The organism is Streptomyces sp. NPDC089919 (assembly GCF_040684615.1).
Lineage (GTDB): Bacteria > Actinomycetota > Actinomycetes > Streptomycetales > Streptomycetaceae > Streptomyces.
The window spans coordinates 56,023-112,029 of record NZ_JBFBGK010000012.1 but is presented as its reverse complement, the minus strand read 5'-3'; the positions used below and the strand labels follow the sequence as shown (position 1 = coordinate 112,029).

Below are 56,007 nucleotides of genomic sequence, written 5' to 3'. Positions count from 1 at the left end.
TACACCGAGACTCGAGTGGTCCTCTCCCGTGGTGTCAGGCGGGCTGCCGTGGTCCACGGGCCCTGGCCTCCCCGAGCTCGATCCGTTTGACGGCGCTGGGCACCGCCACGGACGGCAGCAGGCAGCGCCACATCTCCTCGACCCGCTCCGGCAGGTCGGCGTGGGCCGTCTCGATGAAGGAGTGCATCTGCGCGCCGGTACAGGCGTTGACCACCAGCCGGGCCAGCGCCACCACGTCGGCCGAGGACTTCAGCTCGCGCTTGGCGCGGGCGTGCGAGAGGTCGCTGATGATCAGCTCGGTCCACTGCTGGTGGGAGTTCTCCTCGGCCGGCGTGAACTTCTCCTGCTCCCAGACCAGTCGGGCCCCGGCCCGCAGGACGGGACTCTCCAGCAGCTGATAGGCCCAGGTCAGCGTCACGTCGACGGCGTGCTGGAGCCCTTCCGAATCATGCGGCGGCACCACCAGCTCCGGCTGTGCGGCGACGATCCCGCGGGCCAGCTCCTCCTTGTTGCGGAAGTGGAAGTAGACCGCGCCCAGTGTCACCCCCGCCCGGTCCGCGATCTTCTGGACGCTGGTGCCCGCGAACCCGTTCTCGCCGAACACCTCCGCCGCCGCCTTCATGACGGCCGCCCGCGTGCGCTCGGCCCGCTCCTGCTTCACAACCCGCCCGGTCATGTGCTGCTCACCCCAGTCTTCACCTGAGAAGTCTTCACCAAAAGAAAATTGTTCTTTATTTTATTCGGGGGAGCGAGGCTGACACACCGCTCGTGGCCCGATTCCGTCATGCCCTGCAGGGGGGAAAACCCGTCATGACACTTGGCACGATCCATCTCGACCGCACCACCCACCCCACCCGTACCACAGAGCCGGACGTCCCGTCCCTGGTCCGCAAGGCCAGGCAGGACGAGGCCCTGGTGGTCGGCTGGGACGAACTGTCCGACACGACACAGCGGGTCATCGTCAGATGGCCCCGCCGGCATTCTTTCTACACCGAGGAGGGTAGGCACAGACCCCTCCTCTTCACGGAGAGCCTGCGCCAGGCCCTCGCACTGCTCACCCACGACGCACACAAGATCCCTCTCGGCCATCGGCTGGGCTGGGAGCACATCCGCTCCTGGGTCAACCCGGCCTCCTTAGGAGGCGGCGCGGAGTCCGAAAACGTCACCTTGCTGATCACGCACCCGGTCGTCCGGCGCCGCCGGATGGGCTCGGTCCACCTCACCTCGCGGATCGAGGCGCTGCGCGAGGGGATGCACGTCGGGAGCGCCGAGGTGCACTACACGACGCACCCGCCGGTGGTGTACGACCGGCTGCGCGCCCGGTACGCCGACGCCCAGGCGGCCTTCGCCCGGGCGCTGCCGCTGACCGCGCCGGTCTCGCCGGCCGTGGTGGGCCGCAGCGACGCGCGGGACGTGGTCCTGACGCCCACCGGGACGGCCCTGGAGTGGCTGCTGCGGGTGGACGTGGAACACGGCGTGCTCTTCGACCACCCGCACGACCACGTGCCGGGGATGGTCCTGCTGGAGGCGGCGGCCCAGGCGGCCCAGGCCTCGGTGGCGCACCCGGTGGAGGCCGTGGAGTTCGACACGGAGTTCTACCGGTACGTGGAGTTCGACCTGCCGTGCACGGTCGCGGCCCAGCCGGGCCGCCCGGACCGCAACGGGCAGGTGCAGGTGCAGGTGACGGCCGCGCAGGACGGGCGGCCGGTGATGAGAGCGACGGTGACCACGGTGCCGCGCCGCGGCTGAGGACGCGGGGGCCCGCCACGGCGGTGGCGGGCCTCCCGGGGACGTGCGTGCCCGCGGGCCTCAGGCGACGTGCAGGCGGGGGGCGCCGGGGGCCGGGGGCGCCTGCGCGTAGCTGGGAAGCTTCAGGTTGGGCAGCTCGCCGGCCTGGATGCGGGTCAGCGCCTCCCGGAAGGCGGCGTCCATGTCCTCGGGGCTCTGGTACTTCGCGGCCAGCGGGTGCAGCCGGTAGCTGTTGCCGTTGCGGCCGCCGTTGCGCGGCCGGAGCACGATGTTGAGGCGGCACAGCGGGGCCATCAGGTTGCTCACGGCCTGGGGCGTGACGTTGTACTCGGCGGCCATGTCCTTCTGCCGGACCGGCAGCTGGCCGCCGAACTCGCTGCGGGAGACGAGGTACTGGAGGAACTTCACCGCGCTCCCCGACAGCGGCAGGGCCCAGATGCGTTCCGCGACGATCGGGGACATCACGTTGGCCATCGGCGTTCCTTCCTCGTGGCCGTAGCCGGCAGGAGCAGTATCACCCGGTCCGCTTCCTCGGGAGGACGGAACCGAAGTCGAGGTCCAGTTCGGGCTGGTGGGCCTCGCGCGGTCCGACCGTATAGGGGAACGCCTCCGGGTCGTGGTCGTGCGCGGTGGCGAACTCTGCCAGGACCTCGTGCTGGGCGGTGCTGTTGCCCTGGAACCACAGGCGGACGTTGATCCTGATCCGGCCGGGCCCCGCCTTCTCCACCCAGTTGTAGCCGCACAGGGCCTGCACGGCCCGGTTGACGGTGGAGCGGGTGATCTTCTTGCCGCCCTTCTGCACGGCGATTCGGTTCAGTCCGTCGGTGATCTCCTGCTGGGTGTAGGCCGTCAGGCCGGTGCCCGGCACCTGGCCGGCGGCCACGTACAGGAAGACGCACAGCTGCGACTTGGTGATGGAGTTGGCGACGGCGAGCTGGGCGAGCAGCTGGGTGAACCAGTTGCTGGAGAGGCTGTAGCCGGACTCGCCCGCCATGTCGTGGACGGCGCGCGGATCGGCCGCGTACTCGAGGTGGATGCCGGTGAGCCGGCGGCGGCCGTCGGGGTCGGTGGCGGCGGCCACCGTCTGCCCGAGTTGCCGGCCGAGGACGTCGAGGATGTCGCCGTACTCGGCGTCCGTGCCCACGGCCGTGGGGACGGATCGGGGCAGCCCAGCCTGTCGTCTCTGACGGGTGGGCAGATCAGCGGGCACATGGCCTCCTTGGTGTGCTGGCGATCACGACAGTAGCCGGAAAATCAACGTGTGCTTGCGTATTGGGCCCTGCGACGCGCCATGAACCGTGTCGGGGTGCCGTCAGGAGGCTGATCGAGGCGATCACGGGCTCCGCGCGCGGAAGCTCGATGTGCGCTTCACGCGACACAAGGAATCAAACCCCAGTTGACTTCTGTCGTTTTCAGGCACATGAAGTCCATGCTCGATGGATTTTTGACGCGTGAGCGAACAGGCCCCGGAAATCAAGTAGTTGTGGAGTTATCGGCGAGATGTGCTCTCTAGTGACACATCCGGAGGGTCCGGATGTGCTCTGGGGGACAACATGCGCCGGAAGAAACCGCAGGTCAGAGGCGGTTTTTCGCGGCGCGCCTCTTACTAAAGAGCGCACGGCGGGCGGGTGTCGCGGATCGGGAGGCGGAGCCCGAGCTTGTACCTGAACGAGGGATCCCGGCCGGCGCACATCCCGACGACCCGAGGTGACGCACGCCCGCCCCCGCCGGGCCGCGGGCGGGTGTGCCGGCGCGGTCTCCCGGCTCAGCCGTCGACGGCATGGGTTCCTGCTGTTCGCCGGTCCCTCGTGCCCAGGGAGGGCGCCCGCGCCCGACCGGTGCGGCGCCGACCGTCAGGGAGGCGCCGCAGGGCGCGAGGGGTGGGCGGGTCCAGGGCGCCGAGCGCCTGGCGGGGGGTCCGGGGGCGCGCAGCCCCCGGCGACGGCCGGTCCAGCGCGGCCAGGCGCTGGCGGGGTCCAGGGGCGGCGCCCCTGGGACGTACGGTCCGCGGCCGGGTACCCGCCAGAACGCGGGGCGGAGCGGGGGCGAGTGCTGGTTGGGCGTTAACGCCGTTAACGGTCGGGCCGGTGGGGGAGTGCTCCCCGGGGTGGCCGGGCTGGGCGTTAACGGCGTTAACGGTCCGGGAGCGTTAACGCCGTTAACGGTCCCAGGGGCCGGGGCGGGTCAGAAGTCGAAGAGGACGTAGTCGATGTCGGAGAACTCGACGGTCAGGCCGGCGGCGCGGGTGCCGTGGTCCTTGAAGTAGAGCTCCTGGAGGCCTTCGGCTGCGATGCGGCGCAGGGTGCTCTCGGGGGCACCCTGCTCCTGGGCGGCGAAGAGCCGGCCCGCGTACTCGGGGGGCAGGTGCTGGGTGATGCGGCGCATCCGGCCGTCGTCGCTGGTGCCCGGGGCGGCGGTGAAGCCGAACCGGGCCCGGGTCTCGATGACCACCCCGGTCTGCCGGGCGGCCCGGTCCCGGGCCCGCTTGCGCACCAGCGGCTGCCAGCGGCGGCGTACCTCGTCCTCGAGGCGGCCGGCCAGTTCGGGGCGGGGGCTGCGGATCTGGTCCTTCACGTACCGCTCGACGGTGCGCTGGGAGATGCCCAGCAGGGCGGCCGTGGCCCGGGTGGAGCGCAGCTGCTTGACCAGGAAGCGCATCCGGGCGCCCGCGGTCTTGGGGGCGGGGCGGGTGAAGTGCTGCTCGTCGGCGCGGGCGAGGCCGTCGCTGATCTCTGACATGGGCGGGGCTCTTACTCTCCGTCGGCGGCCGCGTCGTGGCCCTTGATGTGGCGGGCGGGGTTCTGTCCCTCGTCGAGCATCTGCACGGCCCACAGGAGGGGCTGGGTGCCCTCGTGCTTGACCATGCCGGGGCTGACGCCGAGCCGGAAGCCGCCGGGCAGCGGCTTGCCCTCGGGGGTACGGGGGAGGAAGTCGAGCGGGCCGGGGCCGTCGGACAGGTACACCGCGCAGTCGGAGAGGACGGCGATCGGGTACCGGCCGGTGCCGGCCAGCTTGAGCATCTTGCGGTGCATGTTGACCCGGGCGGTGGCGATCACGGCGGCGCGGATGTCGGGGCGCCAGGTGGGGCGCTCCAGGGCGGGCCAGCGGTCGCCGTGCCGGTAGCCGAGGCCCTGGGGGCGCTCGCGGAGCTTGCCGATGCCGCCCTTGACGGTGGCCTTGACGGCGGAGAGCACGGCGGCCAGCGGGGCGTCCTGGGCCTTGTGGTCGGCCATGGCGGCGAGGAACTGCTCCTCGGTGAGGTCCTTGGTGACGCCGAGGTCGGCCATGGTGGCGAGGTAGGCGTCCCGCAGCCGGGCGTACCAGGGGTCCAGGTAGGCGGCCGGGTCGCTGCGCAGGTACGCCTCCAGGGGCTGGACCCGGTGGCCCAGCTCGGCCGCGTACGCCAGCGTCGGCGTGGCGTACCAGGCCGGGCCCTGGGGACGGGCCCCGTGCGGGGTGAAGGGGCTGGGCAGCCGGGGGTCCAGCTCGATGCCGGACAGGTCGGCCAGCCAGCAGCCGGGCTGCTTGGGGTCGAAGGCCGGGGAGGTGGTGTGGGTGGCGGGGCCCAGGCCGATGGTCAGCCGGTTGGCGGCGGCGGCGAAGGCCATGTTGACGTCGATGCCGACGGCGTGGCTGCGGGCGCACTCCTCGTCGGTGAGGAGCTCGGGGTCCCGGATCCAGTCGTACGCCTCCTCGTCCAGCACCTCGTCGGGGGTGCGCTGGTGGGCGCGCGGGTACCGGGCCGTGACGACCGGGTGCTCGTCGGGGGCCTCCGGGGGAGCGGGGTCGACGGGGACGGTCAGGGAGCCGGGGACCGGGGCGGAGACCCAGCTGCTGGTGCCGTCGGGGTTGTCCTGGCGCAGCGCGCGGGTGGGCGGGCGCAGCGAGGTCATCAGCTCGAGCCCGGAGACCGCGGTGGAGCCGCGGGGGGTCAGGACCCGGGCCGCGTACGTGCCGAGGACCCGGGCGATCTCGGGGGCGGGCAGGGTGGCGGTGTCGCCCCAGGCGCGGGCGTCCAGGGCGCCCCAGGGGAGCACCGCGAGCTGGACGCAGGCCCGTCCGGGGGCGCCGGGGGCCATCGGACGGTAGATCCGGGGCCAGGGGCCGAAGCCACGGCGGGTGAGCTTCCAGCCGGCCTTGGTGAGGGCCTTGACGACGGGGTGGGTGTCGGCCAGGCGCAGGGACCGGCGGTCCTCGAGCTGCGGGGGGAGGCCGAAGCGGGCCACGGCCTCTGCGGTGAGGACGAGGAGGGGGTCGGCGTCCTTGCCGTTCTTGTGGAGCCGGGGTGCGCCGAGGGCTTCTGCGAGGGCCCAGTCGAGGAGGGCGGGGAGGGTTTTGGCCGGGCAGTCGAGGAGGAGGCCGGCGGGGGCGTGGGCGGTTTTGGTGCCGTCCAGGACCACTAGGGGGGTGGGGGGGGTGGCTTGGCCGTGCCCTTGGCTTTGCCCTTGGGCTTGGGCTTGGTCGGCCGGGGCCGGGGCCGGGGCGTTAACGGCGTTAACGGTCGGCGGCGTTTGCGGTGGCGCCGGCGCCGGCGTGGGCTCGGCGGCGTTAACGGCGTTAACGGTCGTGGGGGGGCCGCTGCGCGGAGCTGGATCCCCTCCCCGCCCCTTCCCGAAACCGGGTGCTGCCGCCCCGGACCCCGCCCCGGCGCTCCGCGCCGGGCTTTCGGGGCTCCGCCCCGGACCCCGCGCCTCGAACGCCGGCGGGGCTGGAGTTGCCTCCGGGGTCGGCTCGGCGGGCGGAGCGTTAACGGCGTTAACGGGGTGGAGGGCGGTGAGGCCTTCCAGGAGGCGGGCGTAGGCGGCTCGTTTGGGGGGGCGGGGGTCGGTGCGGCCGGTTTCCCAGGAGGTGACGGTCTCGCGGCGGACGGACAGGGCCTTGGCGATCTGGTCCTGGCTGAGCCCGGCGGCCTCGCGCAGGCGCTTGCGCTCGTCGGGGTGGGGGAGGGCGTCCTGGGCGGCGGCCTCCGCCAGGAGGGCGTCCACGGCCGCGAAGAGCTGTTCCTGTTCGTGCACGTCCGTCACCCTAGTCCCGATCGCACGTGTGATCGCACTCGAAACACACAGGGTCGCGGCGGGGACCGTTAACGGCGTTAACGGTCCCCGTGCCGGATCAGCCCGCGGATCAGCCCAGCCGGGCCACCAGGAGCTCGGCCAGGGCGGCCAGCTCGTCGGGGGAGAGCTCCCGGGCGAGGGCGTCCGCGAGCTCGTCGGGGGTCCCGGCCGGGAGGGTGAGCCTGCGGGGCGCGGGCGTCCGGTCCGTCGGAGCGTTAACGCCGTTAATGGTCGGGGCTTCCGCCGCCGGAGCGTTAACGCCGTTAACGGTCGAGGGTTCTGCCCTCGGAGCGTTGGCGGTCTGGGGCGCGGGGGGCGCCGCCGGGGCGTCGGCGTTAACGGCGTTAACGGTCGGGGGCTCGGGGGCGGGGTCCGGCGTCGGGGCGTTAACGGCGTTAACGGTGTCGGCCGGGGGGCGGGTGCGCTGGCGGGGCGGCTGGGTGGCGGTGACCGCTTCCTCGGCCGCGGCCTCCTGGGCCTCCTGGGGGAGGCGGCCGATCCGGCGGGCCGGCTCGACCTTCAGCTCGCCCGACTCGACCTTCTCCTGGAGCGGGGCGGTCAGGTTGAGCAGGGCCAGCCGCTGGGAGACCCAGGCGGGGGTCTTGCCCAGCCGCTTGGCGACCTTGGCCTGGGAGCCGTGCGCGTCCACGAGCTCCTGGAGGGCGCGGGCCTGGTCCAGCGGGGCCACATCAGCCCGGTGGATGTTGGCGATCAGCGCGGACTCGAGGATGTCGGCCGCGCTCGCGGACAGCGCGTCGTTGACGTGGATGTGCATCGTGGTGAGCCCGGCGAGGCGGGCCGCGGCCAGCCGGCGGTTGCCGTCGATCACCACGTACGGGGCGCGCCCGAGGCCGTCGTTCTGTCCGGGGTGGGCCTCCATGAAGGCCATCCGGGTGGCGACCGCCAGCGGCTGGAGCTGGCCCCGGACCTTCAGCGACTCGGCGAGCTCCTCGAGCTCGGTCAGCTCCTCGCGGAGGTTGAAGGGGTTGTGGGTGAGGGCTTCGATGGGGACCTCGGAGGGCGGGGTGATGCCCGAGGTGGGTGCCCCGGTGGCCTCGGCGATGGCGGCCCGGCGGGAGCTGACGGTCACCGGCTGCGCGCGGGCGAAGGAGGCCGAGACACCGAGCTTGTCTGCCTTGCTCATGAGATCTCCCTGGCGAGGGCGCGGAGCACGACGGCCTGGTCGCCCTTGGGTGCGTAGACGAAGAGGGGCTGCTTCATGCGGACCGCCTCGCGCTGTTCCTTGAGGTCGGGGACGACCGCGACCACCCGCGGATCCTTTATGTCCATCCAGGCCTGGAGGGAGGAGGTGGCGATGAAGCCGCGCCGGCCGTCGTAGAGGTTGACCACCAGCCCGAGGTAGTCGATGTCCAGGCTGAGGTCGTCGCGCAGGTCGTTGATCTGGGAGGTGAGGAGGTCGTAGGCGTCGGCGGAGGAGTCCTCCGCCTGGACCACGATGAGCGCGCCGGAGGCACCGGGCTCCTCGGCGGGGCGGCGGCGGCCGTAGTAGATGGCCGCGTCCATGCTGAGCCCGAGGCTGGGCGGGCAGTCGACGAGGATGACGTCGTACTCCGACTCCAGCGGGGCGAGGGCCCGTTCGAGGGCGGCCTCGCGGGCCCGGACCGTGGAGAGCCGGACGTCCAGCAGGAACGCGTCGGTGCAGGAGGGCAGCAGGTGCAGGCGGTCCCCGAAGCGCGGGTCGGGGATGGGGACCACGATGTCCTGGAGCGGGCCCTTGCCCTCGCCCGCCATGTGGCAGGTGAGGCTGTCCCCGCCGATGGGCATGGGCTGCTGGCCGAGCTGCTTGGTGAGGTGGCCCTGGGGGTCGAAGTCCACGAGCAGGACCCGCAGTCCGAGGCCGGGCAGGTTCTCCCGGTCGACGGCCGGGTCGTCCTCGGTGAGGAGGGCCAGCTGCCGGGCGATCCTGACCGGGTGCAGGGCGTTGGGGTCCTCGGCCAGGGCCTCGGCGGTGCCCGCGGTGATGGCGGTCTTGCCGACGCCGCCCTTCTGGTTGCAGACGACGATGCGGCGGACGACGGCGGGTCGCTGGACGGTGGGGGCCGGGTTCTTCTCCAGCCACAACTGGACGGACTGGGCGAGCCCCTGGATGAGGGAAACGCCGCGGTCCTTGGCGGTGGCCCGGAAGGAGTCCCACTGGCCGGCGGGCAGCCAGGTGGAGAAGGACTCGGCACCGGAGGTGTCGACGGGGGAGGGGGCCGAGGCCAGGGCGCTCCAGTCGGCGATGCCCTGGTGGACGGCGTCCTGGATGTCCACCCGCAGCTGCGCCGTGCGGATCTTCAACTCCTGGCGCAGCCACGGGGGGAGCTTCGAGACCACCTTGTCGCGGTCGGTGGGAGACGAGGGCGAAGTCATGGAAGGGACTTTACTAACGCCGGACGGGTGCTTGGGGCCAGGACACGCAATCTTGCTAACGGAATGCTTGATGTCCCGTCTCGGCGTGGCCCGATCAGCCCGCCGTCAGGAGAGCGGTCGCCTCGGCCAAGTCGGCCTGCGCGGGCCCGAAGGAGCCCGCCGCGACCAGGTACGTCGAGCGGTCCGTCAGGGCCCGCTCCAGGAGTGCCGGGGCGTCGGGCAGCCGCCGGGCCAGTGCCACGCCCTCCTCGAAGAGGGGCCCGAACCGCTCCTCGAACCGGTGGGGGTGGTCCCCGTGGCAGACGGCCAGCCGGACGGCGATCCGGCGGAGGAGGTCGAGCAGTTCGGGCACCCGCTCGCTCTCGCGCAGGCGCGCCGCCCGCGCTTCGAGCTCCGGCAGCTGCGCGACGAAGCCGGCCCGGGCCGCGTTGGACCACCGCAGTCCGGTCCCGAACGCCGGCATCGGGGCCCCGGGGGTCGCGGCGGGTTCGGCCGCCCGTCCCGACAGGACGAAGAGGGTCCGCCAGTACTCCAGGAGGCCGCCCCACGGCTTGGGTTCGCCGGTGGCCGCCAGCTCCGCCAGGACGTCCAGGGCCTCCTTGCGGGCGGCTGCGGCGCCGGTCCTGTCCGCGGCGGCCTCCCGCATGCGGGAGAAGTGCACCAACTGCCAGGCGAGCGGGGCCAAGGGGGCCTGCTGGACGGCCGCCTCCCGCCGGGTCGCGTCGAGGTGGTCGCGGAGGACCGCAGCCGCCTCCTCGTGCCGGCCGGCGCCCTCCAGGTTCGCCGCCCACCGCACCCGGGCCTCGAACGAGTCGTCCCGGGCCGCCTGCGCGTCGAGTTCCGCCGCCTCCTCGAAGCGCCCTTCCTCGGCCAGTGCGATCACCAAGGGCTCGTGGGCCCCGGCCGCGGCCAGTTCCTCGCACAGTGCCCGCGCCTCCGCCCTGCGGCCCAGGGCGAACAAGGAGTCCTGGTGGGCAGTCAGCGCCCCGCACAGTCGCTGGGCCCGGTCCCGCACCCCGGCGTCGAGCCGGCGGGCGGCCCGGACGGCCTCGGCCGCCAGCGCCACGTCCACGTGCGGGTCCCGGCTCTGGGCGCGCAGCCGGAGCAGCCCCTCGACGAGCTTGGGCCCGTAGGCCTTCGGGCTGACCTCGGCGAGCACCCGGTACGCGCCCACCAGCTCGGCCTGGCTCGGCAGGCCGGACCCCAGCAGCAGCACCCGGGCCCGCAGCACCGCGTCGTGATCGATCGTCATCGTTCCCCCTGTCTCCGAATGACGGACGAGGGAGATTCTGGGAGCCGGGGGACGCACCGGACAAGCCTCGCGAACTGTGCGTTCCGTCCTACGAAAAACGGCGCTGAGCTGCCATGATTGACATGCGTTCACCCTGGGGCCGGGGGACGCCGACCCGCCTGCTCCCCGTCCGGGTAGAGCGACCCCGCAACGCAAAGCCGGCCGGCACCCGCGGGGGACGTGGGATGCCGGCCGGCGTCTTGGGGGAGCGGGTCGCCGCTCCGGGTGCCGCCCGGTCTCCCGGGCCGCTTCGGTCGCTTCACTGCACTGACGGAACGGGTTCGCCGGATGTGACCGGTGGGAAGAAGTTTTTTCCCGCAGCGCGCGATCCCCGTGCCGGCGGGCCCCGGCAAGCGGGCGCAGCGTCTGAGGACCCAGCGACCCACGGGGCCGGTGGGGGTGCGCTGACCTGCGGGAAGCGGGCGGGCAGCGACCGAAGCGACTGAACCGGCCACTTTTCGTACTACGACTCCAGGCCAGCTACATGTGTGGTGCTGGATCGCTTGAGTCGCTGCCGGGGGTCTTCGGTCGCTCGGTCGCTGCCCCGCCGAGGGCCGTCCGGGGGGTCTTTGGGGGCTCGCCCGGGGGCAGCGACTGAAGAAAAGCGACTGAAGGGTTCTTGGGTAGCTGGCTGGGTTTTGGAGAAAGCCCAGGTCAGAGGTGGTGTCAGGGGTGATTAGCGACTGAAGCGACTGAAGGTTCGGGTATATGAAGGCCAACGCACGTGTGTGCGCGTGCGCCTGTGCGCGTCATATATTCAGTCGCTGAGTCGCTTGAGTCGCTATTTGGGTTACGGAAACCACCCTGACCTGCGGTTTTAAGCAGCTACTGTGAGAGCGACTCAACGGGCTTCGGTCGCTGGGGTCGGGTTGTTTCAGTCGCTGAGTCGCTGCGGGGACGATGTGGTTCTTGTGGCGCCAGGTGCTCTCTTCTGTCACTGACCTTCGCTAATGTATGTCCGTCGTTGAGTCGCTTGGGTCGCTGACGGGGGATGGGCATGGGTTCTGAGCTGCGGGAATCACGCAGCGACTCAGTGCCGCCCACGCCCGGAATGACCCATTCCGAGCCGGGGCGCGCCCTGGCGACCGCCCGCTGGTGTGCCAGCAAGGGCTGGCCCGTGCACCCGCTCGCGGCGGGGCGCAAGACCCCCGCCGGGAACTGCGAGGCCTGCCGGGCGCCCGGTCACACCTACAAGGACTGCGCCTGCCTGCGGGCCGGTCGCTGGTGCCACGGGTTCCACGCGGCCACCCTCGACTTCGCGCGCCTGGCCCAGTGGTGGGGGTCCCACCCCTCCCTCGGCGTCGGGATCTCCTGCGGGCCCGCCGGCCTGGTCGTGATCGACATCGACGCGCACGAGCAGCCGCTGCCCAGCCGGGACCGGCTCCTTCCGGGCATCCCGGTGGCCGACAGCGTCGACCTCACGGGGCTGGCCAACGGATTCCACACCATCGGCGTGCTGGCCGCTCTGCGGGGCGAGCAGAGCCCCGCGCACGACAGCGGGACCCTGCGGGTGCGCACGCCCTCCGGGGGCCTGCACGTCTGGTACCGGGCGCACCGCAGCCACCGCTGGCAGTGCTCCACCGGGTCCGGCACCGGTCGTGCGCTGGCCTGGCAGGTCGACGTACGTGCGCACGGCGGCTACATCGTCGCGCCGGGCACCGTCACCGACGCGGGCGTCTACGAGCCCGTGGGGGCCGTCCGGGAGCCCGCTCCGCTGCCCGCCTGGCTCGCCAGGGAGCTGGAGCGCACCGGGCACCTGCCGCCCGCGCACGTGCCCGCGCCCCGACCGGTCCCGCCGCGGGCCCAGCAGGCCGTGGTGGCCGCCGCCGGCGGCCGCGGCATCGTCGGAAGGACCCTGACCACGGTCCTGGCCGAGGTGGCGGCCTGCGCCGCCGTGCCCGAGGGGGCGGCCTTCTCGGAGAAGCTCAACCGCGCCGCCTACACCGCGGGCGGGCTGGTCGCCGCGGGGCTGCTCAGCGCCGACGCGGCCGAGCGGGCGCTGCGGGACGCGGCCGAGCACGCCCGGCCGGGACAGGAGCGCCGGTGCGGCGCCATCATCCGCAGCGGCCTGAGTGCGGGCTCGCACCGTCCGCTGACCCCGGGGGGCCGGCTGTGAGCGCGGAGCGGGACCGCAGCCTCGTCGAGGACGAGGCGCTGATCGGGTTCGACGCCCAGGCCGTCGCGGCGCAGATCCTGGCCCAGGCGGCCACGGTGCCGCCCCAGGGCGTCCAGGGCGCCCCCGCCGAGGCGCCGCTACCGGGCCACCCGCCGGTCGCGGAGGTCACCGCGGACGGGCTGCTGCCCGACACCCTCACCGACCGCGGCAACGCCAAGCTGTTCGTGAAGCTGTACTCCAACGACTACCGGCACGTGCCCGGGCTCGGCTGGTACCGCTGGGACAGCACCCGCTGGCAGATCGACGAGGACGACACCGTCCTGTGGGCCGCGGGGGACCTGGCCGAGTCGATCGCCACCACCGACCCGCGCGGGATGCACACGCCCGCCGCACTCCAGCAGCACCGCCGCCGGGCCCTGAGCACCAGCGGCATCAACGCCATGCTCATCCAGGCCAAGTCGGCCCCCGGCATGGTGCTCAACGCGGCCCGGCTGGACGCCGACCCGTACGCGCTGTGCACCCCGGCCGGCATCGTCGACCTGCGCTCGGGCAGCATCCGGCCGCCGGAGCCGACCAAGGACTTCCACTCCCGGTCGACCACGGCCGCGCCCCAGCCGATGCCGACGCCGCGCTGGAACCGCTTCCTGACCGACACCTTCGGGGAGGGCGTCGAGGGCGCCGAGATGATCGGCTTCCTCCAGCTGCTGCTGGGCTACTCCGTGACCGGTGACGTCGGCGCGCAGGTGATGCCGTTCCTGTTCGGCTCCGGCAAGAACGGCAAGTCCGTCCTGCTGGACGTCCTGATCAAGCTGCTGGGCGACTACGCCGACGCCGCGCCGCCCGGGTTCCTGATGGCCCGGCCCTACGAGGGGCACCCGACCGACCTGGCCGAGCTGCACGGCCGCCGGGTCATCGTGTGCAGCGAGGTCAAGCCGGGGGACCGGTTCGACGAGGCGCGGGTCAAGCTGCTCACCGGTGGCGACCGGATCAAGGCCCGGCGGATGCGGCAGGACTTCTTCAGCTTCGAACCGACCCACAAGCTGTGGCTGCTGGGCAACCACCGGCCCGAGGTGGGCACCGGCGGCTTCGCCTTCTGGCGGCGCATGCGGCTGATCCCGTTCGAGCGGGTGGTCTCCGACGACCGCAAGATCGACAACCTGGCGGACATCCTGGTGACCGAGGAGGGCCCGGGCATCCTCAACTGGCTGATCCAGGGCGCCCGCCGCTACCTGGGCGGCGACAAGGACCTCACCGGGCCCGAGCGGGTGCGCATCGCGACCACCGCGTACGCCGAGACCGAGGACCACACCGGGCGTTTCATCGGGGAGACCTGCCGGCTGGAGCCCGATCTGCGGGCCGAGCAGGCACAGCTCTACGCTGCCTACCGCACCTGGTGCCAGAATGAAGGCGCCCCGGCGATTTCCTCCCGGGCCTTCGCGGCACGTGTCCGCGAGGTGGTGGGCATGGCGTCTCCCAAGGAGATGATCCTGTCCAACCAGCGCAAGTACTACCCGGGCATCGGCCTGCTCGCGCACGAGGAGACAGCATGAGCGCCCTCATCGGCGAGGACGAGATCGTTCACGAGATCGACCTCGTCTGGCTCGAGGACATCAGCCGGCTCGACTACGTCCGCCAGAGCCTGGACCGGCTGCCGACGCGGCGGGGCAAGCCCGCGTACCACCGCGACGGCCGGATGGTCGGGTACGCGCAGCTGGGGCCGGGGGCCAAGCCCTCGCGCTCCTCGGGGACCTTCCGGCGGCGGGTCTTCTGGCTGCTGCCGCACGACCGGGACAGCGAGCCGGACGGCCTGTACGCCTCGGGCGCCCCGGCCGAGGCCGTGGACGCGCGCACGCTGGCGCCGGGCAGCAAGGGCCGCAAGACCGAGCGCTCCGAGGGCGGGCCGATGTCCTCCGCCGTGGGCGAGCTGCTGCCGTAGCGGGACCTTCCCCGGGCTGTAGCGCGCTGTGCGCGATGCGTAAGCGGCATCCGCAGTCGCTTCGGTCGCTGTCGACGCAAGGAGCCCCCTGCGGCCCCCAGAGGCTTCTCTGGGGGCCGCAGGGGGCTCCTCGGTCGTTCTGGTCCCGGAGGGGCTGCTGGAGCCTCAGGGGGCCGTGTGGGGCTTCGGAAGCCCGAAGGGCCCGGAGCGCCCCTCAGCGCCCCGGGCCCCGTGACCGGATGCCGCCCCCCGCCGGGACGGCACCCGCGGGTGGTCAGCTGATCTTGTAGGTCGCCATCATGCCCATGGCCGAGTGGTCGAGCAGGTGGCAGTGGTACAGGTACGTGCCCTTGTACGTGTCGAAGGTCGCCTGGACCTTGACCTCGTCGCCGGGCATCAGCCACACGGTGTCCTTGAGGCCGGCCTCGGCGGGGCCCGGGGCCTGGCCGTTGCGGGACAGGATCCGGAACTGCACCAGGTGCATGTGGAAGTTGTGCGGCAGGAAGGTGTTGACGTTCTTGATCGTCCACACCTCGCTCGCCCCGTACTTCACGGACTGGTCGATGCGGTTGGGGTCGTAGACCTTGTTGTCGATGTAGGCCGGGGCGTCCGGGGCGCCCGACTCGTCCATCCGCATCTCGATCGTGCGCTGCGCGGTGGGCGTCGGCAGGGCGGGCAGGGTGCGCAGGGTGGCCGGGACCGAGCTGCTGTCCGAGGCGGTGCGCACGATGTCGAAGCGGAGCACCTGGCCCAGGGTGTCGGCGGTGCCGCCGCCCAGGTTGGTGTTCTCCAGGACGACCGAGCTGCCGACCGGGTAGCGCGAGAAGTCGATGACGATGTCCGCGCGCTCGCCGGGGGAGAGCGGGATGGAGTTCGTCGGGAAGGGCTTGGTCAGCAGGCCGCCGTCCGAGCCGATCTGGATGATCTCGCTGTGGTCCGCCAGCTGGAGGGTGAAGGACCGCAGGTTCGAGGAGTCCACGATGCGGAAGCGGTACTTGCGGGCGGCGACCTGGAAGTACGGGTACGCCTTGCCGTTGGCCAGGACGGTCTGGCGGCCGCGGAAGTCGTTCATCTTGTAGACCAGCTGGCCGGCGTCGTCGAAGGCGGCGTCGCGTATCTGGATCGGTATGTCGTACTGGCCCGACGGGAGCGGCAGGGCCTGCTCGACCTCGTCGGTCAGCAGGTAGGTGCCGGTCAGGCCGCGGTAGACGTGCTCCGACTCGACGTGGTGGGCGTGGTCGTGGAACCACAGCGAGGCGTGCGACTGCTTGTTCGGGTAGTCGTAGAACCGGAAGTCGCTCGGGGCGATGGTGTCCATCGGGCCGCCGTCGTTCTCCGGGGTGACCGAGCCGCCGTGCAGGTGCACCGAGGTGGGGTCGTCCAGCCCGTTGAACTGCAGGACCTGGACGGCGCGGTTCTGCTTGGCGCGGATGACCGGGCCCGGGAACTGGCCGTTGTAGGTCAGGACGTCCGTCTGGATGCCCGGGATGATCTCCTTCTTCGCCTTGCGCATCGTCATCACGTACCGGTCCACCCCGTCGAAGGTGGAGTACGGGGTCAGGGTCGGCGGCACCGGCATGGCGAGCTTGAACTTCTCGATCGCGATCGCGTTGGCGCTCACGGCGTCGGCGACCGGGACGTCGGCCGGGGCCTTGCCGTCGGGGCGGTCCAGCATCGGCTTCAGCGCGACGCCGGTGAAGGCAACGGTGCCGGCCGTCACGGCGGCGGCGCTGAGAACGGTACGTCGGGTGGGCATGGCCGTCTCCCTCGGAGGTGGGCGGGGAGCCCTGCCGATCGGTGACGGCGGGCAGGCCGTACTAGAGCAGACCCACCTAGAGCGGCGGTCCAAGGTCGGACGCGGTCTCGTCCAGGCGCCGGATTGGCGGGAACCGGCAGGCCGGATCAGCCCACGTGATCATGGCAAAAAACGGGTGTCCCGGTATGTTTCCCGGGCATGCCGAAACCGCCCCGAGCGGAACGCAAGAGGAGTGCGGTGCGCCGGGGACCGGTCAGGCCGGCAGGCCCGCAGAGGCCGCCTCGGCGGACTCGGCGGACTCGGCGAGCTCCGCGGAGCGCTGCGCGGACTCGGCGTACACCCGGGCCCCGCGGTCCTCGGCGAGGTCGACGGAGGTGAGTACCGAGGAGAGCACGACGCTGGGCAGCAGGTGGCGCAGCAGGGCGTTGGCCCGCTCGACCAGGTCGCGGTAGTCGCTCAGCGCCTGGGACATGGCCTGGATGCCGGCGTAGGAGCCGACGACGATGTCGGCGGTCTCGGCGGCGTTGACGTGGGGCAGCAGCTCGCCCTGGGCCTGGGCCTTCTCCAGGCGCTCGCGCACCATGTCGCCCCAGCTGGTGAAGGGGCCGCTGCGGTCCAGGCCCTGGGCCTGGTGGTCCATGGTCAGGCGGACGCCGGCGCGGACCATGGGGTCGGTCTGCAGGCGGTAGGTGTGGAGCAGGACGATGTCCACGATCTCCTGGACCTTGGAGGCGCGCTCGGGGATGACCAGGTTCTGGTTCTGCGCGGCGAGCACGCCCTGGGCGAGGTCGTCCTTCGACTGGAAGTGGAAGTACAGCGCGCCCTTGGTGACGCCGGCGGTCGAAAGGATCTCCGAGATCGTCGCCGTCTGGTAGCCGCGCTCCTCGAAGACCTTGGCCGCGGCCAGCAGGATGGCGCGGCGGGTTCGGATGGCTCGCTCCTGCTCGGCCATGATGCCCTCCACTTGGTCGACGAACCCCGGAAAGGCTCCGTGCGCATCTCATAGACAAACCGTCTAGTTCGTATCTTACAGCGGGTGACCGTCCAGCCAAGACGTTGAAGCCTGGAAAGGCGGATATCCGCTGATCGGAAAGTGCCCTCCGGGCCGTCCCGGTGGCCGGAAAGCCGCGCAGACGCAGGAACGGCCCGGCCGCACGGGCGCCGGGCCGTTCCTCTGGAGCGGGGTCCGCCTCACTCGCCGCCGGCGGCCGCGGTGACCGTGGAGCTGAAGACGAGGGCGCCGTCCTGATGCCCCGTCACCTCCACCGCGGCGGCGGCGCCCGGGGTGGCCGGATAGAGCCGGTGCGCCTCGATGACGCAGGGCACGTCCAGCTCGGCGTAGCGGGTGAAGCGGTTGTCGAAGGAGAGCGGCAGGAAGGTGCTGCGGCCCAGGGCCGCGGCGGCCGCCTGGCGGGCGGCTTCCAGCAGGACCATGCCCGGGACGTGGTCGACCGGGTGGTCGAAGAGGACCGGGTGGCGGGTGTCCACGCGCAGCCGCCAGCGGCCGGGGCGGCCGTCGGGCGAGAGCACCACGTCCACCGGAGAGGTCCGGCCGACGCTCTGGGGCGCCGCCGGGGCGGTCAGCGGCAGGGCGCGCACCTCGCCGCTGAGGGCCCGGTCGGGGCGGACCCGGCGGTAGACCGCCGGACCGGCGCAGGTGTACGAGAGGCCGCCGGTGGCGACTTCGTGGCCCTCGCGCAGCACCCGGGCCTCGTAGCGCAGACCGGTCAGTACGCCGCCCCGGCGCTTGACCTCGGTACAGGTGATCTCGAGGTGGAGCGAGGCCGGCGTCTGGCGGATCCGGAGCTGATCCGGACGGACCGTCAGGGCGAGGTCCCACAACAGGAAGTGATGGTCGAACGGCACTCCGAACTCGGCATGGGCCAAAAGAGAACCGACCTGCCGGATTGTTTCCGCGGCCATCAACGGATCGTGATACTCGCCGTCGATCGGAGTGAAGAAGCTGTGGCTGCGGGGCCATTGGGCGGCGACGGTGAAGTGGGTGTCGTCCACCCGCTGCCAGTCGGTCAGCAGGACCTCGGCCACCGCGGCCCGGTGGACCAGCTCCTTGGCGACCGTGGAGGTCCGGGTGAGGGGGCGGGCCGCCGCCCGGCGCGGGGCCGGGGCGGTACCACCCCCGCACGCCGCTCTCTCCCGCTCGAGGCCGATGGGCACGTGCTCAAGACGAAATGCACTCGCAGTCATTGCTCCCCCTGGGCGTTGCTGACGAGATCTGGTGCAGAACGGACGGTCGGGGCGTCCGGAATCGAAAAGATACATACCAACCGGTTTAAGCTCTAGGGGAACCCAATCCTCCGGTAGGGGACATATCTGGAATTTTGGATTCCGGGAACGGGCCCGCCGGAACCGGTGGTTCGCCTTCCTGGGCGCCCCCGCCGGCGCCGGCGTCAGTGGCTCCCTCGTACGCCCATGCGGATCTCAAGTGATACCGAAGCCGACCTATAGGCGGGTGGCAGACGGTTGCCCAAGGCCTGAGGAGGGTGCATGAGCGATTCGGACACCGGAGTGCTCGAGCTCAAGATCGAGCGTGGGTCGGCCAGCGACGAGGAGCTGGCCGCGGTCACCCTCGTGCTGTGCTCGGTGATCGCCGGGCGGGACGCCGAGGAGGGCGACGAGGGGTCGCCCGAGACGCCGCTGTGGCAACCGGAGAAGAGCAGCTTGGGCTACCGCTCTCCGTACAGCTGGCGGTAATACCCCCAACAGGCTTTTGACCATGGCTGATTCGTGTGTGCGCCGCGCCTCCCGTCTCTACAAACCGTCACGGCGGTTTGTTACGGTGAAGCCAACGTTCGGGCCACACCTATGAGGGAGGGACGCGTCGTGACTGTTGTGGATGACATTCCCCGGGCCTCTGCGGAGGCGGCGGACGCGCACGGGCGTGTGGCCGAACTCCACGCGGTCCGGGCGCAGGCCGTCAGCGGCCCGAGCGAGAAGGCGACCCAGGCGCAGCACGCCAAGGGCAAGCTGACCGCTCGCGAGCGCATCGACCTGCTGCTGGACCCCGGGACGTTCCAGGAGGTCGAGCAGCTGCGCCGGCACCGGGCGACCGGCTTCGGCCTCGAGAACAAGAAGCCCTACACCGACGGTGTGATCACGGGGTGGGGCACGGTCGAGGGCCGGACGGTCTTCGTCTACGCGCACGACTTCCGGATCTTCGGCGGCGCGCTGGGCGAGGCCCACGCGACGAAGATCCACAAGATCATGGACATGGCCATCGCGGCCGGTGCTCCGCTGGTGTCGCTGAACGACGGCGCCGGTGCCCGTATCCAGGAGGGCGTCTCGGCGCTCGCGGGGTACGGCGGCATCTTCCAGCGCAACACGAGGGCTTCGGGTGTGATCCCGCAGATCTCGGTGATGCTGGGTCCGTGTGCCGGCGGCGCCGCGTACAGCCCCGCGCTGACGGACTTCATCTTCATGGTGCGGGACACCTCGCAGATGTTCATCACCGGTCCGGACGTGGTCCGGGCGGTGACGGGTGAGGAGATCTCGCAGAACGGCCTCGGCGGCGCGGACGTGCACGCCGGCACCTCGGGCGTGGCGCACTTCGCGTACGACGACGAGGAGACCTGCCTCGCCGAGGTCCGCTACCTGCTGTCGATGCTGCCGCAGAACAACCGGGAGTACCCGCCCTGCGAGCCGTGCACCGACCCGCAGACGCGGCGCTCGGAGGTCCTGCTCGACCTGGTCCCGGCCGACGGCAACCGCCCGTACGACATGGTGAAGGTCATCGAGGAGCTCGTCGACGACGGCGAGTACCTGGAGGTCCACGAGCGCTGGGCGCGCAACATCATCTGCGCCCTGGCCCGGCTCAACGGCCAGGTGGTAGGCATCGTCGCCAACCAGCCGCTGGCGATGGCCGGCGTCCTGGACATCGAGGCGTCGGAGAAGGCCGCGCGGTTCGTGCAGATGTGCGACGCCTTCAACATCCCGATCATCACGCTGCTGGACGTGCCGGGCTTCCTGCCGGGTGTGGACCAGGAGCACGGCGGGATCATCCGGCACGGCGCGAAGCTGCTCTACGCCTACTGCAACGCGACCGTGCCGCGGATCTCGCTGATCCTGCGCAAGGCCTACGGCGGCGCCTACATCGTCATGGACTCGCAGTCCATCGGTGCGGACCTCACCTACGCCTGGCCCACCAACGAGATCGCCGTCATGGGCGCCGAGGGCGCCGCCAACGTCATCTTCCGGCGCCAGATCGCCGAGGCCGACGACCCCGAGGTCATGCGGGCGCGCATGGTCAAGGAGTACAAGGCCGAGCTGATGCACCCGTACTACGCGGCCGAGCGCGGTCTGGTCGACGACGTCATCGACCCCGCCGAGACCCGCGAGGTGCTGATCCGCTCCCTCACGATGCTCCGCAGCAAGCACGCCGACGTCCCGTCCCGCAAGCACGGCAACCCACCGCAGTAGACGGAGCGCTGATGGCCAGGCAGGAACGTGCGGTGCGGACCCGGGAAACCCTGATCAGATCCGCGGCCGAGATCTTCGACCGCGAAGGGTTCACGGTCGCGTCGCTCACCACGATCAGCACACAGGCCGGGGTGAGCAACGGCGCACTGCACTTCCACTTCGCCAGCAAGGCGGCCCTGGCCGATGCCGTGGAGGAGGCCGCGCTCCTGCGGCTGCGGATCCTGACCGACCGGCCGTCGGCGGACGGCCCGGGCCGGCTCCAGCACCTCGTCGACGCCACCCACGGGCTGGCCCGCGGGCTGCGCGAGGACGTGGTGCTGCGGGCCGGCTTCGACCTCAGCGGGGAGCCGGCCCGGCCGCCGCGCACCGACCTGCGGGCGCACTGGCGGGGCTGGGTCGCGGCCCTGCTGGAGAAGGCCTGCCAGGAGCGGGAGCTGGCACCCGGCGTGGCCCCTGAGGGGGCGGTGACCGCGGTGGTGGCCGCGACGGTCGGTTTCGAGGTGCTGGGCAACCGGGACGCCTCCTGGCTGGCCGCCGGCACCGTGGAGGCCTTCTGGCGGCTGATGCTGCCGATGCTGGCCGCGGAGCAGCTGCTGCCCCGGCTGGAAGCGGAAGGCACTGCACTATTAAACGGTCCGATCGGTTTGTTAAACCCTTCCTGAGTACGTCAGGTTGGCCTTGCCGGTACGTTCTCCCGTACGGGCAACCGGAGTTGCCCCGGCCCCCGCCGCACCGCGGGGGCCGGGTTTTTTGTGTACGACCGGGATCGGGTTCAGGCCGTCTCAATCCGCCTCTTCCCTGGTCGGTGGCGTGTACAGAGCCTCTGCACAGCGCCTGGCCAGCGGAATCACGCTCGCTTGGGGGTCGCTCGACTGCAGCTGGGGATGGCCAAAAACAGCCCTAGGCTGCGCCTAGGAACCCCCTTGGTGTTGACAAACCGACTGTGCTGTTTTTTTATCAGGGGGTCCGGTTGTAGCCGCGCGCCGGACCCCGGCAGGTGAGAACGCAGGCCGGGAACCGGCCCTGTGGGCAACTTTTGGGGGAATCGTGGAGATCCAGACGCTGGGCGCACTGTCCGTGCGTGAGAACGGGGTGTCGATCGCCCCGACCGCACCCAAGCCAAGGCAGGTGCTGGCCCTCCTGGCACTCCACGCGGATCAGGTGGTCCCGGTGGCCATGCTGATCGAGGAGCTGTGGGGCTCCACCCCGCCGCGCAGTGCCCGCACCACCCTGCAGACGTACGTGCTCCAGCTCCGCGAGCTGATCGCCGAGGCGCTGACGCACGGCGAGAACGAGCGCTGCACCGCCAAGGACATCCTCGTGACCCTGCCGGGCGGCTACCGCCTGGAGACCCGTGGCGGCACCGTGGACTACCGGGAGTTCGAGCGCCGCGCCGGCGGCGGCTACCGGGCCATGGACGCCGAGGACTTCACCGGTGCGGCGCGCCGGCTGGCCGACGCCCTGTCCCTGTGGACCGGCCCCGCGCTCACCGACGTCCAGGCCGGCAGCCAGATCGAGATGGAGTGCAAGCGCCTCGAAGAGGCCCGGCTGTGCGCGCTGGACCAGCGCATCGAGGCCGACCTGCGGCTGGGCCGGCACCGCGAGCTGCTGTCCGAGCTCACCGTCCTGGTCAACCAGTACCGGATGCACGAGAGCCTGCACGGCCAGTTCATGCTCGCGCTGCACCGCTCCGGCCGCCGCGGCGAGGCGCTCAACGTCTACCAGCGGCTGCGCACCACGCTCGTCTCGGAGCTGGGCCTGGAGCCCTCGGCGGCGCTCAGCCGGCTCCAGCGCTCGATCCTGATGTCCCACCCGGAGACCGCGGTGCCGGCCGGGGCCGCCGCCGCGGGGGCCGCGCCCGGCACCCGGCTCGTCGCCCGGGCCAACTGACCCGGCCGGCCGGCCCCGTCCTGCCGTGCTCACCGCGGGGGCGGCGACGCCGACCGCACTCCCCGCACTCCCTGCACCGTCCGACCGCCCTCCCTCCCGTCACGGGAGGGAGGGCGTCGTGCTGTGCGGGCCGCCGGGTCCGGCCGGTGGGGGAGCGGCGGGGCGGGAAGCGGGAGCGGGTACGCGGTGCCGGGCCGGGTCACTGGCCCGCGGCGCGGCCCGTGGTCAGCCGGTCGAGGCGGTCGAGCAGCAGCTCGTGGTCGCGCTGCAACCGCTCCACGTGGTGGCGCAGCCGGGCGATCTCCTCGTGCAGCAGGTGCAGGCCCGCCTCGTCGGCGGCCTCGGCCGGGCCGGTCCGCGGCTCCCCGGCGGCCGGGCCCTCGGGGTGCGCCGGGCCGGCGTGCTCGCGCAGCGCCGCCAGGTCCGTTGCCGCGAAGGCGTCGTAGGGGCCGTGCGCGTCGTACCCGTCGTACGCCTCCGCCGGCAGCAGCAGGCCGCCGGCGGCGGTGCCGGACCGCCGGGGGACCGACAGCCAGTCGTCCCCGGCCCGCCAGGCGCCCTCCTGGGCCCAGGACGGGGTCCGGCCCAGGACCGGCAGCGGCCACATCAGATCCGACTGCCCGGTGCGGGCCGGGCCCGGCTCCTGGTGGTGCAGGATCGCCTCCATCCGGCCGCGGAGCACCGGACCGGGCTCCACGCCCAGGTCGTGCAGCAGCCGCCGGCGGGCCCGGTCGTAGACGCCGAGCGCCTCGGCCTGGCGGCCGCACCGGTACAGCGCCGTCATGAGCAGCTCGTAGAAGCGCTCGCGCAGCGGGTGACGGGTGGTCAGCTCCTCGAGCTCGCCGGTGATCTCGCCCGCCCGGCCGGCCCGCAGGCAGGCGTCGTACAGGGTCTCCAGGGCGACCAGCCGGCTCTCCTCCAGCAGCGAGGCCTCGGCCGAGCAGATCGTGCCGCGCTCGGAACCCTCCAGGGCGGGCCCCCGCCACAGGGCCAGGGCCTCGCGCAACACGTCGGCGGCGCGGCCCGGTTCGTCAGCGGCCAGGGTGTGGCCCTCGGCGGTCAGCCGCCGGAAGCGCTGGGCGTCGGTACCCGCCCGGCCCAGCCGCAGGACGTAGCCCAGCGGCCGGGTCACCAGCCATTCGTGGTGGGCCTCGCCGGAGCCGGGGGCCTGGACGGGCAGCAGCCGGCGCAGTCGCGCGACATGGGCCTGCAGGGCGTTGGCGGCGTTGGCGGGCGGGTGCTCGCTCCAGAGTTCGTCGACGAGCCGGTCCGCGGACACCACTTGGCCGGCCTTGACGACCAGGGCGCCCAGCAGGGCGCGCTGCTTGGCGCCCGTCGGGACGATCCGCACATCGGTGCGTTCGTCGTAGATCTGGACGGGCCCCAGGATCCGAAACTCCATCTCATCCTCGCACGGGGCATTCGACGAGTCTGCGGCCGGAGCTCCGTACTCGGCTTTCCCCCCGAAATCGCCGCAGTCTTTCCTCCCGTATTCGGACACTACTCGCAAGGACGGGCAGAGCGGGAGATTCCCCAGCGGTTCGCAGGTATTCGTGGAGAATTTCTCGAGTTTCGCCGGTGCGGGCCGCGCTGTGGTGGGGTGCGGCGTGTGGGCCGCCGTGCGGTGGGCGCGGCGGCCGCGCGTGCTTTCAGCGCCGGTCGGTCATCAGATCGGGAAAGCCGACCAGGTTCCGGCGCTGGTGCCAGGTGCCGAGCAGGCCGAGCAGGACCGCCGGATCGGGCAGCCCGGGCAGGTTCCCCGGGGCGGCCAGGCAGGCCAGCACGCCGTGCGCGTGCGGGTCGGCCGCCGGGCCGGCGAGACCGGCCGCCGGTATGTCGGGGCAGGTGGAAGGGGCGGGAGGGGTGGCCGCGGGGGCCGCCGGGGCCTTGGGGACCGAAGGGGAAGGGGTCCTCTGGCGGGGGACGGCCGCGGTGATGGTCGTCGTGTTCGCGGTCGTGCCCGTCGCCGTGCTGATCGAACCAGTCGAATGCGTCGCCATGGTCCGGAAAGTAACAGCACGCGCCGTTCGCGAAAAGCATTTATGCACCACGAGAGCGTTTCTTGATCGCTTTGTCAGCGCTTTGTCAGCGGTTTGTCAGCGCCCCTTGAGATGAATCTCCGGGCCGACTTCAAAACCCGCTCAAGGTCTGCTCAAGACCCCCAGGTGGGCGGGTTGCCGGAAGATATGGTGCCCCTCGTCTACGGTCAACGGCGATGACAGAAAATGCCGGAAGGCGACAGTATCGGAAGTCTCGAATACCGGCTCGGAATCGACGGCGGCCGGCAAGGCACGCGGAGGGAATTATGAAGATCAAGGTCCTGGGTCCGTTGAATGCCGAGGTCAATGGAATATCGATCGTCCCGACCGCCGGCAAGCCGAGACAGATCCTGGCGCTGCTCGCTCTGTACCCCGGCCGGGTCGTCCCGGTGCCGACGCTCATGGAGGAGATCTGGGGCACCGACCTGCCGCAGAGCGCACTGACCACCCTGCAGACCTACATCCTCCAGCTGCGTCGACGGCTGGGGACCGCCATGGGTCCGGACGTCCCCGGCTCTGCCAAGGACGTACTGGCCACCCGCTACGGCGGCTACATGCTCCAGATCCCGAACGAGGCGGTCGACGTCCACGCGTACGAGCGGCTGGTTGCGGAGGGCCAGCAGGCTTTCGAGGACGGCGAGGACGGCCACGCGGCGAAGTGCCTTCGGGAGGCGCTCGACCTCTGGGAAGGGCCCGCGCTCGTCGACGTGCGCGTCGGGCCGATCCTGGACATCGAGGTCATGCGCCTGGAGGAGAGCCGGCTGGTGGCCCGTGAGCGGCGGATCGACGCCGATCTGCGGCTGGGCCGGCACGTGGAACTCATTGCCGAGCTCACCGACATGATCGCCCGTCACCCGCAGCACGAAGGGCTGCACTCGCAGGCGATGGTGGCGCTCTACCGCTCGGGCCGGCAGGCCTCGGCGCTGGACGTCTACCGCCGGCTGCGCCAGCGGCTCATCGACGAGCTGGGCGTCGAGCCCTCGCCGCAGCTCCAGCGGCTGCACCAGGCGATGCTCGCCGTCGACCCGCGGCTCGACGTGGTCGCCGGTCCCCGCCGCTCCTCCACGTTCGACCTGTACACCGCCTGAACCTGATGTCCGGCACAGCCCGGGTCGAGCCACGCTCCAGAGGAGCGGGTGAGGCTCGGGCCGTGACGGTTTCAGGCACGCACGTGCCGCTGAGCCGCGCGGCTTCCCAGGAGGTGGGCGACGGATGACTTCCCTGTCGGGGGTCGAGGAGGCGGTACGAGCGGCGGGCTACGCCCGCGAGGACACGGACGGGGCGGTGGGGCCGCGGGTGCGGCTCCACTGCCTCGCCCACGCGGGCGCCGGCGTGGCCAGCTACCGCAGGTGGCCGGTCGAGGTCGGGCCCGACGTCGACGTGGTCGCCCTGCCGCTGCCCGGGCGTGAGGGGCGGCGGCGCGAGTCCCGGGTGACCGACCGCACCGCCCTCCTGGACGACCTGCTCGAGCCGCTGCTCGCGGCGTCCAAGGAAGGGCCGTACGCGCTGTACGGGCACAGCCTGGGCGCGCTGGTCGTCTACACCCTGACCAAGGCGCTGTCGGACGCGGGGGCGCCGCCGCCGCTGTTCCTGGCGGTGGGGGCCTGCCTGCCGCCGCACACCAGCACCGCGCTGGTCGGCGCGGCCGACCTGCCCGACGACGAACTGCTGCCGCTGCTGGGTGACCTGGGCTCGGTGCCGAAGGGGGCCGCAGCGGATCCCGGCGGGCTGTGGCGGCGCAGCGTGCTGCCGGTGCTGCGGGACGACCTGCGGCTGGCGAAGGACCTGCGCGAGGCCGCGCTGGACCCGCGGACGGGGGGGCCGGTGGACACGCCGCTGCTCGTCTTCGCGGGGGACGAGGATCCGTTGGCCGTGCCGGCCGCGGTGCGGGACTGGCAGCGGTGGACGACCGGGCCGGTGGAGGCGCGGACCCTGGCCGGGGACCACTTCTTCGCCGGGGGCGAGGCGCTGCCGCGTCTGATCGGCGAAGCCTGCCGCGAGCGCGTCGCCGCCCCCGTAGGCGCCCTCCCCCGCTTCTGACGTCCGGGGCCCGCCCCCGCCCCTGCCGCCGCGCCGGGCTGCCTCCTGCAGCCCGGCGCGGCGCTTTGGCGTTGCCCGGCGAGGCTCCGCCCCGGCACCCCGCGCCTGCCGCCAGGTCGGCCGGTGTGCAGGATGGGAACCAGTGATGTGATCCCCGATGCGACGGAAGAGACAGAGCATCCATGAACGCACCCCGACAAGCCCATCCGAACGTGCCGGCATCCGACTCGGCGGAGATACCGATACCGGAGCGGATGAGAGCGTGGACGACCAGGGGCGACGGAATCGACCGTCTGACGTCCGACTCCGTGCCGATGCCGGTGCCCGGCCGGACCGAGGTGCTGGTCAAGGTCTCGGCCGTTTCGCTGAACTACCGTGATCTACTGGTCGTGGGCGGTGTCGAACACTGGTCCCCGCAGCAGGCCGTGGTGCCCATCTCGGACGGCGTCGGCACCGTGGTCGCGACCGGCGCCGACGTAGCCCGCTGGCGCCCGGGCGACCGGGTCTCGGCCGCATTCCTGCCCCGGTGGCGATCCGGACCGCTCACCCGCGACATCTATGTGTCGCCCGTGGGCGGTCCGGTCAACCGCGGCATGCTCGCCGAGTACGTCCTGATCGAACAGGACGAGGCGGTGCGCGCCAGTCACAGCCTCGATGACGTACACGCGGCCACACTCCCCATCGCCGGAGTCACCGCCTGGCACGCTGTGGCGCACCGCAGCCGGATCCGGCCGGGCCAGACCGTACTCGTCCACGGCACCGGAGGAGTGGCCCTGTTCGCCGCGCAGCTGATTCTTGCGCTGGGTGCCACGCCGATCGTCACCTCCAGCAGCGACGAGAAGATCGAGAAGCTCCGCTCACTCGGCATCGTCGAGACCATCAACTACCGGAGCACCCCGGATGTCGCCGCCGAGGTGCTGAGCAGGACCGGGGGCGAGGGCGTGGACCACGTCATCGAGACCGTCGGCGGCGAGAATCTGAATCGTTCCCTCGACGCGATCAAGGTCGGCGGGAGCATCAGCTTCATCGGGCTCATCGCCGGACGTTCGGCGGACATCAACGTCTACCAGTTCGTCACCAAGCACGTCACCGTCCACGGCATCGAGACCGGCTCCCTGGAGATGCTCGAAGAACTGGCGGCCTTCATCGACAAGCACGGCATCACTCCGGTCCTCGACGCTGTCTACCCCGTCGAGGACGTGCAGGAAGCGCTGCACCATCTGGAGCTCGGCAAGCACTTCGGCAAGGTCGTCGTCACCATGCCGGGGACGGAGGCCTCTCCGTAGGCCGGCCGCGGATGGAACGCCGAGGCCGCGAAGTGGGCCCGTCTTCAGGCCGTCTCGCCGGAGCGGGCCAGGGCCTCGCGCAGGTGGCGGGAGAGCCGGCGTTCCACCGGGCTCAACGGGACCTCGGGCCGCAGCCGTTCCGGGTGGCCCGCGGGCGGGCAGTCGTACACCGGCCGGCGCCGCGCGGGGGCGGCCTCGTGCTCCTCGCGTCCCCCGGTGACGTGCAGGCGGCCCAGGACGACCAGGCCCTCCCACAGGGCGCGCACCAGCCTGCGCGGGTCGAAGCCGCTCATCGTCGGCACCCCATGTCCGCCCCGTCCGTCGGTGGCCGCATCGGTGCGCCCAGGTGGGGTCTACGCTTTGGCAGCGGGGTCGAGAAGCCGCGGGGTCCTGCTCGAACGCGGCTCGAACGCAGGTGAACGGCCGTGGCCGCCCACGGGTACGGGGGTGAACCTGTGGGCGGCCTGGCAGCGGGCGCACCGACGAGGAGCAGCCCCGGGCATCGCGTGCGGCGTCCGCCAGTTGACGCCGCCCGATCCCCTCGGCAACGACTGTGCCCGGCCCGGCTGGAGGGCTGCTCACGGGGGGCTCGGCCGGGACTGGAGGAAGCGGCCGGGACCGGGCGCGCCCCGCTCTCCTCGCGTGCCCCCGTGCCGTGGCCGTATCTCGCCCTTGCCACCGGCCCCCCGACCGGCCTCCGGTCCCGCCCCGCACCCCTTCCCCGTACGCCCCGTCAGGTGCCCGGTGGCGCCCCGCCGGGCCCGTACGCGGGTACGCCCCGGGGGGTTCCAGGGGCGGACAGGTCCGGTTCGAGTCGCGGTCCGGTGGTCCACGAGCAGTTCCGGACAGGGTCATGGACACGGCCGCCACGTACAGGCCAGCCGGCACGGTTGCCGGCGCCTCTCCACGAGGCGGCATGCGCTGTGCCGGTGTGAGGGACATCGGCACAGGTGGCGCCCTGCCGGCCGGGGGTCGGAGCCCGGCCGGCAAGGCGCCGCCGCATCGAATATGGAGGGTGTGGAAGATGTCGGATGCGCAAGTGCACCGTACGGTCCACGATGTGATCGCGGCGGCCCCGGCGGGCGTGCTCTACGGCATGATCGCCGACGCCACGCAGTGGCCCCTGTTCTTCCCGCCTGTCGTCCACGTCGAACAGCTGGACTTCGACGGGACGCGCGAGCGGTTGCGGATGTGGGCCACCACGGGCGACCAGGTCAAGTCGTGGGTCTCCCGGCGCCGGCTGGACGTCGAGCGGCTGCGGGTCGAGTTCACGCAGGAACTGACCGCCGCCCCGGTGACGTCGATGAGCGGCGTGTGGACCGTCGAACCGATGGGCAACCGCTCCCGGGTCACCCTGGAGCACGCCTTCACCGTCGACGGCGACGACCCCGGCGCCGTGCGGTGGATGGAAGAGGTCACCCGCGCCAACAGCCGCGCCCAGCTGGACCGGCTGGCGGCGCCCTGGGCCAACCTGGACGAGACGGTGATGTCCTTCGAGGACTCCGTCCGCATCAAGGGGCCCGCGGAGCTGATCTTCGACTTCCTCTACCGCGCCGCCGACTGGCCCGGCCACCTGCCGCACGTCAAGGAGCTGGCGCTGGCCGAGGAGGAGCCGGGCGTGCAGGTGCTGTCCATGGGCAGCATCTCCATCGACGGCAGCTCCCAGAACACCGAGTCGGTCCGCATCTGCTTCCCGGCCGCCGGCCGGATCGTCTACAAGCAGACCCTGACCTCCCCGCTGCTGGCCGCGCACACCGGCGAATGGGCGGTGGACCCCGACGAGTCGGGCGTCACCGTCACCGCCCGCCACATGGTGCTGCTGCGCGAGGACGCGGTCGAGGAGGTCCTGGGCGAGGGCGCGGACCTGGCCACCGCGCGCCGGCACATCCGGGACGCGCTGGGCCAGGCCGGCCTGTCCGTACTGCGCCACGCCACGCAGTACGCAGCCGGTGCGGTACGGGTCCTGTGACCGCTGCCTTGGTCACGGCCGCCTCCGTATCGGGTGCGGGAGGGGACCCGGCGGCGAGCGCCGGGCCCGGTCCCGGGCCCGCCCCCGCGTCCTCGGGCGCGGCCGCTGCGGCGGCCGTCGCCCCGGCGGCCCCCGCGGCCGCCCCCACCGCCCCCGTACGGGAAACCCACGCCCCCGTACGGGACATCCGTGACCCCGACCGCGCCGCCCGGCTGGAGGCGCTGCTCGGGGATCCCTTCGATCCGGCCAACCCGCACGGGCACCTGGCGCTGCTGCGGGCCGACGAGACCCGGGTGGTCCCCGAGGCCACCGAGGAACTGCTCGAAGAGGCCGGTCTGGGCAACGAGTTCGTGCCCCGGGAACTGGGCGGCGACCTCGGCGGCCTGGAGCAGCTGGCCCGGGTGCTGCGGCCGGTGTTCCGGCGCGACCTGGCGCTCGGCTACGGCTTCGGCGTCACCTCGCTGTTCGCCGCCTCCGCCGTGTGGACGGCGGGCGACGAGGCGCAGCGGGAGGCGCTGGCCAAGGTGCTGCTGCGCGGCGGCCGGGCCACCACCGTGCACCGCGAGGTGGCGCACGCCAACGCGATCCTGCGCAGCGAGCTGTCGGCCTGGCCGCAGCGCTCCGGCGGGTACCTGCTCAACGGGCGCAAGGACGTGGTGCTCAACGCGCACCGCGCCGACCAGTTCGTCATGTACGTGCGCACCGCCGGGGAGCTCGGGCCCGACAGCCACTCCGTGATGCTGCTCGATCCCGCGCAGGCCGAGACCGGCCAGGTGCAGCGGCTGCCCCGGGTGGAGGTGCCGGGGATGCGCAGCGCGCACTTCTCCGGGCTCCGGCTCGCCGGGGTGGCCATGCCGGAGAGCGCGCTGGTCGGGCCGGAGGGCGGTGGCCTGTCGGTGGCGCTGCGGAGCTTCCAGCTCAGCCACTGCATGGTGCCGGCCACGGTGATCGCCGGGGTGGACAGCGTCCTGCGGCTGGCCGTGCGGGCCGCCACCGAGGGGCGCGCCGACGGGCAGCCGGCCCGGCGCTGGCACAAGGTGCTCGCCGAGGTCTTCGCGGACCTGCTGGCCTGCGACGCGATGGCGGTCACGGGGCTGCGGGCGCTGACGCTGCTGCCGGAGGACTCCCATCTGGTGGCCGCGGCGGTCAAGTACACGATGCCGGACCTGCTGCGGGAGGACCTGGAGGAGCTGGCGACCGTGCTGGGCGCCCGGGGCTACGACCGGGGTCCGCTGTACGGCGGTTTCCAGAAGCTGGTCCGGGACCTGCCGGTGGCCGGGCTCGGGCACGCCGGTACCGCGGTCGTGCAGGCCGTGCTGGTGCCGCAGTTGCCGGCGCTGGCCCGGTCGACCTGGTTCGCGACGCCGGAACCACCGGCGGAGCTGTTCCGGCCCGGGGCGCCGCTGCCGGACTTCGACGCCCGCCGGCTCGCCCACTCCGGTACCAACGACCTGCTGAGCGCGGCGCTGGTCGGCGCCTCCGGGCGGCTGGACGGGCGCAGTGGCGAGGGGCCGCTGTTCGAGGCGCTGGCCGGCTACGGGCGGACCTTCGTCGAGGAGCTGCGGGTGCTCCGGGACCGGTGCGTGTCCCTGGGGCTGGCCGGGTCGCCGGCCTTCAACCCGCAGGCCATCGCGCTGACCGACCGGTACGCGCTGGTGCTCGCGGCCGGCGCGGTGCTCGGCGTCTGGGAGAACCAGGCCGGCACCGGCTCCTTCCTCGAGGACCCCTCCTGGGCGCTGTTGGCGCTCAGCCGGATCGGCCGCCGGCTCGGCGTGGCGATGCCGGAGCTGCCCGACGGGGTGACCGAGACCCTGCTGGCCGAGGTGCTGAGCCGGTATGCGGACCGGCGCAGCCTCGACCTGTACGGGACGGGGCTGGCGGGCTGATCCGCGCGGCGCGGGGCCGGGTGCGGCCGGCGGCGCCGGAGCGGGTACGGGCGGGCGGCACGACGGCGTGCCGCCCGCCGGTGTCGGCGGGCCCGGCCGGTGGCGGCCGGCCGGGCCCGCGGCCTTCGCGTCCCGGTGGGCGCGGGAGGCGGGAGCCAGGAGTACGGGGGAACGCCGACGGGGGTCCCACGGGGTGGTTGCCGGGGTCGCACGGGGCGGTGCCGTGGGCCACGGGGTTGTGCCGGGCGGGGCGGGCTGCCCGTCCCGGCTTGTCGCCGACCCCTCGGGGCGGCTGGGACTACATGCAGGGAGAAGAAGATGGACCAGGTGAGATGTGCCGAACCCATTCATGTGCCGAGGCCGGCCGGCCCCTGGCACGGGGTCCGGGAGAATCTCGCGGAACTCGGCAACGCGGTGGTCCACACGACCTGGAGCGAATGGCTGCCCAGCGTGCTCACCAGCCCCCGGCTGCGTGAACTGCTCGGCTCCGACTGGGAGCGCTACAAGCGCACCCCCGACCCGACGGTGCGCTACCGCTTCGCGGCGGCCCGGCTGCTGATCAAGTACACGGCCGCGGCGGCGCTGGGCACCGAGCCGGAGGACCTGGACCTCGCCTACCGGCTGCGCGGCCGTCCGTACCTGCGCGGGTTCGACCAGATCGAGCTGAGCCTGTCGCACACCGGGGACCTGATGGCGGTGGGGCTGAGCCGCACCGGCCGGATCGGGGTGGACGTGGAGGCGGTGGGCCGGTCGGTGCGGCTGGAGCTGCTGAAGGCCCAGATCCTGACCCCGGCCGAGGCGGCGGAGATCGCCGAACTGCCGGAGGAGGAGCGGGTGCCGCACGCGCTGCGGCTGTGGACGCTGAAGGAGGCGTACACCAAGGCGCTGGGGCAGGGGCTGCGGCTGGGCTTCAAGGAGTTCGGCTTCAGCGGCGGCCGGCTCCAGGCGCCGGACGGCAGCGCGGCGACCCGGGGCGAGTGGGGCTTCGCCACGCACGAGGTGATGGGCCGGTTCCTGCTGAGCGTGGCCTGCCACGACGCGGGGCTGAGCACGGCCGACGACACCTCGGTGGTCACGATGCTCGACCACGGCTTCCTGGAGGCCATGGCCCGGCCGGCGTCCTGAGTGGCGCGGGGAACCGCTTCCGCCCCTCGCAGAACCGTTTCCTCTTTTCGTTCCGGCGGCCTGACCGCACCGGACTCCACCCCCGCGGCCCGTGCGATGCCGCGGGGGAGGGGCCGGTACGTCAGTGGTGCAGCACCTCGGCCAGCCAGTCGAAGACGATGTCGCAGTGCTGCTGCGGGGCCATCGGGGAGCAGTGCAGCTGCGCCCCGGTGGCCGTGGTCAGCTTCACGTACTCACGGCGTGAGCGGAGCAGGTCGTACATCTGCTGCGGCTGGCCGGGGTAGAACTGCTCGAAGTCGTAGTCGAGGACGAGGGTCGGCGCCTTGATCCTCGGGACCACGGCCGTGACGTCGAGGCTGATCGCCCGCTGGGCGGGGGTCCACAGGTCGGTGAGGACCCGGCCGGCGCGCGCCGCCCGCAGGGCCTGCCGGTCGAAGATCTCGAACCGCTTCTTGACGGTGTACGCGAGCTGCGGGGTGAGCTCGGGGACGACCTCCTCGTTCCACACCCGGTTGGTCTCGGCCTTGTCCGCGGTGACCACGGCGCGCAGTTCCTCGGGGAAGCCGAACCACGGGGTGACGCAGCCCGGCTGGCAGGCCAGGGCCGCGATCCGGGGCTCGAAGGCGGCGGCCCGGGCGACGAGGTTGCCGCCCATGCTCAGGCCGGTGAGGGCGATCCGGCCGCTGTCGACGTCCCGGCGCGCGTCGAGCCAGTCGATCAGCGGGCCGACGACCTCCTCCCAGCGGGCGGTGAAGGGCACTTCCTCGACGAACAGCAACTGGCCCTGTCCGGGACCGTCGTAGACCAGGGCGTTCCAGCCCCGGTCGAGGGCGGCGCGGACCCCGTACGTCCACATGTCGACGTTCTGCCCGTCGCTGCCGTTGGTCAGGATGACGGTGGGCCGGGGCCGGTCCGCCGGTGCGCCCTCGGGGCGGAAGAACCACACCGGCAGGTGCGTGTCGCGGTACGGGACCTGCGCCCGGACCGCGGCCGGCGAGCAGAGCCGTGCGAACGTGTCCCAGGCACGGCGCCCGGCGAGGTACACCGCCTCCTCGTCGCCGGGGCGACGGGTGCCGAGCACGTAGAAGAGCGCCTGCGCGTAGTACTGGGCGGCCCGCAGCGCGCGGAACCGGCGGGTCTGCGAGGGCTCCCGGCCGCCGTGCCGGCCGGCGGCGGGGGGTGCGCCGAGCCGGTCCCCCCAGCTTCGGAAGGTGTCGGTGAAGGTCTGCTCCGAGAGCCCGGCGGCGTTGATCGCGTTGACGGCGGTGAGCACTTCCCCGACGTCGGAGGCGCGCATCCCGGCGGCGCCGAGCGCGAAGAGCCCGGCGAACTCGAAGCCGGGGTCGTCGAAGAGCCGCATGGCTCCGGGTGCCGGGTCGGGAGCGGCCGCCGGGAGGGCAGCGGCCGGTGCGGCGGTGGCGGCGGTCGGCGCGGCGAGGGCTCCGGCGGCGGCGCCGGCGACCAGTCCGGCCAGGGCGGTCCGGCGGGGCATCCCGGACGCGGGTCCGTCCGATGAGCGAGGTCGGGTCATGGGAGGGAAGGTAGGAGCGCGGCGAGGGCGGCCCCCGGCTGCCACACCCCGGACTGCTCCGAACGGCCGTGCCGAACTGCCGTGCCGCGCGGGCGGCCGGGCCGAGGGGGCCCGGCGGTTCGACTCCTGATCGTGGCGGGGCCGGGTACCGGTCGGGTTCGCGTGGACCGGGGCGGTGGGCCGGGTGGCGGGCTCCGGGCAGGGCGGGGCGGGCCGGGCGCGGGGGCCGGGAGCGGGGGATTTCCCGTTTCTCCAGGAGGTCTGGGCCGATCCTCGACCCGCGTCAGCGCCGTGTCAGCGGGCTGGCAGCGGGGTGCTCCACGGTGGGCCCGGGAGTAGCCCGCCCTCGGGCGAGGCACTTCCCGGGTCCGCCGTGTCCGGCGGCCCGTACGGGAGGGATGGACCGGGAGGAGGGCGGGTCATGGCGAGCCAGAGCCGCTCCCGCGCCATGCGGGACCGCGGGGGGCGTGGGCCCGCCGGGCGTTCCGACGCGCCCGCCCGGCCGGCGCGGCCGACCCTGCCGGTGACCTGGCAGCAGCACGACCTGCTGCTGGACTGTCTGGACCACCGCGGTACCGGCCGCCACGTCGAGCAGCTGTCGTGGCGCTGGCGGGGGCCGCTGGACACCGAACGCTTCACCGCCGCCTGGCAGTCGGTCGTGGACCGGGAGACCGTGCTGCGCGCCGCCTTCGACTGGGAGCCGGAGCCGCGGGTCGTGCTGCACGACCGGGCCGACGCCGACGTGGTGCGCCACCCGGCCGGGAGCGTGGACTGGGACGAGCTGCTGGAGACGGACCGCAGGCGCGGCTTCGACCTGCGGCGCCCCGGTCCGCTGCGTGTCACCCTCGTCGACGACCCGGCGGCCCCGGCGGTTCCGGCGGGCCGGGCCCGGCCGCAGGACGGCCCCGAAGGCACGGTCGCCACGCGCATCCTGCTGACCTTCCACCACGGGCTGCTCGACGCCTGGAGCGTCTTCGTGCTGCTGGACGAGTTCTACCGGGCCTACCTGGCCGGCGGGCGGCTCTCCGGCGGCGAGCGGCGCCCCGACATCCGGGACTGGGCGAGCTGGCTGACCCGTCAGGACACCGCCCCGGCCCGTGAGTTCTGGACGCGGGCGGTGCCCGAGGGCGCGCCCGCGGTGCTGCCCGCGCTGCCCGGGCCCGAGACCCTGGAGAGCGGCCCGGGCCGGGCCGAGGCCGAGCTGAGCGCCGCCGACGCGGGCCGGCTGCACCACTGGGCCGCCGGCCAGGCGGTGCCCGACTCCACGGCCCTGCAGGCGGTGTGGGCGCTGCTGCTGTACCGGGCGACCGGTGCGCGGGGGGCGGCGCCGGTGGGCTTCGGTGTGACCGTCTCGGGGCGCGGCATCGCGCTGGACGCGGTCGAGCGGCTGCCCGGGCCGATGCGCAACTGCCTGCCGATGACGGTCGAGGTGGACCCGGGGCACCGGCTGACCCGGCTGCTGACCGCGCTGCGGGACATGGCGCTGGACATGGCGCCGTACGAGTGGGTCTCCTGCGGGCAGATCCACGAGTGGACCGGGCGCGCCATGGAGGGCCGGCTGCTGGAGAGCCTGGTGGCGGTGGAGTCGGGGCCGCGTCCGCCGGCGGACCTCAAGGCCGAACTGGCCGCCCGGGGCATCCGGGTGGAGCCGCTGCGGGCGAGCGGTGCGCACACCGTCTACCCGGTGGCGCTGCTGGCGCACAGCGCCGAGGACGGGGCGCTGACCCTGACCGCGGTGCACGACCGGGCGCGGATCTCGGCGGCGGACGCCGGCCGGCTGGTGGGGCACTGCGCGGCGCTGCTGCGGGAGCTGCCGGAGACGGACGAGGCGACCACGGTCGGGCAGGTGCTGGCGCTGCTGGAGGGGGACGAGCCGCCGCGGATCGCGGACGGCCGCCGCCCCGGCACGGCCTGACGGGGCCCGGCGGGCGCCGTCGGGCTCCGGCTGTATACGATCCCCGGCCGATCCGCCGTCGAGCCGACCGCGAGCGAACCTTGACACGTTGGGGCGACCGATCGTAGGGGAGGTTGCCGATGTTCGACGTCAAGGAAGAATTCCTGGAAGTCGAGATGGCCGTGTTCGGAATGGTGCCCGTGGGCGTCGCGCCCCCGCTCCGGCTCGCCGGTGCGGAGGAGGACGACACCGAGTTCATCACCATCGTCCGCGGCATCGACTAGCCGTGCCGTACGGGACCTCGCCGGTCCGGACGCTGTCCGGGCACGGTTGGGAGATGCCCGCGGAGCCGCTGCCGAAGGGCCCGCCGGTCCGGGAGTGCCTGCGCCGGGTGTGCGCCGCGCACCTGCGCCGCATCCTGTGGCTGGCGGTCCTCGGCGTCCGCCGGGGTACCGGCCGTACTTGAGCGAAGCTCCGGCCGTACTCCGGGCGGGATCCAACATCCTGGGGCCCCGCCGCCTTGCCCGCGCGGGTGGGGTGCGCACGTCCCAGCGGAAGAAGGACTCACACCCATGTCGTTGTCGCAAGCGCGCTCGGCCGCTCCGGCGGTGTCGCCCTCGGTCGAGGCGTTCTTGAACGATCCCCAGCACGTCGGGGCCCTGACCACCATCCGGCCCGACGGGACGCTGCACACCGCGCCCGTCCGGTTCACCTGGGACGGGGCGGCCGGCCTGGTCCGGGTCATGACGGTCGCCTCCTCGCGCAAGGCGCGCAACCTGCTGGCCACCCCCGGCAGCCGGGTGACCATGTGCCAGGTGGCCGGCTTCGCCTGGGTCACCCTCGAGGGCACCGGGCGGGTGGTCGAGGAGCCGGCCCGGGTCGCCCAGGGCGCCAAGCGGTACGCCAAGAGGTACTGGTCGGCGCCGCCGAACCCGCCCGGCCGGGTGGTGGTCGAGATCGAGGTCGACAAGATCCTGAGCCTGAACGTCTAGGGCCGGGAGCGGAGATGAGAACGCGCGGCGGTGCCCGGAGGGATCCGGGCACCGCCGCGCGCGTGGTGGCGGGGTGCCTGGGGGATCAGGCGGCCGGCGGCGGGTTGCCCTCGGCCCACAGGAGGCGGAAGGCCAGCAGCGTCAGCTTCCAGCCCTCCGCGGTGCGCCGCGCCTCGCCGGTGACGAAGGTGCCGTTGGCGAACAGCGGCGCGAGCGGGCCCTCGGGCGCCACGTGCCGGGCGTGGTGCACATGCGTCGAGATCAGGTTCGCGCGCAGCGTGGCCCGGTCCCCGTCGACGGCGACCGCGGGGGCCGAACCGTGGTGCTGGGTGCCGGCGAAGGCGGCCAGCGCGGACCGGTGGTACTCGGCCATTCCCTCGATGCCTTCGTGGCGGTTGTGGGGGAACGCGACCACGGCCTCGGGGGCGAACAGACGCGCCGCCCAGGCCTCGTCAAGCTCCTCCTCCTCGTCGTCGAGCGAAAGGAGGTAGCGGCTCAGCAGGGACGCGACCTGAGTCTCGGATTCCGTTTCTGCGGCGAAGGAAGCGGGAGCCGTGGTGGAATCCACGGCGGAATCTTCAGCTATTTGGGTGGAGGTCATGCCTGAGAATGCCTTCGCGCACACCGTCCGCGGCAAGTCCGCTTGTCAAAGATCTGACGTAACCGTCGTTTTTCTGTCATTGCTTGTCGAAGGCCTGTACTGAACGCTATTTACGGCCCGGCCGCGCCCTCGCAATACTGGCCGAACACCAGTGGGAAGAGGGCAGATGAGCACCTTTGATGCAGATGTCATTGTGGTGGGCGCCGGCCCCACCGGACTCATGCTCGCGGCAGAACTGAGGCTCAATGGAGTCTCGGTAAAGGTTCTTGACAGGCTCGCCGAGCCCATCAAGGAATCCCGCGCCCTCGGCTTTTCCGCGCGGACCATCGAGGAATTCGACCAGCGCGGTCTGCTGGCCCGCTTCGGCGAGGTCGGCGTGATCCCGGTCGGGCACTTCGGCGGCATTCCGCTCGACTACCAGGTCCTCGACGGCGGTTCGTACGGTGCCCGCGGCATCCCGCAGGCCCGCACCGAGGGCATCCTCGGCGGCCGCGCCCAGGAGCTGGGCGCCGAGGTCGTCCGCAGCACCGAGGTCACCGGCCTCGAGCAGGACGACGAGGGCGTCACGGTCACCGCGCAGGGCCCCGAGGGCACGCTGACCCTGCGCGCCCGCCACGTCGTGGGCTGCGACGGCGGCCGCAGCGCGGTGCGCACCCTCTCCGGGATCGACTTCCCCGGCACCGAGCCGGCCATCGAGCTGCGCTTCGCGGACGTCGCCGGGATCCAGCTGCGCCCCCGCTTCAGCGGTGAGCGCGTGGCCGACGGCATGGTCATGGTCATCCCGATGGGGCCGGACCGCAGCCGCGTCATCTACTTCGACCGGACCGAGCCGCTGCGCACCAGCCCGGACCCGATCACCTTCGACGAGGTCGCGACGACCTTCAAGCGGCTGTCGGGCGAGGACATCAGCGGCGCGACCCCCCTGTGGGTGAGCTCCACCACCGACCGCAGCCACCAGGCCGCCCAGTACCGCAAGGGCCGGGTCTTCCTGGCCGGCGACGCCGCCCACATCCACCTGCCCATCGGCGCGCAGGGCATGAGCGCGGGCGTCCAGGACGCGGTCAACCTCGGCTGGAAGCTGGCCCTGGACATCAAGGGCCAGGCCCCCGAGGGCCTGCTGGACACCTACCACGCCGAGCGGCACCCGGTCGGCGCGCGGATCCTGACCAACACCCTCGCCCAGCGGATCCTCTACCTCGGCGGCGACGAGATCGACCCGATGCGGGAGGTCTTCGGCGAGCTGGTCGAGAAGTACGACTCGGTCCGCCGGCACCTGGTCGGCATGGTCACCGGCCTCGACATCCGCCACGACGTCGGGGAGGAAGACCACCACCCGCTGCTGGGCCGGCGCCTGCCGCCCCGGGAGCTGGTCACCGGCGGCGAGAAGATCCACAGCCTCGAACTGCTGCACGCCGGCCGGGCCGTCCTCATCCAGGTCGGCGGCGACCACGGGCTGGCCCAGGCGGCCGCCGGCTGGTCCGACCGCGTCACCGTGGTCGACGTCGAGCCGGTCTGCGACGCCCCGGTGGACGGCATCCTCGTCCGCCCCGACGGCTACGTCGCCTGGGTCGGCGCCCCCGGCACCGGCTCCGCCGGCCTCGCCGACACCCTCGACCGCTGGTTCGGCCCCGCCAACTGAGAGCGCCCCTGCTCCGGTCACGCCCTTACCTCTCATAGGAAGCGAAGGAAGCAATGCCCTACATCTCCCTCGAGGACAACCACCTCACCGTCCTCAACCTCTTCACCACCGACGCTCCCGAGAAGCAGGACTCCCTGGTCGCGGAGATGACGAAGATCGTCCAGGCGGCGACCTACGAGGGCTGGATGTCCAGCACCGTGCACGCGGGCGTGGACAGCTACGGCACCGCGAACTTCATCCAGTGGCGCTCCGGCGAGGACCTCGAGAAGCGCTACGCCGGCGAGGAGTTCAACCACCGCACCCTGCCGGTCTTCGGCGAGATCACCACCTCGATCCGCCTCCTGCAGAACGAGGTCGCGTACACGCTGACCCACCCGTCGCTGAACGGCAAGGTCGAGGTCGGCCCGCACCGCGACGACTACACCGCGATCGAGGTCTTCTCCGTCGACGCCGAGAACCAGGCCGAGCTGATCGACGCCCTCGGCGAGGGCCAGAAGGGCATCGTCGACGCCCCCGGCTTCCGCACCCACGTCGTCCTGCGCGGCCTGCGCGCCCGCGGCCTCGAGGGCTCCTTCGTCGTCTCCTACTCGCAGTGGGACAGCAAGGAGACCTACGACGCCCACCGCGAGCAGCCCGAGGACACCTGGCCGATCGGCCGCCAGAAGGCCGACGCCCGCATCAAGGCCGTGGTCACGGACTCGAACGTGAACACCTACCGCGTCAAGCTCACCCGCGCCGCCGGCGACGAGTGAGACCGGCGCGCCGCATCCCCCGCGGCGCGCCCCGCAGTACCCCAGGACGCCCGGCCCCCGCGCGGGGACCGGGCGTCCGCTGCACGGTGCCCGGAAACCGGGTCCTGCACACGGCTCCGGTGGAATTCAGGTATCCCCCGTCCGGGGCGCGATCGCCGGGCCGCACCGTCTAAACCGATGGTGTATTCCAGCCGCCGCGCGCAGTTCCGGCCCCCTGCGCGCACTCTCCCAGACACCGCTGAGGAGCGAAACCTTATGCACAGCACGCTGATTGTCGCCCGGATGGCGGCCACTTCCGCAGAGGACGTGGCGAAGCTCTTCGGTGATTTCGACGCGACGGAGATGCCCCACCGCATGGGGACGCGGCGCCGCCAGCTGTTCTCGTACCGGGGCCTGTACTTCCACCTTCAGGACTTCGACGAGGACAACGGCGGCGAGCTGATCGAGGCCGCCAAGGGTGACTCGCGCTTCGTGCAGATCAGCGAGGACCTCAAGCCCTTCATCGAGGCCTACGACCCGAAGACCTGGCGCTCGCCCGCCGATGCGATGGCGACGCGCTTCTACAACTGGGAGGCGTCCGCGTGACTCGGCGACGCGTTGTCATCACCGGAATCGAGGTGATCGCCCCCGGTGGTATCGGCAAGGAGAACTTCTGGAACCTGCTGAGCGAGGGCCGCACCGCCACGCGCGGGATCACCTTCTTCGACCCGGCTCAGTTCCGCTCGCGGGTGGCCGCCGAAGCCGACTTCGACCCGTACGCGCACGGCCTGACCCCGCAGGAGGTGCGCCGCCTGGACCGGGCCGCGCAGTTCGCGGTCGTCGCCTCGCGCGGCGCGGTCGCCGACAGCGGCATCGAGCTCGGCGGGGTCGACCCGCACCGCATCGGCGTCACCGTCGGCAGCGCCGTCGGCGCCACGATGGGCCTCGACGAGGAGTACCGCGTCGTCTCCGACGGCGGCCGCCTCGACCTGGTCGACCACGCCTACGCGGTGCCGCACCTCTACAACCACATGGTGCCGAGCTCCTTCGCCTCCGAGGTCGCCTGGGCCGTCGGCGCCGAGGGCCCCTCGACCGTGGTCTCCACCGGCTGCACCTCCGGCATCGACTCCGTCGGCTACGCCGTCGAGCTGGTGCGCGAGGGCTCCGCGGACGTGGTGATCGCCGGCTCCTCGGACGCCCCGATCTCCCCGATCACCATGGCCTGCTTCGACGCGATCAAGGCCACCACCCCCCGGTTCGACGAGCCGGAGCGCGCCTCCCGCCCCTTCGACGGCACCCGCAACGGGTTCGTCCTCGGCGAGGGCACCGCCTTCTTCGTCCTGGAGGAGCTGGAGAGCGCCAAGAAGCGCGGCGCCCACATCTACGCGGAGATCGCCGGCTACGCCACGCGCTCCAACGCGTACCACATGACGGGCCTGCGCCCCGACGGTGCCGAGATGTCCGAGGCGATCAACCTCGCCCTGGCCGAGGCCCGGCTCAACCCCGAGGCCATCGACTACATCAACGCGCACGGCTCGGGCACCAAGCAGAACGACCGGCACGAGACGGCCGCCTTCAAGCGCAGCCTGGGCGAGCACGCCTACCGCACCCCGGTCAGCTCCATCAAGTCGATGGTCGGGCACTCGCTCGGCGCCATCGGCTCCATCGAGATCGCCGCGTCCGCGCTGGCCATGGAGTACGACGTCGTACCCCCCACGGCCAACCTGACCACTCCCGACCCGGAGTGCGACCTCGACTACGTCCCCGTCACCGCGCGCGACCAGCTGGTCGACGCGGTCCTCACGGTCGGCAGCGGCTTCGGCGGCTTCCAGAGCGCCATGGTGCTGGCCAGCCCCGAAAGGAGCCTCGTATGACCACGTCGGTGGTGATCACCGGTCTGGGCGTCGCCTCCCCCAACGGGCTCGGCGCCGAGGACTACTGGAAGGCGACGATCGGTGCCAAGAACGGCATCGGCCGCATCACCCGCTTCGACCCCTCCGGCTACCCGGCCAAGCTGGCCGGCGAGGTCCCCGGCTTCCAGGCCGAGGAGTACCTGCCCAGCCGGCTGCTGCCGCAGACCGACCGCGTCACCCGCCTCGCGCTGGTGGCCACGGACTGGGCGCTGGCGGACGCGGGCGTCGACCCGAAGGACTTCCCCGACTTCGACATGGGCGTCATCACGGCGTCCGCGGCCGGCGGGTTCGAGTTCGGCCAGGGCGAGCTGCAGTCCCTGTGGAGCCGCGGCAGCCAGTACGTCTCGGCGTACCAGTCCTTCGCCTGGTTCTACGCCGTCAACAGCGGCCAGATCTCGATCCGCAACGGGATGAAGGGCCCCGCCGGGGTCGTCGTCTCCGAGGGCGCCGGCGGCCTCGACGCCGTGGCGCACGCGCGGCGCCAGATCCGCAAGGGCACCCCGCTGATCGTCACCGGCGGCGTCGACGCCTCCATCTGCACCTGGGGCTGGGTGGCGCAGCTGTCCACCGGCAAGCTGTCCACCAGCGACGAGCCCACCCGTGCCTACCTGCCCTTCGACCGCGACGCCCGCGGTTACGTGCCGGGCGAGGGCGGCGCCATCCTCATCGCCGAGGACGGCGACGCGGCCCGCTCGCGCGGCGCCCACATCTACGGCGAGATCGCCGGCTACGGGTCCACCATCGACCCCCGCCCGGGCAGCGGCCGCGAGCCGGGCCTGCGCAAGGCGATCCAGATCGCGCTCGTCGACGCCGGCATCACCGCCGACGACATCGACGTGATCTTCGCGGACGGCGCCGGCGACCCGGCCCTGGACCGCATCGAGGCCGAGGCCATCAACGCGGTCCTGGCGGGCCGCTCGGTCCCGGTGACCGTGCCCAAGACGATGACCGGCCGGCTGTACTCGGGTGCGGCGGCGCTGGACCTCGCGGCGGCCTGCTACTCGATCCGCGACGGGATCATCCCGCCCACCGTGCACATCGACCCCTGCCCCGACTACGCGCTGGACCTCGTCATCGGCGAGCCGCGCAAGGCCGAGGTGCGCACCGCCCTGGTGCTGGCCCGCGGTACCGGCGGCTTCAACTCCGCGATGGTCGTGCGCGCCGCCGACTAGGCAGTTCGCCGCCCCCACACTTCTCCACCACGGACGCAAAGGACATTCACCATGGCGAGCAAGTCGTTCACCCTCGACGACCTCAAGCGCATCCTGCTCGAGGCCGCCGGCGTGGCCGAGGGCATCGACCTGGACGGCGACATCCTCGACACCGAGTTCGACGTGCTGGGCTACGAGTCCCTCGCGCTGCTCGAGGCCGGCAGCCTCATCGAGCGCGAGTACGGCATCTCCCTCGACGAGGAGGCCGTCAACGACGCCCACACGCCGCGCGCCTTCATCGAGGTCGTCAACCAGCCGCTGACCACCGACCAGGCCGCCTGAGAGGCACCGGACATGACTGAGAACAACACCCCGAAGGTCGCCGTCATCACCGGCGGCACCAGCGGCATCGGCCTGGCCTCCGCCCGCCTGCTCGCCTCCCAGGGCCACCAGGTCTTCATCGGCGCCCGCAACGCGGACAACATCGCCGAGACGGTCAAGGAGCTCCAGGGCGAGGGCCTGGAGGTGGACGGCGGCGTCGTCGACGTCCGCTCCACCGAGTCCGTGGACGCCTGGATCCAGGCCGCGGTCGACCGCTTCGGCTCCGTCGACGTCGTCGTCAACAACGCCGGCCGCTCCGGCGGCGGCCCGACCGCGGACATCGCGGACGAGCTGTGGGACGACGTCATCGACACCAACCTCAACAGCGTCTTCCGCGTCACCCGCGCCGCGCTGACGGTCGGCGGCCTGCGCGCCAAGGACCGCGGCCGGATCATCAACATCGCCTCGACCGCGGGCAAGCAGGGCGTCGTCCTGGGCGCCCCGTACTCGGCCTCCAAGCACGGCGTCGTCGGCTTCACCAAGGCCCTGGGCAACGAGCTGGCCCCCACCGGCATCACCGTCAACGCGGTCTGCCCGGGCTACGTCGAGACCCCGATGGCCCAGCGGGTCCGCCAGGGCTACGCGGCGGCGTACGACACCTCCGAGGAGTCGATCCTCGAGAAGTTCCAGTCGAAGATCCCGCTCGGCCGCTACTCCACCCCGGAGGAGGTCGCGGGCCTGGTCGGTTACCTGGCCTCCGACACGGCCGCCTCCATCACCTCGCAGGCGCTCAACGTCTGCGGTGGCCTGGGCAACTTCTAAGTCGCCCCCACGCACCCACTCACACCACCGAGGAGAAAGTCGTCATGACGACGCGTGAGGTCGAGCACGAGATCACCATCGGCGCCCCGGCCGCTGCGGTGTACCAGCTGCTCGCGGACGTGACCAACTGGCCCCGCATCTTCCCGCCCACCATCCACGTGGACCGGATCGAGGCCGAGGGCAACGAGGAGAAGATCCGGATCTGGGCCACGGCCAACGGCCAGCCCAAGGAGTGGACCTCGCGCCGCACCCTGGACCCGGAAGGCCTCAAGATCACCTTCCGCCAGGAGGTCCCGGCGGAGCCCGTCAAGCACATGGGCGGCACCTGGATCATCGAGGCCACCGGCGACAGCGAGTCCCGGGTCCGGCTGCTGCACGACTACAGCGCCATCAACGACGACCCGCACGACCTGCTGTGGATCGAGCGGGCCGTGGACAAGAACAGCACCTCGGAGCTGGCCGCCCTCAAGGAGAACGTCGAGGCGGCGCACGCGGCCGAGCAGGAGGAGCTGACCTTCTCCTTCGTCGACACCGTCCAGATCGCGGGCGCCGCGAAGGACGCGTTCGACTTCATCAACGAGGCCCACCTGTGGGCCGAGCGGCTGCCGCACGTGGCCGTGGTCCGCCTCGAGGAGCCGACCCCCGGCCTCCAGGAGCTCGAGATGGACACCCGCGCCAAGGACGGCTCGGTGCACACCACCAAGTCGTACCGGGTGACCTTCCCGCAGGAGAAGATCGCGTACAAGCAGGTCACCCTGCCGGCGCTGATGACCCTGCACACCGGTGAGTGGACCTTCGTGGAGAACGAGGGCGGCCACGCGGCCTCCTCGCAGCACACGGTCACCCTGCGCACCGAGAACATCGCGAAGATCCTGGGCGCGGACGCCACCGTCGCCGACGCGCGCAAGTACGTCCACACCGCGCTGAGCACCAACAGCTCCGCCACCCTCGCCCACGCCAAGGCCTACGCCGAGTCGAAGGCCTGACCCGTGGCCGACGACACCGCGGTCCCCGTGGACCGTCTGGAGACCGACGTCCTCGTCGTCGGGGCCGGACCCGTCGGGCTGATGCTCGCCGGGGAACTGGCCCGGGGCGGCGCGGACGTGGTCGTCGTCGAGAAGAGGCGCGAACCCACCCGGGAGTCCCGCGCCTCCACCCTGCACGCCCGCACCATGGAGATCCTCGACAGCCGGGAGCTGCTGCCGGACGTCGGGAACCCGCCGAACGAGCCCAAGGGCCACTTCGGCGGCATCCCCCTCGACCTCTCGCTGCCCAGCACCCATCCGGGCCAGTGGAAGGTGCCGCAGACCAAGACGGAAGCGGTCCTCGAGGAGTGGGCGATCTCCCTGGGTGCGGACATCCGCTGCGGCCACGAGCTGGTGGCCGTCGCGGACGCGGGGGAGCACGTCGACGCCGAGGCGGTCGGCAGCGACGGCACCCTGCACCTGCGGGCCAGGTACGTGGTGGCCTGCGACGGCGAGACCAGCGCGGTCCGCCGGCTGACCGGGGCGCAGTTCCCCGGCGAGGACGCCGTCCGGGAGCTCATCCGGGCCGACGTCGACGGGATCGAGATCCCCAACCGGCGCTTCCAGCGGCTGGAGAAGGGCCTGGCGATCGCCTGGCGCAACCCGGCCGGGGTGACCCGCGTGATGGTCCACGAATTCGGCTCGGTCGCACAACCCCGCACCGCCGACGCACAGTTCGAGGAGATCGCCACCATCTGGAAGCGCGTCACCGGCGAGGACATCAGCGGCGGCACACCGCTGTGGGTGAACTCCTTCGGCGACGCCTCCCGCCAGCTGGTGCACTACCGGCAGGGCCGGATCCTCTTCGCGGGCGACGCGGCGCACCGTCAGATGCCGATCGGCGGCCAGGCCCTGAACCTGGGGCTGCAGGACGCCTTCAACCTCGGCTGGAAGCTCGCGCTCACCGTGCGCGGCCTGGCCCCCGCGGAACTCCTGGACACCTACCAGGAGGAGCGGCACGAGGTCGGCCGGCGGACGCTGTCGAACATCAAGGCCCAGGCCACGATGCTGCTCGGGCCGCCCGAGGTGGAGCCGCTGCGCACCGTCCTCGGCGAGCTGATCGCCCAGGAGGACGTCCGCGCCCATCTGGCCGGGATGATCAGCGGGCTGGACGTCCGGTACCCCATGGACGCTCCCGCCCATCCGCTGCTCGGGGCCCGGCTGCCGCACACGGTGCTGCCCGGCCCCGACGGCGACACCACCACCACGCAGCTGCTGCGCCGCCGCGGCGGTCTGCTGCTGGACCTGCGCCGGGACGGGGGCTCCCCACTGCCCGCCGCCGGCTGGGCCGACCGGGTCAACGTCGTGGCCGCCACGGCCGCCCCCGGCAGTGCCCTGGACGGCACCGAGGCCGTCCTGGTCCGCCCCGACGGCTACGTCGCCTGGGCGGGCACCGCGAGCGACGGGCTGCCCGAAGCGCTCACGCGCTGGTTCGGACCCGCGAACTGACCGCCCGCGGCCCCTGGGGGCCGCGGGCGTCCGCGCCGCCGGCTCGCCTCGCCGGCCGGCGCCCTTGCCCCCGCAGAACTCTCTAAGAAGCACCCCCGAGGAAGGGAACACCATGGAAGGGACAGCGTTGGACACCGACGTCATCGTCGTCGGCGCCGGTCCGACCGGCCTGATGCTCGCCGGAGAACTGCGCCTGGGCGGGGCCCGAGTCATCGTCGTCGAGAAGCTGACCGACCCCACCATGCAGTCGCGCGGCCTGGGCTTCACCGCCCGCACCATGGAGACGTTCGACCAGCGCGGGCTGCTGCCGCGCTGGGGCTCGCTCGAAACCATGCCGATGGGTCACTTCGGCGGCGTGCAGTTCGACTACACCGCGCTCGAGGACGCCCACTTCGGCGCCCGCGGCGTGCTCCAGTGGCGCACCGAGGAGGCCCTGGAGGGCTGGTCCAAGGAGCTCGGCGCCGAGATCCGCCGCGGCTACGAGTTCACCTCGATAGCCGACGGCTTCCTCGACGGCGACCACGTCGAGATCACCGTCACCGGCCCGGAGGGCGAGCAGACCCTGCGCGCCAAGTACCTGGTGGCCTGCGACGGTTCGCGCAGCAACATCCGCAAGGCGGCCGGCTTCGACTTCCCCGGCGTCTCCGCCACCCGCAAGATGTACGTCGCCGACGTGGTGGGCTGCAAGCTGCGGCCGCGCTACCTCGGCGAGCAGCTGCCCAACGGCATGGTGATGGCCGGCGCGCTCGGCGACGACGTGGACCGCATCATCGTCTGCCCGCACGGCACCCCGGCCAGCGACCGCGACGCCCTCGTGCCGTTCGAGGAGGTGGCCGACGCCTGGCAGCACATCACCGGCGAGGACATCAGCGGCGGCAGCGCGACCTGGGTCAGCTCCTTCACGGACGCCACCCGGCAGACCTCCGAGTACCGGCGCGGCCGGGTCCTGGTGGCCGGCGACGCGGCCCACATCCACCTGCCGGCCGGCGGCCAGGGCCTGAGCACCGGCGTGCAGGACGCGGCGAACCTGGGCTGGAAGCTGGCGGCCGTGGCCGGCGGCACCGCCACCGAGGAGCTGCTGGACACCTACCACGCCGAGCGGCACCCGGTCGGCAAGCGCCTGCTGATGAACACCCGCGCCCAGGGCATCGTCTTCCTCGGCGGGGACGCGGCCGAGCCGCTGCGCGAGCTGTTCAACGAGCTGGTCCAGTACGACGACGTCAAGCGGCACCTGGCCGGCATCGTCAGCCACCTCGACATCAAGTACGACCTCGGCGAGGTCACCGGCGACGCGGAGCACGGCCTGCTGGGCCGCCGGATGCCGCCGCGGCTGCTGGTCGGCGCGGAGGGCGAGAGCACCATCACGGAGCTGCTGCACCCGGGCCACGGCGTCCTGCTGGACTTCGCCGACAGCGCGCGGACCCGCGAGGTCGCCGCCGCCTGGGCGGGCCGGGTGGACGTGCGCACCGTCTCGGCCAAGCCCAAGGACGGGCCCGACCCGCTGGCCGGCACCCCGGCCCTGCTGGTCCGCCCCGACGGCTACGTGGCCTGGGCCGGCTCCGCCGACCAGGGCCTCGCCGAGGCCCTGACCCGCTGGTTCGGCCCCGCCACCGCCTGACCTCCCCACCCCCAGGGGACCCGCCCCTGTCCCGCCGGTTGACCGGCGGGACAGGGGCGATTTTTTGTGCGGGGCGACGTCAGCGGTCCGTGGCCCGCGGATGCCCCGCCCCCGCGAAGGTGATCCAACACGTCCGCCGGACTCCGTCCGCGAGGTACCAGATGCGTCCGCTGCCGGTCACCTCGATCTGCCACTGCTCGCACGTCTGTCCGCGGTGGCTTCCGTGGGCCAGGCTCCCCTTGAGCCGGTGATGGCGTGGCGTCTCGGCCGTCGGCCGCGGATCGGTGCGCATGGCGAGCCACGCGCGGTAGGTGTTCTCGCGGGCCTGCTGGGCCAGGTTCTCCCAGCCCTTGGCGGATGCCGCGTCCGCGAAGCGGACTTCCCAGTGGTCCTCCGGTGCGGGAGGGGCGGCGCGGTCGCCGCGGGCGGGGGTCATGAGGCGGCTTCCCGCGGGTCGGGGACGGGGCCGTAGTCCTCGTCGTGGTCGCGGGTCAGGGCGGCCAGCAGGACCGGGTCGGAGTGGACCTCGGCGGTGTGCTGCCAGGCGACGAGCAACTGGGCGACGGACGCGTTGTTGCCCAGGGAGTCGGCCGCCCGCATGGTGTCGACCAGTTCCACGGCGAAGGCGTGCACGTCGGGCTCCGGCAGGAACCGGAGCCAGGGGAAGGCGTCCGGCAGGATGTCGAGGAGCAGCTCGGTGCTGCCCGGCTCCCGGCGTGCCAGCGCCGCCAGCATCCGGGTGGCCGCCGACACGACGGTCCGGTCCTGCTCGGCCCGCGCGGCGGTGGTGAGGACGAGGTCCTCGCCGTCTCTACGGTGCAGCAGCAGCCGCGGCGATTGCTCGAGCCGGGCCAGCGTCTGCTTGTTCTTGTTGACCAGTTCGGAGAAGTTCACGGCAGCGTTCTCAGGGGCCATGACTTTCAAGCTACTTTGAAAGTCACGGCCCCGCCATCGCCCGAACGGGGCAAGCGTGAAGCCCGTACGCGGGGGCTGCGTACGGGCTTCACGGGCCTGGGGGAGGCCCTTGGTGCCGGTTCCGTGACAGGGGGGACACGGAACCGGCAGCCGGTCGGGAGGGTTAGACCGGGGTGGCCTCGACGAGGGAGATCGGGCCGGCCGTCTCGACGATCTGCTCGAGCTTGAAGCCGGCCTTGGCCAGCAGCTCGGCGTACTGCGAGGCGGTGCGCTCCTTGCCGCCGACGAGCAGCATCAGCCACAGGTCGACCAGCTTGCCGGAGTGCGGCTCGTTGCCCTCCTCCGGGATGACCATCTCGGCCAGCAGCAGCTTGCCGCCCGGCTTGATGGCCGCGCGGACGTTCTTGAGGATCTGCAGGACCTGGTCCTCGGGCCAGTCGTGCACGATGTGCTTGAGGACGTACGCGTCGGCGCCGGTGGGCACCGCGTCGAAGAGGTCCGCGTCCGCGGTGGTGACGCGGTCGCCGACGCCCTGCTCGGCCAGGTACTCGACCGCGCCGTTCCCGCCGACCCGGGGGTCGGACAGGATGCCCTTGGTGTCGGGCGCGGACTGCAGGATGCCCGCGAGCAGGCCGCCGCGGCCGCCGCAGAAGTCCAGCACGGTGCCGAACTGCGAGAAGTCGTAGGCCGCGACGATCGGCGCGGTCTCGGTCGCCGACATGTCGCCCATGCCGTTGATGAAGACCGAACCGTACTCCGGGTTCGCCATCAGGAATTCGAAGGCGGTCACACCGCGGAGCTTGGGCAGCCCCGGCTCACCGGTGCGGATGGTCTCCAGGAAACCGTTCCACTCCTCCCAGTGCGTCGGGTGGCCCATCAGGACGGCGATGTTGCGCATCGTCACGGGGTGGTCGGCGCGCAGCGCGTCGGACATCGGCGTCTGCTGGTACGTGCCGTCGGCCTGGCCCTCGAAGATGCCGTTGGCGGCCAGCAGGCGCAGCAGACGGGTCAGCGCGTCGGTGTTCGCCCCGACCTTGCCGGCCAGCGCCTCCGGGCTCAGCGGCCCGTCCGCAAGGGCTTCGGCCAGCTTCAGCTCGGCGGCGACCGCGATGGCCTGGGTCACCATGGCGCCCATCGAGAGCTCCAGCAGCGCGAACGGACCAGGTGCCATGTCCCGGGCCTGCTTCTGCAGTTCCGCACGCTGCTTTTCAAAAGCGCGGGCCACAGGCGGGGGCGGCAATTCCGGCATGAGATTCCTCCAGGGCAGTAACGCAATTCTTCGTCCCAACCGCCGGAAGGGACCCGTGACTACCACGGTATGGAAGCGACTCGCCGGGTCCTGGAGTGTGACTGGACCGCCGCTGGTTTCTTTCTGGTGCGGCTCGGTTTTCGGACTCCGACGTGTTCAACCGCGCAAATTCCGCACTCATACAAGGCCTATTTCTCGCCTATTGTTTGGGCCGGTTTCACAGCGCTGCCCTCGCCGACTACGGGGCGGTGCGGCCGACGAAGGAGAGACATGTCGAGTTCACGCAAGTCCTGGAAGAAGGCCCTCCTGGCGGCGGGCGCGGCCGGCATCCTCGCCGCGCCGATGGTCACCAGCACGGCCTCGGCCGAGACCGCGGCCACCGTCGCCACCGACGGCGCTCCGGGCACCGTCGACGTCATCGCGACCGGCCTGAAGAACGGCCGCGGCGTCACCCCGCTGTGGAACGGCGACATCCTCGTGGCCGAGTCGGGCGAGGGCCAGCCGGGCTGCGCCGTCAACGTCCAGTGCGCCGGCCCCACCGGCTCCATCCTCCGCGTCCGCAACGGCGTCTCGACGCGCGTGGTGACCGGCCTCGACTCCGTCGCCGCCGGTGCCGCCCCGGGCGCGCCGGTCGTCGGCTCCGGCCCGAACAACGTCGTCCCGTCCCCCGACGGCAACGGCTACGTGGTCATCTCCACCTTCGGCGGCTACCGCAACACCGCGGGCCGCGACGCCCTCGGCGCCAACGCCAAGACCCTGGGCACGGTCTTCCGCACCAGCGACAAGAAGGTCCTGGGCGACCTCGTCAAGCACGAGACCGACCTGAACCCCGACGGCGGCGACATCAACGCCAACGGCTTCAACTTCACCAAGAGCGGCTCCAGCATCCTGGCGACCGACGCGGCGGCCAACGACATCATCCGCATCTCGCCCGACGGCTCGGCGCCCATCTCCACCGCCTTCGTGCTGCCGAAGAACCACCTGCCCAACGGCACCGACGCCGAGGCCGTCCCGACCGGTGCGGTCACCGACTGGAACGGCGACATCTACGTCGCCGACATGAGCGGCGGCAACGTCGGCGCCGCCCGCATCTGGAAGATCGAGCCGGGCAAGCAGCCCCAGGTCCTGGTCTCCGGCCTGACCAACCTGATCGACATCTCCTTCGACTGGGACGGCGGCCTCATCGCCCTGTCGTACAGCGACACCTCGATCAACGGCGCCCCCGGCGCCAGCCGCCTGTACAAGATCAACACCTGGACCAAGTCGGTCAACGAGATCCCGACCGGCGGCAACCTCAAGCAGGCCACCGGCCTCGGCGTCAGCATCTGGGGCGACATCTACGTCACCAACAACTCGGTCGGCACCAACGGCCAGCTGGTGAAGGTCAACCGCTGAACCCCGCCCCGCTGAGTGCCGCGGCTTCCCCCCGCGCGCACTGAGCACGCCCCGCCGGTCCCCCGGGACCGGCGGGGCTTCGGCATGTCCGAAGGACGGTCCGCCCGCCCGGCGCCGACCGTCCGGCACCGCCGGCGCCCCGGGCCGCGTCCGCGGCCGTCGCGCACCGGGTGGTTTGCACCACGTGAGCGCTGGTCCCGCGCCGGTCAGCCGATGTCCGTGTGCTGTGCACCCGGTGTCCGTCCGGTGGGGGTCCGCTCAGCGGTCGCTCAACACCGACCGGAGCGAACCCCCTCCGGCAGGGGCAAATCGGCATCCTGGCCGGGCATCTACTTGCTCATCACGATGCCCATGGAGGCTGCCCGTGTCCCTTCACGCCGAGACCCCCGCCGCCGGCTCCCGGACGGGTGTGTGGTTCGTCGGGGCCCGTGGCTCTGTCGCCACCACGGCCACCGCCGGCTGCGCGGCCGTGGCGGGCGGCCTGACGCCCCCCGTCGGACTGGTCACCGAGACCTCCGCCTTCGCCGGCAGCGGGCTGCCTGCCTTGGGCTCACTGGTCTTCGGGGGCCACGACACCGCCACCGAGCCGCTGCCCAAGCGCGCCGAGGTGCTGGCCGCCCAGGGCGTGCTGCCGTCCTGGCTGCCGGCCGCCGTGGCGAGCGAGCTGGCGGCCGCCGACGCCCGCATCCGGCCCGGTGGTCCACTGCCCGGCGACACCCGCGGCTCCGAGGAGCTGATCGGCGCCTTCGCCGCCGACATGGCCGAATTCATACGGACCACGGGGGTGGACCGTGCAGTGGTCGTCAACGTGGCCTCGACCGAACCCGTACCGGGGGACGGGGTGCTGCCGCCCAGTTCCCTGTACGCTGCCGCCGCCCTGCGCGCGGGCTGTGCGTACGTGAACTTCACCCCCTCCGCGGGGCTGCACCACCCCGCCCTCGCCGAGGAGGCGGCCGCCTCCGGACTGCCGTACGCCGGCCGGGACGGCAAGACCGGGCAGACGCTGCTGCGGGCGGTGCTCGCGCCGATGTTCCACCAGCGGGCGCTCGCGGTGCGGGCCTGGTCCGGCACCAACCTGCTGGGCGGGGGCGACGGGGCGGCGCTGTCCGACCCGGCCGCCGCGGCCGCCAAGAACGCCGGCAAGGAGCGGGTGCTCGCCGACAACCTCGACACCATGCCCGAGGGCGAGGTGCACATCGACGACGTGCCGGCGCTGGGCGACTGGAAGACCGCCTGGGACCACGTCGCCTTCGACGGCTTCCTCGGCACGCGGATGGTCCTCCAGACCATCTGGCAGGGCTGCGACTCGGCGCTGGCCGCGCCGCTGGTGCTGGACCTGGTCCGGCTGGTGGCCCGGGCCGGGGAGCGCGGCCTGAGCGGCCCGCGCCCCGAACTGGCCTTCTTCTTCAAGGACCCCGACGGGCGGGCCCCGGCCGCGCTGGGCGAGCAGTACGTGGCCCTGCGGGCCTTCGGCGAGCGACTGGGAGACGTCCGATGACCACCATCCACCCCTCGGCCGCGGCCCGCGTATGGGCCTGGGCCGAGCGGCTGCGCCTCGGTCCCTCCGGCAAGGGCCGGCCGGCCGCCGCCGTGGCCGTCGTGCCGCCGATCGCCTCGCCGGCCGCGTCCACGGCCAAGGTCGACGTCGACCCGCAGGCCGCGGTCCACGCCTGGACCGAACGCCTGGGCTTCGCGGCCCCCACCGCCGCCCCTGCCGGCGTCCCGGGCAACCCGCTCGTGCCCGGGCCGCGTTCGGCCGCGGACCGTACCCGGGGCGCCGCCCCGGACCCCGGTCCTCAATCTCCCCCAGCTACCGCTGGGAGGGGCCCCCGGGACGGGCTGGATGTGCCCGCCGCCGCCCATCGTCGTGAGGCCGACCTCCCCGCTTCCGACAGCCGAAAGACGGACGGGGAGGCAAATCAAACCTCGCCGGCGCTTGAGGCGCGGGGGTTCGGGGGCGGAGCCCCTGAGACGGACGACGCGCGGATCGCCGCTGTGCGGGCCTGGGCCGCGGTGCACGGGTTCGGGAGCCCGGAGCAGGAGGTCACGGCCGCGCAGGAGGCCAAGGCTCCGCAGGGGCCCGGTGCACGGGCCAAGGCGTGGGCCGAACTGCTGCGGGTGCCGGCCGTGTTCAGCGTGCCCGGCGACGCCCTCGCCGGAGCCGCCGCGGCCGGGGTCCGCTCCGGCCGCGGCACCGGCTGGGCGGTGGCCGCCTCCCTGTGCCTGTACGAGGCCGGCATGGCCCTCAACGACTGGGCCGACCGAGACGAGGACGCCCTCGCCCGCCCGCACCGCCCGCTGCCCTCCGGGCGGATCCGCCCCGGCGCGGCCCTCGGCGCGGCCGGTGCGCTGACCGCCGCGGGCCTGGCCCTGGCGGCCCGGGCCGGCCGTCCGGCGCTGGCCGTGGCCGCCCCGCTGGCCGCGACCGTCTGGGCGTACGACCTGGGCCTGAAGCACACCAAGGCCGGTCCGGCCGCCATGGCCGCCGCCCGCGGCCTGGACCTCGCGCTCGGCGCCGCCGCCGCGGCCGGCAAGGACGCCTTCGACGGGCCCGGCCCGGTGATCTCCGCCGCGGCCCTGGCCACCCACACGTACGCCGTCACGATGGTCTCCCGCCGGGAGGCCGAGGGCGGCTCCTCCGTCGCCCCGCTGGCGGCCCTCGGCACCGCCACCCTGCTGGCCACCTTCGTCAGCAGCTGTCCCAACCCGGGCGAGCTCGACGGCCCGGTCGGACCGCGCGCGGTCGCCAAGGACTTCATCGCCCGCTTCGGCCCCACCGAGGCCGTCCGGGTCGCGATGGCCGCCGCCTACTGGGGCACCTTCGCCAAGCCGCTCTTCCACGCGGTGCTCAACCCCTCGCCGCCGCTGACCCAGCAGGCCGTCGGCGCCGGCATCCGCGCCATGATCCCGCTCCAGGGCGCCCTGATGGCCCGCGCCGGCGCGCCGCGGGCCGCCCTGGTCTCGGCCGCGCTGGCGCCGCTGTGCGCCAAGCTGGCCAGGAAGGTGAGCACCACATGAGCACCGCCGCCCCGCTGCGGTTCGGCTACGGCACCAACGGCCTGACCGACCTGCGCATCGACGACGCCCTCGCGGTGCTCGCCGACCTCGGCTACGACGGGGTCGGGCTCACCCTCGACCACATGCACCTCGACCCGATGGCCCCGGACCTGGCCGCCCGCACCTCGCGGATCGCCCGCCGGCTCGGCGAACTGGGCCTGACCGCCACGGTGGAGACCGGCGCCCGCTACGTCCTGGACCCGCGCCGCAAGCACGGCCCCACGCTGCTCGACGCCGACGAGGACGCCCGCTGGTCCCGGATCCGGCTGCTGGTGCGGGCCGTGCGGATCGCCGCCGACCTCGGCGCGCACGCCGTGCACTGCTTCAGCGGCGTGCTGCCGGCCGGCGAGCACGCCGACGACGGCTGGAAGCGGCTCGCGGAGGGCCTGGGCCCGGTCCTGGACGCCGCCGAGGAGGCCGGCGTACCGCTGGCCATCGAGCCCGAGCCGGGCCACCTGCTGGAATCCCTCGCCGACTTCCACCGGCTGCGCGCCGACCTGGGCGACCCGGCCCTGCTGGGCCTGACCCTCGACATCGGGCACTGCCAGTGCCTGGAGCCCGCCTCCCCGGCCGACTGCGTCCGGGAGGCGGCGCCCTGGCTGCGGCACGTCCAGATCGAGGACATGCGGCGCGGGGTCCACGAGCACCTGCCGTTCGGCGAGGGCGAGATCGACTTCCCGCCGGTGCTGGCGGCCCTGGCCGCCACCGGCTACACGGGGCTGACCGTCGTCGAGCTGCCCCGCCACTCCCACGCCGGCCC

General features: G+C 72.7%; 51 protein-coding genes (1 of these 51 only partly in view). 32 read left to right on the top strand and 19 right to left on the bottom strand.

Annotation, left to right across the window (positions count from 1 at the left end):
* Positions 1–34: 34 nt before the first annotated feature.
* On the bottom strand, positions 35–676 hold the full coding sequence (locus AB0O40_RS08240; RefSeq protein WP_365036935.1) for a ScbR family autoregulator-binding transcription factor: 642 nt from the start codon (positions 674–676) through the stop codon (positions 35–37).
* Between the two features lie 134 nt (positions 677–810).
* Between AB0O40_RS08240 and AB0O40_RS08235 the strand changes: the two genes are divergently transcribed.
* Entirely contained in the window at positions 811–1,749 is a 939-nt protein-coding gene (locus tag AB0O40_RS08235; protein ID WP_365036933.1) for a ScbA/BarX family gamma-butyrolactone biosynthesis protein, read from the top strand.
* Between the two features lie 60 nt (positions 1,750–1,809).
* On the opposite strand, the gene AB0O40_RS08230 is transcribed toward AB0O40_RS08235, so the two are convergent.
* The 7 genes from AB0O40_RS08230 to AB0O40_RS08200 all read right to left on the bottom strand — a co-directional run bounded on the left by AB0O40_RS08230 (position 1,810) and on the right by AB0O40_RS08200 (position 10,428).
* Positions 1,810–2,223 (bottom strand): hypothetical protein, encoded by a 414-nt coding sequence (locus AB0O40_RS08230; RefSeq protein WP_365036931.1) that lies wholly within the window; start codon positions 2,221–2,223, stop codon positions 1,810–1,812.
* Between the two features lie 40 nt (positions 2,224–2,263).
* Positions 2,264–2,959, bottom strand: a complete 696-nt coding sequence (locus tag AB0O40_RS08225; protein ID WP_365036929.1) for a hypothetical protein — start codon at positions 2,957–2,959, stop codon at positions 2,264–2,266.
* A gap of 974 nt (positions 2,960–3,933) precedes the next feature.
* A complete protein-coding gene (locus AB0O40_RS08220; protein ID WP_365036927.1) occupies positions 3,934–4,488 on the bottom strand; it encodes an XRE family transcriptional regulator in 555 nt (184 codons plus the stop codon).
* Between the two features lie 11 nt (positions 4,489–4,499).
* Positions 4,500–6,764: a helix-turn-helix transcriptional regulator gene (locus tag AB0O40_RS08215; protein WP_365036925.1), complete on the bottom strand. Its 2,265-nt coding sequence runs from the start codon at positions 6,762–6,764 to the stop codon at positions 4,500–4,502.
* A 109-nt stretch (positions 6,765–6,873) separates the two neighbouring features.
* Positions 6,874–7,947, bottom strand: coding sequence for a ParB/RepB/Spo0J family partition protein (locus tag AB0O40_RS08210; RefSeq protein WP_365036923.1), 1,074 nt, complete (start codon positions 7,945–7,947; stop codon positions 6,874–6,876).
* Positions 7,944–9,176, bottom strand: coding sequence for a ParA family protein (locus AB0O40_RS08205; protein ID WP_365036921.1), 1,233 nt, complete (start codon positions 9,174–9,176; stop codon positions 7,944–7,946). The genes AB0O40_RS08210 and AB0O40_RS08205 overlap by 4 nt, the downstream gene beginning before the upstream one ends.
* A 94-nt stretch (positions 9,177–9,270) precedes the next feature.
* Entirely contained in the window at positions 9,271–10,428 is a 1,158-nt protein-coding gene (locus tag AB0O40_RS08200; protein WP_365036919.1) for a hypothetical protein, read from the bottom strand.
* 1,090 nt (positions 10,429–11,518) lie between these two features.
* On the opposite strand from AB0O40_RS08200, the gene AB0O40_RS08195 reads away from it, so the two are divergent.
* From AB0O40_RS08195 to AB0O40_RS08185, 3 genes are read left to right on the top strand one after another with little or no spacing between them, the layout of a single operon-like run.
* Positions 11,519–12,583, top strand: a complete 1,065-nt coding sequence (locus AB0O40_RS08195) for a bifunctional DNA primase/polymerase (protein WP_365036917.1) — start codon at positions 11,519–11,521, stop codon at positions 12,581–12,583.
* Positions 12,580–14,133 carry a phage/plasmid primase, P4 family gene (locus AB0O40_RS08190; protein WP_365036915.1) on the top strand — a complete coding sequence of 518 codons (1,554 nt, stop codon included), beginning with the start codon at positions 12,580–12,582 and terminating at the stop codon, positions 14,131–14,133. The genes AB0O40_RS08195 and AB0O40_RS08190 overlap by 4 nt, the downstream gene beginning before the upstream one ends.
* Positions 14,130–14,519, top strand: a complete 390-nt coding sequence (locus tag AB0O40_RS08185; RefSeq protein ID WP_365036913.1) for a DUF6009 family protein — start codon at positions 14,130–14,132, stop codon at positions 14,517–14,519. Before AB0O40_RS08190 ends, AB0O40_RS08185 begins: the two co-directional genes overlap by 4 nt.
* 274 nt (positions 14,520–14,793) lie before the next feature.
* Here the strand turns inward: AB0O40_RS08185 and AB0O40_RS08180 are convergent, their stop codons facing one another.
* From AB0O40_RS08180 to AB0O40_RS08170, 3 genes are all read right to left on the bottom strand, one after another.
* Positions 14,794–16,275, bottom strand: coding sequence for a multicopper oxidase domain-containing protein (locus AB0O40_RS08180; protein WP_365036911.1), 1,482 nt, complete (start codon positions 16,273–16,275; stop codon positions 14,794–14,796).
* A gap of 253 nt (positions 16,276–16,528) precedes the next feature.
* Complete coding sequence (locus tag AB0O40_RS08175; protein ID WP_365036909.1) at positions 16,529–17,227, bottom strand: ScbR family autoregulator-binding transcription factor; 699 nt, start codon at positions 17,225–17,227, stop codon at positions 16,529–16,531.
* A gap of 239 nt (positions 17,228–17,466) precedes the next feature.
* Complete coding sequence (locus AB0O40_RS08170; RefSeq protein ID WP_365036907.1) at positions 17,467–18,450, bottom strand: ScbA/BarX family gamma-butyrolactone biosynthesis protein; 984 nt, start codon at positions 18,448–18,450, stop codon at positions 17,467–17,469.
* 330 nt (positions 18,451–18,780) lie between these two features.
* On the opposite strand from AB0O40_RS08170, the gene AB0O40_RS08165 reads away from it, so the two are divergent.
* The 4 genes from AB0O40_RS08165 to AB0O40_RS08150 all read left to right on the top strand — a co-directional run bounded on the left by AB0O40_RS08165 (position 18,781) and on the right by AB0O40_RS08150 (position 22,599).
* Complete coding sequence (locus AB0O40_RS08165; RefSeq protein ID WP_365036905.1) at positions 18,781–18,987, top strand: acyl-CoA carboxylase subunit epsilon; 207 nt, start codon at positions 18,781–18,783, stop codon at positions 18,985–18,987.
* Between the two features lie 129 nt (positions 18,988–19,116).
* A complete protein-coding gene (locus AB0O40_RS08160) occupies positions 19,117–20,709 on the top strand; it encodes an acyl-CoA carboxylase subunit beta (protein WP_365036903.1) in 1,593 nt (530 codons plus the stop codon).
* Between the two features lie 11 nt (positions 20,710–20,720).
* Entirely contained in the window at positions 20,721–21,371 is a 651-nt protein-coding gene (locus tag AB0O40_RS08155) for a ScbR family autoregulator-binding transcription factor (RefSeq protein WP_365036901.1), read from the top strand.
* Positions 21,372–21,756: 385 nt separating this feature from the next.
* Complete coding sequence (locus tag AB0O40_RS08150) at positions 21,757–22,599, top strand: AfsR/SARP family transcriptional regulator (RefSeq protein ID WP_365036899.1); 843 nt, start codon at positions 21,757–21,759, stop codon at positions 22,597–22,599.
* A 199-nt stretch (positions 22,600–22,798) separates the two neighbouring features.
* On the opposite strand, the gene AB0O40_RS08145 is transcribed toward AB0O40_RS08150, so the two are convergent.
* Complete coding sequence (locus AB0O40_RS08145; protein ID WP_365036897.1) at positions 22,799–24,001, bottom strand: AfsR/SARP family transcriptional regulator; 1,203 nt, start codon at positions 23,999–24,001, stop codon at positions 22,799–22,801.
* A gap of 247 nt (positions 24,002–24,248) precedes the next feature.
* Complete coding sequence (locus AB0O40_RS08140; protein WP_365036895.1) at positions 24,249–24,599, bottom strand: hypothetical protein; 351 nt, start codon at positions 24,597–24,599, stop codon at positions 24,249–24,251.
* 305 nt (positions 24,600–24,904) lie between these two features.
* On the opposite strand from AB0O40_RS08140, the gene AB0O40_RS08135 reads away from it, so the two are divergent.
* The 3 genes from AB0O40_RS08135 (at position 24,905) to AB0O40_RS08125 (ending at position 27,964) form a co-directional block, all read left to right on the top strand.
* A complete protein-coding gene (locus tag AB0O40_RS08135; RefSeq protein WP_365036893.1) occupies positions 24,905–25,726 on the top strand; it encodes an AfsR/SARP family transcriptional regulator in 822 nt (273 codons plus the stop codon).
* Positions 25,727–25,850: 124 nt separating this feature from the next.
* A complete protein-coding gene (locus AB0O40_RS08130) occupies positions 25,851–26,678 on the top strand; it encodes a thioesterase domain-containing protein (protein WP_365036891.1) in 828 nt (275 codons plus the stop codon).
* Positions 26,679–26,932: 254 nt separating this feature from the next.
* A complete protein-coding gene (locus tag AB0O40_RS08125) occupies positions 26,933–27,964 on the top strand; it encodes an NAD(P)-dependent alcohol dehydrogenase (RefSeq protein WP_365036889.1) in 1,032 nt (343 codons plus the stop codon).
* Positions 27,965–28,008: 44 nt separating this feature from the next.
* On the opposite strand, the gene AB0O40_RS08120 is transcribed toward AB0O40_RS08125, so the two are convergent.
* Positions 28,009–28,257 (bottom strand): DUF6059 family protein, encoded by a 249-nt coding sequence (locus AB0O40_RS08120; protein ID WP_365036887.1) that lies wholly within the window; start codon positions 28,255–28,257, stop codon positions 28,009–28,011.
* 731 nt (positions 28,258–28,988) lie between these two features.
* On the opposite strand from AB0O40_RS08120, the gene AB0O40_RS08115 reads away from it, so the two are divergent.
* From AB0O40_RS08115 to AB0O40_RS08105, 3 genes are all read left to right on the top strand, one after another.
* Positions 28,989–29,933 carry an aromatase/cyclase gene (locus AB0O40_RS08115; RefSeq protein WP_365036885.1) on the top strand — a complete coding sequence of 315 codons (945 nt, stop codon included), beginning with the start codon at positions 28,989–28,991 and terminating at the stop codon, positions 29,931–29,933.
* Positions 29,930–31,819, top strand: coding sequence for an acyl-CoA dehydrogenase (locus AB0O40_RS08110; RefSeq protein ID WP_365036883.1), 1,890 nt, complete (start codon positions 29,930–29,932; stop codon positions 31,817–31,819). The genes AB0O40_RS08115 and AB0O40_RS08110 overlap by 4 nt, the downstream gene beginning before the upstream one ends.
* Before the next feature lie 318 nt (positions 31,820–32,137).
* Positions 32,138–32,944: a 4'-phosphopantetheinyl transferase superfamily protein gene (locus tag AB0O40_RS08105; protein ID WP_365036881.1), complete on the top strand. Its 807-nt coding sequence runs from the start codon at positions 32,138–32,140 to the stop codon at positions 32,942–32,944.
* Positions 32,945–33,065: 121 nt separating this feature from the next.
* Here AB0O40_RS08105 and AB0O40_RS08100 read toward each other — a convergent pair whose 3' ends face one another.
* Entirely contained in the window at positions 33,066–34,475 is a 1,410-nt protein-coding gene (locus AB0O40_RS08100) for an alpha/beta hydrolase (RefSeq protein WP_365036879.1), read from the bottom strand.
* Between the two features lie 421 nt (positions 34,476–34,896).
* Between AB0O40_RS08100 and AB0O40_RS08095 the strand changes: the two genes are divergently transcribed.
* The 4 genes from AB0O40_RS08095 to AB0O40_RS08080 all read left to right on the top strand — a co-directional run bounded on the left by AB0O40_RS08095 (position 34,897) and on the right by AB0O40_RS08080 (position 37,361).
* The gene (locus AB0O40_RS08095) at positions 34,897–36,390 is read left to right on the top strand and encodes a condensation domain-containing protein (protein WP_365036877.1); all 1,494 of its coding nucleotides are present in this window, start codon (positions 34,897–34,899) and stop codon (positions 36,388–36,390) included.
* A 119-nt stretch (positions 36,391–36,509) separates the two neighbouring features.
* Positions 36,510–36,653: a hypothetical protein gene (locus AB0O40_RS08090; protein ID WP_365036875.1), complete on the top strand. Its 144-nt coding sequence runs from the start codon at positions 36,510–36,512 to the stop codon at positions 36,651–36,653.
* A 53-nt stretch (positions 36,654–36,706) separates the two neighbouring features.
* On the top strand, positions 36,707–36,835 hold the full coding sequence (locus AB0O40_RS08085) for a hypothetical protein (RefSeq protein WP_365036873.1): 129 nt from the start codon (positions 36,707–36,709) through the stop codon (positions 36,833–36,835).
* A gap of 106 nt (positions 36,836–36,941) precedes the next feature.
* Entirely contained in the window at positions 36,942–37,361 is a 420-nt protein-coding gene (locus AB0O40_RS08080) for a TIGR03618 family F420-dependent PPOX class oxidoreductase (RefSeq protein WP_365036871.1), read from the top strand.
* An 85-nt stretch (positions 37,362–37,446) separates the two neighbouring features.
* Here AB0O40_RS08080 and AB0O40_RS08075 read toward each other — a convergent pair whose 3' ends face one another.
* Complete coding sequence (locus AB0O40_RS08075) at positions 37,447–37,929, bottom strand: nuclear transport factor 2 family protein (protein ID WP_365036869.1); 483 nt, start codon at positions 37,927–37,929, stop codon at positions 37,447–37,449.
* A gap of 199 nt (positions 37,930–38,128) precedes the next feature.
* On the opposite strand from AB0O40_RS08075, the gene AB0O40_RS08070 reads away from it, so the two are divergent.
* The 10 genes from AB0O40_RS08070 to AB0O40_RS08025 all read left to right on the top strand — a co-directional run bounded on the left by AB0O40_RS08070 (position 38,129) and on the right by AB0O40_RS08025 (position 48,631).
* Positions 38,129–39,601: an FAD-dependent monooxygenase gene (locus AB0O40_RS08070; protein WP_365036867.1), complete on the top strand. Its 1,473-nt coding sequence runs from the start codon at positions 38,129–38,131 to the stop codon at positions 39,599–39,601.
* A gap of 53 nt (positions 39,602–39,654) precedes the next feature.
* Positions 39,655–40,353 carry an antibiotic biosynthesis monooxygenase family protein gene (locus AB0O40_RS08065; protein WP_365036865.1) on the top strand — a complete coding sequence of 233 codons (699 nt, stop codon included), beginning with the start codon at positions 39,655–39,657 and terminating at the stop codon, positions 40,351–40,353.
* Positions 40,354–40,608: 255 nt separating this feature from the next.
* Positions 40,609–40,938, top strand: a complete 330-nt coding sequence (locus tag AB0O40_RS08060; RefSeq protein WP_365036863.1) for a TcmI family type II polyketide cyclase — start codon at positions 40,609–40,611, stop codon at positions 40,936–40,938.
* Positions 40,935–42,206 (top strand): beta-ketoacyl-[acyl-carrier-protein] synthase family protein, encoded by a 1,272-nt coding sequence (locus AB0O40_RS08055; protein ID WP_365036861.1) that lies wholly within the window; start codon positions 40,935–40,937, stop codon positions 42,204–42,206. The genes AB0O40_RS08060 and AB0O40_RS08055 overlap by 4 nt, the downstream gene beginning before the upstream one ends.
* Positions 42,203–43,417: a ketosynthase chain-length factor gene (locus AB0O40_RS08050; RefSeq protein ID WP_365036859.1), complete on the top strand. Its 1,215-nt coding sequence runs from the start codon at positions 42,203–42,205 to the stop codon at positions 43,415–43,417. The genes AB0O40_RS08055 and AB0O40_RS08050 overlap by 4 nt, the downstream gene beginning before the upstream one ends.
* A 51-nt stretch (positions 43,418–43,468) precedes the next feature.
* On the top strand, positions 43,469–43,738 hold the full coding sequence (locus AB0O40_RS08045) for an acyl carrier protein (RefSeq protein ID WP_365036857.1): 270 nt from the start codon (positions 43,469–43,471) through the stop codon (positions 43,736–43,738).
* A 12-nt stretch (positions 43,739–43,750) separates the two neighbouring features.
* A complete protein-coding gene (fabG, locus tag AB0O40_RS08040) occupies positions 43,751–44,539 on the top strand; it encodes a 3-oxoacyl-ACP reductase FabG (RefSeq protein WP_365036855.1) in 789 nt (262 codons plus the stop codon).
* A gap of 44 nt (positions 44,540–44,583) precedes the next feature.
* Positions 44,584–45,525 (top strand): aromatase/cyclase, encoded by a 942-nt coding sequence (locus tag AB0O40_RS08035; protein ID WP_365036853.1) that lies wholly within the window; start codon positions 44,584–44,586, stop codon positions 45,523–45,525.
* 3 nt (positions 45,526–45,528) lie between these two features.
* Positions 45,529–47,013, top strand: a complete 1,485-nt coding sequence (locus AB0O40_RS08030; protein ID WP_365036851.1) for an FAD-dependent oxidoreductase — start codon at positions 45,529–45,531, stop codon at positions 47,011–47,013.
* A 112-nt stretch (positions 47,014–47,125) separates the two neighbouring features.
* Entirely contained in the window at positions 47,126–48,631 is a 1,506-nt protein-coding gene (locus tag AB0O40_RS08025) for an FAD-dependent monooxygenase (RefSeq protein ID WP_365036849.1), read from the top strand.
* Between the two features lie 79 nt (positions 48,632–48,710).
* On the opposite strand, the gene AB0O40_RS08020 is transcribed toward AB0O40_RS08025, so the two are convergent.
* The 3 genes from AB0O40_RS08020 to AB0O40_RS08010 form a co-directional block, all read right to left on the bottom strand.
* The gene (locus AB0O40_RS08020; RefSeq protein WP_365036848.1) at positions 48,711–49,067 is read right to left on the bottom strand and encodes a hypothetical protein; all 357 of its coding nucleotides are present in this window, start codon (positions 49,065–49,067) and stop codon (positions 48,711–48,713) included.
* Complete coding sequence (locus tag AB0O40_RS08015; protein ID WP_365036846.1) at positions 49,064–49,546, bottom strand: hypothetical protein; 483 nt, start codon at positions 49,544–49,546, stop codon at positions 49,064–49,066. The genes AB0O40_RS08020 and AB0O40_RS08015 overlap by 4 nt, the downstream gene beginning before the upstream one ends.
* A 163-nt stretch (positions 49,547–49,709) precedes the next feature.
* On the bottom strand, positions 49,710–50,717 hold the full coding sequence (locus tag AB0O40_RS08010; protein WP_365036844.1) for a methyltransferase: 1,008 nt from the start codon (positions 50,715–50,717) through the stop codon (positions 49,710–49,712).
* Positions 50,718–51,065: 348 nt separating this feature from the next.
* On the opposite strand from AB0O40_RS08010, the gene AB0O40_RS08005 reads away from it, so the two are divergent.
* From AB0O40_RS08005 to AB0O40_RS07990, 4 genes are all read left to right on the top strand, one after another.
* A complete protein-coding gene (locus tag AB0O40_RS08005; RefSeq protein WP_365036842.1) occupies positions 51,066–52,190 on the top strand; it encodes a ScyD/ScyE family protein in 1,125 nt (374 codons plus the stop codon).
* Positions 52,191–52,554: 364 nt separating this feature from the next.
* Positions 52,555–53,688 (top strand): inositol-3-phosphate synthase, encoded by a 1,134-nt coding sequence (locus tag AB0O40_RS08000; protein WP_365036840.1) that lies wholly within the window; start codon positions 52,555–52,557, stop codon positions 53,686–53,688.
* 515 nt (positions 53,689–54,203) lie between these two features.
* Positions 54,204–55,208, top strand: coding sequence for an SCO3242 family prenyltransferase (locus AB0O40_RS07995; protein WP_365036943.1), 1,005 nt, complete (start codon positions 54,204–54,206; stop codon positions 55,206–55,208).
* Positions 55,205–56,007: the 5' portion of a sugar phosphate isomerase/epimerase family protein gene (locus tag AB0O40_RS07990; protein WP_365036838.1), read on the top strand. Its footprint extends 52 nt past the window's final position; 803 of the gene's 855 nt are visible here — the first part of the coding sequence; the start codon lies at positions 55,205–55,207; its stop codon lies off the right edge, out of view. The genes AB0O40_RS07995 and AB0O40_RS07990 overlap by 4 nt, the downstream gene beginning before the upstream one ends.

Excerpts from the sequence above, each read along its gene's own strand:
- AB0O40_RS08200 (WP_365036919.1), bottom strand. The coding sequence starts at position 10,428 with ATGACGATCGATCACGACGCGGTGCTGCGGGCCCGGGTGCTGCTGCTG.
- AB0O40_RS08175 (WP_365036909.1), bottom strand. The coding sequence starts at position 17,227 with ATGGCCGAGCAGGAGCGAGCCATCCGAACCCGCCGCGCCATCCTGCTG.
- AB0O40_RS08050 (WP_365036859.1), top strand. The coding sequence starts at position 42,203 with ATGACCACGTCGGTGGTGATCACCGGTCTGGGCGTCGCCTCCCCCAAC.
- AB0O40_RS08240 (WP_365036935.1), bottom strand. The coding sequence starts at position 676 with ATGACCGGGCGGGTTGTGAAGCAGGAGCGGGCCGAGCGCACGCGGGCG.
- AB0O40_RS08105 (WP_365036881.1), top strand. The coding sequence starts at position 32,138 with ATGGACCAGGTGAGATGTGCCGAACCCATTCATGTGCCGAGGCCGGCC.
- AB0O40_RS08185 (WP_365036913.1), top strand. The coding sequence starts at position 14,130 with ATGAGCGCCCTCATCGGCGAGGACGAGATCGTTCACGAGATCGACCTC.
- AB0O40_RS08005 (WP_365036842.1), top strand. The coding sequence starts at position 51,066 with ATGTCGAGTTCACGCAAGTCCTGGAAGAAGGCCCTCCTGGCGGCGGGC.
- AB0O40_RS08235 (WP_365036933.1), top strand. The coding sequence starts at position 811 with ATGACACTTGGCACGATCCATCTCGACCGCACCACCCACCCCACCCGT.
- AB0O40_RS08025 (WP_365036849.1), top strand. The coding sequence starts at position 47,126 with ATGGAAGGGACAGCGTTGGACACCGACGTCATCGTCGTCGGCGCCGGT.
- AB0O40_RS08130 (WP_365036891.1), top strand. The coding sequence starts at position 25,851 with ATGACTTCCCTGTCGGGGGTCGAGGAGGCGGTACGAGCGGCGGGCTAC.
- AB0O40_RS08045 (WP_365036857.1), top strand. The coding sequence starts at position 43,469 with ATGGCGAGCAAGTCGTTCACCCTCGACGACCTCAAGCGCATCCTGCTC.
- AB0O40_RS08140 (WP_365036895.1), bottom strand. The coding sequence starts at position 24,599 with ATGGCGACGCATTCGACTGGTTCGATCAGCACGGCGACGGGCACGACC.
- AB0O40_RS08165 (WP_365036905.1), top strand. The coding sequence starts at position 18,781 with ATGAGCGATTCGGACACCGGAGTGCTCGAGCTCAAGATCGAGCGTGGG.
- AB0O40_RS08015 (WP_365036846.1), bottom strand. The coding sequence starts at position 49,546 with ATGGCCCCTGAGAACGCTGCCGTGAACTTCTCCGAACTGGTCAACAAG.
- AB0O40_RS08180 (WP_365036911.1), bottom strand. The coding sequence starts at position 16,275 with ATGCCCACCCGACGTACCGTTCTCAGCGCCGCCGCCGTGACGGCCGGC.
- AB0O40_RS08155 (WP_365036901.1), top strand. The coding sequence starts at position 20,721 with ATGGCCAGGCAGGAACGTGCGGTGCGGACCCGGGAAACCCTGATCAGA.
- AB0O40_RS08010 (WP_365036844.1), bottom strand. The coding sequence starts at position 50,717 with ATGGCACCTGGTCCGTTCGCGCTGCTGGAGCTCTCGATGGGCGCCATG.
- AB0O40_RS08035 (WP_365036853.1), top strand. The coding sequence starts at position 44,584 with ATGACGACGCGTGAGGTCGAGCACGAGATCACCATCGGCGCCCCGGCC.
- AB0O40_RS08020 (WP_365036848.1), bottom strand. The coding sequence starts at position 49,067 with ATGACCCCCGCCCGCGGCGACCGCGCCGCCCCTCCCGCACCGGAGGAC.
- fabG (WP_365036855.1), top strand. The coding sequence starts at position 43,751 with ATGACTGAGAACAACACCCCGAAGGTCGCCGTCATCACCGGCGGCACC.
- AB0O40_RS08210 (WP_365036923.1), bottom strand. The coding sequence starts at position 7,947 with ATGAGCAAGGCAGACAAGCTCGGTGTCTCGGCCTCCTTCGCCCGCGCG.
- AB0O40_RS08115 (WP_365036885.1), top strand. The coding sequence starts at position 28,989 with ATGTCGGATGCGCAAGTGCACCGTACGGTCCACGATGTGATCGCGGCG.
- AB0O40_RS08230 (WP_365036931.1), bottom strand. The coding sequence starts at position 2,223 with ATGGCCAACGTGATGTCCCCGATCGTCGCGGAACGCATCTGGGCCCTG.
- AB0O40_RS08135 (WP_365036893.1), top strand. The coding sequence starts at position 24,905 with ATGAAGATCAAGGTCCTGGGTCCGTTGAATGCCGAGGTCAATGGAATA.
- AB0O40_RS08100 (WP_365036879.1), bottom strand. The coding sequence starts at position 34,475 with ATGACCCGACCTCGCTCATCGGACGGACCCGCGTCCGGGATGCCCCGC.
- AB0O40_RS08065 (WP_365036865.1), top strand. The coding sequence starts at position 39,655 with ATGCCCTACATCTCCCTCGAGGACAACCACCTCACCGTCCTCAACCTC.
- AB0O40_RS08060 (WP_365036863.1), top strand. The coding sequence starts at position 40,609 with ATGCACAGCACGCTGATTGTCGCCCGGATGGCGGCCACTTCCGCAGAG.
- AB0O40_RS08070 (WP_365036867.1), top strand. The coding sequence starts at position 38,129 with ATGAGCACCTTTGATGCAGATGTCATTGTGGTGGGCGCCGGCCCCACC.
- AB0O40_RS08145 (WP_365036897.1), bottom strand. The coding sequence starts at position 24,001 with ATGGAGTTTCGGATCCTGGGGCCCGTCCAGATCTACGACGAACGCACC.
- AB0O40_RS08125 (WP_365036889.1), top strand. The coding sequence starts at position 26,933 with ATGAGAGCGTGGACGACCAGGGGCGACGGAATCGACCGTCTGACGTCC.
- AB0O40_RS08095 (WP_365036877.1), top strand. The coding sequence starts at position 34,897 with ATGGCGAGCCAGAGCCGCTCCCGCGCCATGCGGGACCGCGGGGGGCGT.
- AB0O40_RS08205 (WP_365036921.1), bottom strand. The coding sequence starts at position 9,176 with ATGACTTCGCCCTCGTCTCCCACCGACCGCGACAAGGTGGTCTCGAAG.
- AB0O40_RS08195 (WP_365036917.1), top strand. The coding sequence starts at position 11,519 with ATGACCCATTCCGAGCCGGGGCGCGCCCTGGCGACCGCCCGCTGGTGT.
- AB0O40_RS08120 (WP_365036887.1), bottom strand. The coding sequence starts at position 28,257 with ATGAGCGGCTTCGACCCGCGCAGGCTGGTGCGCGCCCTGTGGGAGGGC.
- AB0O40_RS08085 (WP_365036873.1), top strand. The coding sequence starts at position 36,707 with ATGCCCGCGGAGCCGCTGCCGAAGGGCCCGCCGGTCCGGGAGTGCCTG.
- AB0O40_RS08080 (WP_365036871.1), top strand. The coding sequence starts at position 36,942 with ATGTCGTTGTCGCAAGCGCGCTCGGCCGCTCCGGCGGTGTCGCCCTCG.
- AB0O40_RS08220 (WP_365036927.1), bottom strand. The coding sequence starts at position 4,488 with ATGTCAGAGATCAGCGACGGCCTCGCCCGCGCCGACGAGCAGCACTTC.
- AB0O40_RS08090 (WP_365036875.1), top strand. The coding sequence starts at position 36,510 with ATGTTCGACGTCAAGGAAGAATTCCTGGAAGTCGAGATGGCCGTGTTC.